The organism is Mycolicibacterium sp. lyk4-40-TYG-92, assembly GCF_030209435.1.
GTDB lineage: Bacteria > Actinomycetota > Actinomycetes > Mycobacteriales > Mycobacteriaceae > Mycobacterium.
This window is the reverse complement of the sequence record NZ_JARVRX010000007.1, coordinates 226,293-282,871: the sequence shown is the minus strand read 5'-3', so window position 1 is coordinate 282,871 and position 56,579 is coordinate 226,293. Positions and strand designations below refer to the sequence as shown.

Here is a 56,579-nt window from a genome sequence, read left to right as displayed (position 1 = left end):
TGCTGGACCAGATGTCCGCGGCTGACGTAGCTGTCCTGGTGGTCGCCCAGCAGCGTCTGGATGTCCTTGGCGCAGTCGGCCACCTTCGACTCGCCCATGGCCGCGGCGGTGTAGCGAAGCCGCTTGGCGCCCTTGCGGATTCGGTGCAGCGCCTCCTCGCTGTCCTCGGCGCCGGCGGCCTCCGCGGCCTCTGCTCGCCGCACCGACTTGCGGACGCGGCGGTAGGCGCCGCCGACGGTCACCGGCTGGGCGTCCTCGTCGGCCGTGGCCGGCTGGGTGTTATCCACGACGATGGCGTCGAGCGCGTCGAGCAGCCGGAAGTACCGCTCGGACCGCATGGCCGTGATCGACCGCCGCAGCCCGGACTGGTAGCGCCGCTGGGAACCGTCAACCAGGCGTTCGCGCACCGGCCCCCGCACCAGCTCTGGCGCCAGCCCTTGCAACGCGTCGTCGTACCGCTGGGCGAGCACCTCGGCGTCGCGGGCCGTGCCCAGCACCCCGGCCAGCAGCTTCAGCTCGTCGAGCACCCACTCATGGTCGCCCAGATTGCCGCTCTCCTGCAGCAGGCTCCGAATCTTGCGGATGGTGACCCGCATCTGGTGCACCGAATCGAAGGCGTCGGCGCGGACCGCGCGGTCCCAGTCGATCAATTCGGCGATATGTGCCGCGATGGCGCGGTGCACCTTGTCCGTCGGCTCGGGCGCCGGCTGCGGCGCGTCCCCGCCCCGCGCCGCGGCGAGGACCTTGGCCAGTTTGGACCCGTGCCCGGCCGGCTTCGCGCCCGCGTCGAAGAGCCGGTTGGCCAGTCGGTCGAGCAGCTCGGAACCGGACTCGGCGCCCTCCGAACCAGCGCCAACCAGCTCCAGCTCCCACTCACGCCAGTTCTGCAGCGACTCGCCCGCCGTAGCGGTCACGCGGTCGTCGCAGAACTCGGCCAGCTCGGTGCCGTCCGGCGCGTACAGCATCGAGACGGTGCGCTCGGTCTCGATCCGGGCGACGGGCTGCAGCGGCAGATCCCGGACGATGGCCAGCACGATGTCGCGCAGTTCGTCGGGCACACCCTCGCGCGCCGCGGTGATCGGCAGCCGGACCTCGGTACGCGCGTCGGCTCCGGCGGGCAGCTTCAGATGCCAGCCCGCGTCGGTGCCGCCGGTACGCCGGCGCAGGGTGATCTTGTGTGCCGCCAGATCATGATCCGGGGTGTCGAAGTACACCGCGTCGAGGTGCGCGACGGGCAGTTGCTCGACCCTGCCGACGGCGGACAATCCGTCGAACGATGGGGACACCGTGTTGTCGACCACCGCGAACTTGCGTTCAATCTCGGTGTGGCGGGACGGTTTACGCTTGCCAGCGGCCATGTTCACCTTCATTTGCGACCCGGGACGGGCAGTACCAACGGTGCCATCAGCCTGCCACATCGCTTCGCGTGACCGGCTGCCGATAACGTCTTGACCCATGACCGAATTCGAGACACTGAAGTTCGCCCAGTCCGGTGCCGTCGTGAATATCGTGCTCGACCGGCCCGAGGCGGCCAACGGCATGAACGACGCGCTCACCCGCGACCTCGCGGCCGCCGCCGCGCTGTGCGACACCGCCTCGGTGAAAGTCGTCACCCTGACCGGTGCCGGCCGGTTCTTCTGCGCCGGCGGCGACCTCAAGGCGATGGCTGCCGCCGAGGACCCGGGCGCGTTCGTCAAGGGCATCGCCGACGACCTGCACCGCGCCATGTCGACATTCGCCCGCATGGACGCCGTGCTGATCACCGCCGTTAACGGCGTCGCCGCCGGCGCGGGCTTCCCGCTGGGCGTCTCGGGCGACCTGGTGCTCGCCGCCGAGTCCGCGTCGTTCACCATGGCGTACACCAAAGCCGGCCTGAGCCCCGACGGCGGATCGTCGTACGTGCTGCCGCGGCTGATCGGTCTGCGCCGCACGCAGGAACTCATGATCACCAACCGCGTGCTCACCGCGGCCGAGGCCGCCGACTGGGGCCTGGTCACGCGCGTCGTGCCGGACGCCGAGCTGCCCGCCGCGCTGGACGCGCTCGCCGCCGACGTCGCCACGCAGGCCCGCGGCTCGAATGCTGCCGTCAAACAGCTGCTGCTGACGACGTACGGCGCCGACTACGAGACGCAGCTCGAACGCGAAGGCCGGTTGATCGCCAAGTGTGCGTCGTCGGCCGACGGCAAAGAAGGTGTCGGCGCTTTCGTGGGCAAGCGCAAGCCGGAATTCGCCTGACGACGAGTGTGAGGGCTGTGCGCACAATTTCACTGATTTGCGTGCACAGCCCTCACAGTCGCGCTCAGTAGGAGTGTTCCTCGGCGGGGAACACGCTGGCGGCCACCTCGGCGGCGTATTGCCTTGCGGCACGGCCCAATTCGGCCCCGACGTCGCCGAAGCGCTTGACGAACTTGGCGGTCTTGCCCGCCGTCATGCCCGCCATGTCCTGCCACACCAGCACCTGCGCATCGCAGTTGGCGCCGGCACCGATGCCGACGGTCGGGATGGTCAGCTTGCCGGTGATCTGGGTGGCCAGCTCGGCCGGCACCATCTCGAGGACGACGGCGATGGCGCCGGCCTCGGCGACGGCGATGGCGTCGTGGATGGTCTGGTCGCCGGCTTCACCGCGGCCCTGGACCCGGAAACCGCCGAGCCCGTTGACGCTCTGCGGGGTGAAACCGATGTGGGCCACGACGGGAATCCCGGCCTGGGTCAGCGCGGCGATCTGCTCGACCATCCGCTCCCCGCCCTCGAGCTTGACCGCGTGGGCGCCGGTCTCCTTTATGAAGCGGGTCGCCGTCGCGAGAGCCTGCTGCGGGCTCGCCTCGTAGCTGCCGAACGGCAGGTCGGCGACCACCAGCGCGTGCGGGGCACCCTTGACGACCGCGCGGGCCAGGGGGATCAGCTCGTCGATGGTGATGGGCAGGGTGGTGTCGTAGCCGTAGACCACGTTGGCCGCCGAATCGCCGACCAGCAGGACGGGAATCTCGGCGTCGTCGAAAATCCGGGCAGAGGAGTAGTCGTAGGCCGTGAGCATCGCCCACTTGTGGCCTTCGGCTTTCCATTTCGCCAGGTGGTGGGTACGAATCTTGGTTCGCGGGGTCTTACAGACAGACTCCGGGGCAGCGCCGTAAACCTGATCAGACATCGTCGTCCTCAACTGTGTTGGTCGGTACGAACCTCGAGGCCCATATCGGGTCCCCGGGACGTTTGACAGGCTCAAGTCTGCCACCACCGGACCCCCGAGGTGAACGACACATGAAGTGGAATGCCTCACATTGGGTAAACCGACCCGCCTACGATCACGGCCATGCCCGGTTACCAACGGCTCAGCGGACTCGACGCCAGCTTCCTCTATCTGGAGACTGCCGCGCAGCCACTGCACGTGTGCGCGGTGCTGGAACTCGACGCCGCCACCATTCCGGGTGGGTACACGTTCGAAAAGATGCGGCAGAAGCTCAGCGAGCGCATCGCGGCCATGCCGCAGTTCCGCGAGAAGCTGGCCGACTCGCCGCTGAACCTCGACCACCCGGTGTGGGTCGAGGACCCGGATTTCGATATCGACCGGCACGTCCACCGGATCGGGCTGCCGGCCCCGGGCGGCCGCGTCGAGCTGTCCGAGATCTGCGGGCACATCGCCGCGCTGCAGCTGGACCGCAGCCGCCCGCTGTGGGAGATGTGGGTGATCGAGAACATCGCCGGCACCGACGCCCACGACGGCGGCCGGCTGGCGGTGATGACCAAGATGCACCACGCCGGCATCGACGGCGTCACCGGCGCCAACCTGATGTCGCAGCTGTGCACGCTCGAACCGGACGCACCGGCGCCCGAACCTGTCGCGGGCGCCGGCACTGCCTCCGAACTCGAGATCGCGGTGGGCGGTGCGGTCAAGTACTTCACCCGGCCCCTGAAGCTGGCCAACGTGCTGCCCTCCACGGCGACGACCGTCATCGACACCGTCCGCCGGGCGGCCAAGGGACTCACCATGGCGGCGCCGTTCGCGGCACCCAAGACGGCTTTCAACGTCAATGTCACCGCGCACCGCAACGTGGCCTTCGCGCAGCTGGACCTGGCCGACATCAAGACCGTGAAGAACCACTTCCACGTCAAGGTCAACGACGTCGTGCTGGCGCTGGTGTCGGGCGCGCTGCGACGCTACCTGGCCGAGCGCGACGCGTTGCCGGAGTCCACCCTGGTGGCCATGTGCCCGGTGTCGGTGCGCGACAAGTCCGACCGCCCCGGCCGTAACCAGGTGTCCGGCATGTTCGCCAAACTGGAGACCACCATCGAAGACCCGGCCGAGCGCCTGCGAGCCATCGCCGACTCGAGCACCGTTGCCAAACAACACAGTTCGGCGATCAGCGCGACGCTGCTGCAGGACTGGTCGCAGTTCGCCGCGCCGTCGGTGTTCGGGGCCGCGATGCGGGTGTTCGCGGCGTCCGGCCTGGCGGAGGCCAAGCCCGTGCACAACCTCGTCGTCTCGAACGTGCCCGGCCCGCAGGAGCCGCTGTACATGCTCGGCGCCGAGGTCAAGGCCATGTATCCGCTGGGTCCTTTGTTTCACGGCTCCGGGCTCAACATCACGGTGATGTCCCTGAGCGGCACGCTGGACGTCGGCCTGATCTCCTGTCCGGAGCTGGTTCCGGACCTGTGGGACATGGCCGACGAGTTCGTCGCCGCGTTGGACGAACTGGTTGCCGCCGCCACCGCGTGACGGCGCGCGGCAACGCCCTCATCAGGTCAGATCAGCCCACATGGCACCATGGTCGACCATGAACCTCAGACGGGGGAGTCTCGCCGCAGCAATGGTGCTCGTGCTGGCGACAGGCTGCAGCCAGGTGATCGACGGACGCGCCACGCGCGCGGTACCGAAGCCGGGCGCGCCCCTGCAATGGTCGCCGTGCCAGACCACGTCCCCGGACTCGCAGTCGCGCATCCCCAAGGGAGCCGAGTGCGCGATGCTGTCGGTGCCCGTCGACTACAGCAAGCCCGACGGCGACGTCGCCCAGTTGGCGCTGTTGCGGATCAAGGCGACCGGCGACAAGATCGGTTCCCTGGTGATCAACCCCGGCGGTCCGGGGGAGTCCGGTGTCAGCGCGGCGGTGTCGTTGCTCAACAACATTCCCGACTCGGTGCGGCAGCGCTTCGACCTCGTCGGCTTCGACCCCCGCGGCGTCGGGTCATCCAAGCCCGCGGTGTGGTGCAACTCCGATGCCGACAATGACCGGCAGCGGGCCGACCCGCAGGTCGACTACTCGCCCGCCGGTGTCGCGCACATCGAATCCCAGACCAAGGAGTTCGTGCAGCGCTGCGTCGACAAGATGGGCAAGGAGTTCCTCGAGAACGTCGGAACCGCCAATGTCGCCAAGGATTTGGATGCCATCCGGGCCGCTCTCGGTGACGACAAGCTGACCTACCTGGGTTACTCGTACGGCACCCGGATCGGCGCCCAGTACGCCGAGGACCACCCCGACAAGGTGCGCTCGATGATCCTCGACGGCGCCGTCGACCCCAACGCCGATCCGATCGAAGCCGACATCAACCAGGCCGCCGCGTTCCAGACCGCGTTCAACAACTACGCCGCCGACTGCGCCACCAACCCGGACTGCCCGCTGGGGACCGACCCGGCCAAGGTCAACGACGTCTACCACAGCCTGGTCGACCCGCTGGTCCAAAAGCCTGCTCCCACAAAGGATCCGCGTGGTCTGAGCTACAGCGACGCGTTGGTCGGCACCATCCTGCCGTTGTACTCGCCGGCGATGTGGAAGGACCTGACCGCGGGCCTCACCGAGCTCGCGGGCGGCCACGGGGACATCATGTTGCGGCTCGCCGACGCGTACATGGGTCGCGATGCCGACGGCCACTACGACAACTCGACCGATGCACGGGTCGCGGTCAACTGTGTCGACGAACCGCCGATCACCGACCGCGCCAAGGTGATTGCGGAGGACAAGCGCACCCGCGAGGTGGCGCCGTTCATGAGCTACGGCCAGTTCACCGGCGACGCTCCGCTGGGTACGTGCGCGTTCTGGCCGGTACCACCGACGTCGAAACCGCACGAGATTTCGGTCAAGGGCCTGGCGCCGACGCTCGTGGTGTCGACGGTCCACGACCCGGCGACGCCGTACCAGGCCGGCGTGGATCTGGCGAAGGAACTCGGTGGCGGTCTGCTGACGTTCGACGGCACCCAGCACACCGTGGTGTTCCAGGGCAACAGCTGTGTCGATCAACACGCCGCCGGGTATCTGGTCAACGGGACGGTGCCCGAGGCCGGCGCGAAATGCTGAGGCGCAAATCGCCGCGTCGCGAAAACTACGGTGCCGTCGGGAGATAACTGTTCGGTCACCGTCTGATTGCCGGGTTGTCTCCCTCCGGAACCAGGCTTCGGCTCGGCTGCGCGCCGTGCGACCATGTGTGCCATGTGGCGGGCGGGCGGTCGAGGACGACGGTGTGCGATAGGGGTCGTCGGACTGCTGGTGGCCATCAGCGCCGCGCCGGGATCGGTCGCGCACGCGGCCCCGGAATCCCTGCAGTCCTACTACGAACAGGCGCCGGCCTGGGGAGGCTGCGAACCGTTCATCGGTGACACCACCGACCTGCCGACGGCGCGGTGCGCCAACATCAGCGTGCCCGTCGACTACGCGGATCCGCAAGGGCCGCAAGCGAAGCTCGCCGTCATCCGGGTCCCGGCCTCGGGCCAGCGGCTCGGCGTCCTGCTGGTCAACCCCGGTGGTCCGGGAGCGTCGGCCGTCAACACCGTCGCCGGCATGGGCGCCGTCCTGTCCGACACCGATATCGGCCGCAGCTTCGATCTCGTCGGCTTCGACCCGCGTGGCGTCGGGCATTCCACGCCGCAGTTGCGGTGCCGCAGCGACGCCGAATTCGACGCGAACCGCCGCGACCCGATGGTCGACTACAGCCCGGCCGGAGTGGCGCACATCGAAGCCGTCAGCCGCCGCACGGCGCAGGACTGCCTGCAGCAGATGGGCAGCAGCTTCCTGGCCAACGTCGGAACCGCCTCGGCGGCAAGGGATATGGACGTGGTGCGGGCCGCGCTCGGGGAGCCGCAGATCAACTATCTGGGCTTCTCGTACGGGACCGAGCTGGGCGCGGCCTACGCCGAACGGTTCCCGGACCGGGTACGCGCCATGGTGCTCGACGGTGCCGTCGACCCCAATGCCGATCCGGTCACCGAGAACCTGCTCCAATTGGCCGGATTCCAAACGGCTTTCAACGACTACGCGGCGGACTGCGCGCAGTCGCCCGCCTGCCCGCTGGGTACCGACCCGACGCAGTTCGTGGCGCGGTACCAGCAGTTGGTCAATCCGCTTGCGGTGCGTCCGGGCCTGACGTCGGACCCGCGGGGCCTGAGTTACTCCGACGCGATCACCGGCACCATCAACGCGCTCTATACGAAGAAGTACTGGAAATTTCTGACCAGCGGGCTGATCGGACTGCAGCGGGGCGGCGACGCCGGCGATCTGCTGCTGCTGGCCGACGATTATCAGCACCGTGATCAGAACGGTCGCTACGCGCCGCTGCAGGACGCGTTCACCGCGATCCGGTGCGTCGACGCGCCGTTCCCGACCGATCCTGCGACCTGGGCGGCCGCCGACCAGCGGGCCCGCCAGCTGGCGCCATTCATGAGCTACGGCCAGTACACCGGCTACGCGCCGCGCGACGTCTGCGCCATGTGGCCGGTGCCCGCGACGTCCCGCCCGCACGCGCCGGCGTCGCCCGGTCCGGGCAAGGTCGTCGTCGTGTCCACCACACACGACCCGGCCACGCCGTATCAGGCGGGCGTGAACCTGGCGCGCGAACTCGGCGCCTCATTGATCAGCTACGAGGGCACCCAGCACACCGTCGTATTCAACGGCGACCGGTGCGTCGACACGGCCGTCGTGGCGTTCCTGCTCCAGTCCGTGCTGCCCGCGGCGGGATTGCGGTGCTGACCTGAGCGTCTCACCAGCGAAACATGCCGAACAGAGTCCACTTGGTAACACGGATTTAACAGCTGCTGCCTACGCTGCGGACATGGATCGCCAGAAGGAATTCGTCCTGCGCACGCTGGAAGAACGCGACATTCGCTTTGTCCGGTTGTGGTTCACCGACGTGCTCGGATACCTCAAGTCCGTGGCGATCGCGCCGGCCGAGCTGGAAGGCGCCTTCGAAGAGGGCATCGGCTTCGACGGATCCGCCATCGAGGGCTTCGCCCGCGTCTCCGAGGCCGACATGGTGGCCCGGCCGGATCCGTCCACCTTCCAGGTGCTGCCGTGGACCACCAAGAGCACCGGCAAGCACTACTCGGCCCGCATGTTCTGCGACATCACCATGCCCGACGGTTCGCCGTCGTGGGCCGACTCACGGCACGTGCTGCGCCGGCAGCTGGCCAAGGCCAGCGATCTGGGGTTCTCCTGCTACGTCCACCCGGAGATCGAGTTCTTCCTGCTGGAGCCGGGCCCCAACGACGGCTCGGTGCCGGTGCCGGCCGACAACAACGGCTACTTCGACCAGGCCGTGCACGACTCGGCCCCGAACTTCCGCCGGCACGCCATCGAGGCCCTCGAGTCGATGGGTATCTCGGTGGAGTTCAGCCACCACGAGGGCGCGCCCGGCCAGCAGGAGATCGACCTGCGCTACGCCGACGCCCTGTCGATGGCCGACAATGTCATGACGTTCCGGTACCTCGTCAAGGAAGTCGCGATCAACGAAGGCGTGCGGGCGACGTTCATGCCCAAGCCGTTCAGCCAGTACCCGGGCTCGGCGATGCACACCCACATGAGCCTGTTCGAGGGTGAGACCAACGCCTTCCACAGCGCCGAGGATCCGCTGCAGCTGTCGGACGTCGCCAAGTCCTTCATCGCCGGCATCCTGACGCACGCCAGCGAGATCAGCGCCGTCACCAACCAGTGGGTGAACTCCTACAAGCGTCTGGTGCACGGCGGCGAGGCGCCGACCGCCGCGTCGTGGGGTGCGGCCAACCGCTCAGCCCTGGTCCGGGTTCCGATGTACACGCCGCGCAAGGCGTCGTCGCGCCGTATCGAGGTGCGCAGCCCCGACTCGGCATGCAACCCGTACCTGGCGTTCGCGGTGCTGCTGGCCGCCGGCCTGCGCGGTATCGAGAAGGGCTACGAGCTGGGGCCTCAGGCCGAGGACAACGTCTGGACCCTGACGCCCGAGGAACGTCGCGCGATGGGTTACAAGGAGCTGCCGAGCAGCCTCGGTGTGGCGCTGGCCGACATGGAGAAGTCCGAGCTCGTCGCCGAGGCCTTGGGAGAGCACGTCTTCGACTACTTCCTGCGCAACAAGCGCAGCGAGTGGGAGACCTACCGCAGCCACGTGACACCGTTCGAGCTCAAGGAATACCTGTCGCTGTAACGGCGTGATGGTGCGCTAACGTCGGGTGGTGCCCAACCCCGCGACGCAGCGCCCCACACAGCCCAGCGTCGGGCGCCTGGGGTTGGTGGCGCCCACGGCTCGGGCGGATCTGGACCGGCTCGGCTGGAACACCGACGCACACGTCCCGTTGTTGTGGTCGTTGTCGCGCGCCCCGGACGCCGACAGCGCCCTGCGCGCCATGGTGCGGATCGCGGACGCCCTCGAAGGCGACTGGGCCGAACTCAGCATGTTGCTGGTGACCGACACGGCCCTGCGGGGCCGGCTGTTCGCCGTGCTGGGGTCGTCGCTGGCCCTTGGTGATCACCTCGTCGCGCACCCGCTGTCGTGGCGACTGCTGCACGGCGACATCACGCTGCCGGCGCGCGCCGAGCTGCTCGAGGACTTCGAGCGGCTGGCGGCCGAAGTCGCCGGTACGCCAACGGCTTCCGCGGTGTTGCGGACCTACTACCGGGACCGCATCCTGGTCCTCGCCGCGCTGGACGTCGCGCCGACGGTCGAGAACGAGCCGGTGCTGCCCTACGTCACGGTGGGGGAGCACCTGTCCGATCTGGCCGATGCGGCGCTCGGGGCGGCGCTGGTCGTTGCGACCAGGGCGGTGTGCGGCGACGAACCCGGTCCCCGGCTCGCGGTCATCGCGATGGGCAAATGCGGTGCGCGCGAACTGAATTACGTCAGCGACGTCGACGTCATCTTCGTGGCGGAGGCGGCGGACTCGGTGACGACCCGGGTGGCCGGCGAGATGATGCGGTTCGCCGGCGAGACCTTCTTCGAGGTCGACGCGGCACTGCGGCCCGAGGGCAAGGCCGGGCAGCTGGTCCGCACCCTCGAGTCGCACGTCGCGTACTACCAGCGCTGGGCCAAAACCTGGGAATTTCAGGCGCTGCTGAAGGCCCGGGCGGCCGTCGGCGATGCGGAGCTGGGCGAGCAGTACATCGACGCACTGATGCCGATGGTCTGGACCGCTTGTGACCGTGAGGATTTCGTGCCCGACGTGCAGGCCATGCGCCGCCGCGTCGAGGAGCTGGTGCCCGCCGGGGTCCGTACGCGGGAACTGAAACTGGGCAAGGGCGGCCTGCGGGACGTCGAGTTCGCGGTTCAGTTGTTGCAGCTCGTGCACGGCCGCAACGACGAGTCGCTGCATGTCGCCTCGACGGTCGACGCCTTGGCGGCGCTCGGCTCCGGCGGTTACATCGGGCGCGACGACACCGCGAATCTCACTGCGTCCTATGAGTTTCTGCGCCTGCTGGAGCACCGGCTGCAATTGCAGCGGCTCAAGCGGACCCACCTGCTGCCCGAGGACGGCGACGACGAGGCGTGGCGCTGGCTGGCGCGGGCGGCGCACATCCGGCCCGACGGCCAGCACGACGCGCTCGGCGTCCTGCGCGAGGACCTGAAGCGCCAGAACATGCGAGTGTCGCGACTGCACGCCAAGCTCTTCTATCAGCCACTGCTCGAAGTGGGGAACCAGTTCGGTCCGAGCCTGACCACCGCCGCGGCCGAAAGGCAGTTGGCCGCACTGGGTTACGAAGGACCGCAGAGCGCGCTGACGCACCTGGCCGCGCTCACGAGTGCCAGCGGCCGCCGCGGCACGGTGCAGCAGGTGCTGTTGCCGACGCTGCTGGACTGGCTTTCGGACACCCCCGACCCGGACGCGGGCCTGCTGGCGTACCGGCGGATCAGCGAGGAACTGGGGGACCAGCGCTGGTTCCTGTCCACGCTGCGTGACGAGGGCGCCGTCGCCAAGCGGCTGATGCGGGTGCTCGGCACGTCGGCCTATGTGCCGGAGCTGCTGATGCGGGCGCCGGAAGTCCTGCAGCAGTATGCCGACGGTCCGCAGGGGCCGAAACTGCTTGAAGTGGAACCGGATGCGGTGTTCCGCGCGCTGGTCGCCTCGGCCGGGCGGCACGCCGACCCCGTCCGCGCCATCGCCGCGGCGCGCACCCTGCGTCGTCGCGAACTGGCGCGGGTGGCCTCGGCCGACCTACTGGGGTTGCTGTCGGTGGTCGACGTCTGCAAGGCGCTGACGTCGGTGTGGGTCGCGGTGCTGCAGGCCGCGCTCGATGCGGTCACCCGGGCCCGCTCCGGGCCCGACGGCCCGCCGGCGCGCATCGCCGTCATCGGCATGGGCCGGCTCGGTGGCGGTGAGCTGGGCTACGGGTCGGACGCCGACGTGATGTTCGTGTGCGAACCCATCGAGGGCATGGTCGGCGTGGACGAATCCGCCGCCGTGCGCTGGGCGATCGGAGTAGCCGAACAGGTGCGGACGCTGTTGGGACAGCCCAGCAGCGACCCGCCGCTGGAGGTCGACGCCGGGCTGCGGCCGGAGGGCCGCAACGGCTCGCTGGTGCGGACGTTGGCGTCCTATGAGTCGTACTACGCGCAGTGGGCGCAGCCGTGGGAGATTCAGGCCCTGCTGCGGGCCCACCGGGTGGCGGGCGATCTGGAACTGGGTGAGCGCTTCCTGCTGATGGTGGACAAGACCCGGTACCCGACCGAGGGTTTCTCGGCAGACGCGGTGCGCGAAATCCGGCGGATCAAGGCCCGCGTCGATGCCGAGCGTCTGCCGCGTGGCGCCGACCCGAACACCCACACCAAGCTGGGCCGTGGTGGCCTGGCGGACGTGGAGTGGACCGTCCAGCTGCTCCAATTGCGTTACGCGCACAAGATTCCCGCGCTACACAACACCTCGACGCTGCAGGCGCTGGATGCCATCGAGGCGGCCCAGCTGATCGAAGGCGACGAAGCGGACATCCTGCGGCAGGCGTGGCTGACCGCGACCCGCGCGCGCAACGCCCTGGTGCTGGTGCGCGGCAAGCCGACCGACCAGCTGCCCGGACCGGGCCGTCAGCTCAACGCGGTCGCGGTGGCGGCCGGTTGGCCGAGCGGCGACGGCGGTGCCTTCCTGGACAACTATCTGCGCGTGACTCGACGTGCCAAAACCGTGGTGCGCAAGGTGTTCGGGGAGTAGGCAGCGTGACAGAGGCAATCGGCAGTTCCTCTTTCGGCGTGATCACCGACGAGGAGTACCAGCGCCAGCGCGCCGTGTACGAGCCGTTCACCGATGCGGTCCGCAGGCTGATCGATGCCGGGATTCGTACCGGTGTCGATGCGGCGACCCTCGCCGATGCGCAGGCCGAGATCGAAGCGATCGTGGACAAACTTCTTGGGGTGGAGGAGCCGGTGCCCTCGATTGTGCGGCTCGCCGACACCGGCCGTCCGGTGTCTTACGCCAATCCGACTGTGGGGCTGCGCAACGCCATCGCCCCGCCCATGGGCATCACCCATGACGATGGTCCGGACGGCCGCAGTTGGGCGCAGTTCGACCTGGGGCTGCCCTACGAAGGCCCGCCAGGCCTCGTGCACGGCGGAATCTGTGCACTGGTTCTCGATCAGCTGCTCGGCGAGGTGGCCAGCGCCCGGCTGACCAAGCCGCATTTCACGGGCACGATCACCGTGCGCTATCTGCGCGGCACCCCGCTGGGGCGGGTCCGGGCCGAGGCCTGGGTGGACCGGACCGACGGCGTGAAGACCTTTGCGCGGGGCACCCTTTCGGACGCCGAGGGCGTCACCGTCGAAGCCGACGGCATCTTCATCCGCCCGCAGTGGGCGCGCGAGTGAAGTTCTACGTCTCCCTGGCGTTCCTCGACATCAGCGAGCTGACCGAGATCGCCCGGGCCGCAGACGAACTCGGCTACGACGGTATCGCCATACCGGACCATGTCGTGAACCTGGAGACGCTGAGCACCCCATACCCGTACACGCCCGACGGGCAGCGGCGCTGGCAGCCGTTCACGCACTGGCCCGACCCGTGGGTGCTGGTCGGTGCCCTGGCGCAGGTGACCAGCCGCGTGAAATTCGTGACGACGGTGTACATCCCGGGCATGCGGGACCCGTTCTCGGTCGCGAAGGCGGTTGGGACCGCGGCCTGCCTGTCCGGTGGGCGGGTGGAATTCGGCGTCGGCGTGGGCTGGTGTGCCGACGAATTCGCCTTGATGGGGCAGGCTTTCGAGCGCCGCGGCAAGCGCACCGACGAGATGCTGGAGCTGATCCGGCAGCTGTGGCAGCCGGGTTGGACGTCGTTCGATGGGGAGTTCTACCAGGTGCCGCGGCTCGAGATGGAGCCGACGCCGCCGCCGGTGCCGGTCTACGTCGGCGGCCTCAGTGAGATCGCCCTGCGGCGGGCCGCGCGCAACGACGGCTGGATCGGTGATCTGATCACCACCGACCAGGCCGTTGCCGCGGCCACCCGGGTGCGCGAACAGCGCGTCGAAAACGGCTTACCGTTAGAGGGTTTCGAGATCCTGACGCCGCTGGCCGATGCCTATCTGCCCGAGCATTTCGAGCGCGCCGCGCAGGCGGGCATCACGGGCAATGTCACGATGCCGTGGATGTTCTACAGCGGTCCCACGGCCACGCTGGCCGAGAAGATCGACGGACTCAAGCGGTTTCGGGTGGACCTGGGGTTGTGACTAGCGTTTGCGCAGGGCGTCCAGGGCAATCGCGCCTCCGCCGGTGAACACCAGCAGGAACAACGCGAAGCAGTAGAGCACCGCGGGCTCGCCGCCGTTGGCGATGGGCAGCAGGCCCTTCGGCTGGTGCGCCATGAAATACGCGAAAGCCATTTCGCCGGAACCGATGAAGGCGGCGATGCGGGTAGCCAGGCCGGTGAAGATCAGGATGCCGACGATGAGCTCGATGGCGCCGGCGTACCAGCCCGGGAAACTACCGAAATCCGGTGCGGCCACGCCGGGATTGGTGTCGACGGGCCACTTGAACAGCGTGGTGGCGCCGTGGATCGTGAACAGGAAGCCGATGACCATCCGGAAAACGGACAGCACGATGGGAGCGACAGCGTCGAGCCGCGATTCGATGTCAGTCTGAGCCATGGCGACATCATATGAGGTTCCTGTGACGCGCCAGGTGCCGCGAGATTGCGGAATGGGAGCAAATTTCCGCGGTGTGCCGCGCAGCGCCACGGAATTCGGTGATGAGCGGCCGAGCCGCCCCTCCCCGGAGAGGTGAGAGGCGGCCCGCGTGCCGGTCATCCGATAGCGGCCCTGCCGTAGTTGTCCGCATAGGCGTTGGCGACCCCGGGCAGAATCTCGACGATGGCGAAATAGCGGTCCCAGAGCGGTGTTTCGCGAAGTGCTTCGACCGCCAGCTCGTACTCGTGCGGGTCGGCGGCCGCCAGCACCCACACATCGGTGACATGGGCGGTGTAGAACTCCGTGTCGTACCACGTGAAGCTGACCGCTTTGTGGCGGTCGAGGATCGACTGCAGATGCCGCGCGAGTTCGTCGAACCGTTTGGCGACCGGGAAACCGAGCCACTCGGGATTGGTCTTGACCAGTATGAAAACCGTGAACATGGGCGAACCTCGTTCTCTCGCTTGTGAATAGGGCTGGAGAGAAACGGGGAACGCAAAACTGCCCCTCTCCCAGAGGAGAGGGGCAGTTTTCGTGCTCGCGACTCAGCAGTCGTAGTAGAGCGAGAACTCGTAGGGGTGAGGGCGAATCTGCACCGGCAGGATCTCGTTCTCCCGCTTGTACGAGATCCAGGTCTCGATCAGGTCCTCGGTGAACACGCCGCCCTCGGTGAGGTAGTCGTGATCCTGCTCGAGGCGGTCGATGACGGCAGCCAGCGAGGTCGGGGCCTGCGGGATGTTGGCGGCCTCGTCCGGCGGCAGCTCGTAGAGGTCCTTGTCGACCGGAGCCAGCGGCTCGATCTTCTTCTTGATGCCGTCGATACCGGCCATCAGCATCGCCGAGAAGGCCAGGTACGGGTTGCCCGAGCTGTCCGGGCAACGGAACTCGAGGCGCTTGGCCTTCGGGTTGTTACCGGTGATCGGGATACGCACACACGCCGAGCGGTTGCGCTGGCTGTACACCAGGTTGATCGGGGCCTCGTAGCCCGGCACCAAGCGCTTGTAAGAGTTCACCGTCGGGTTGGTGAACGCCAGCAGCGACGGGGCGTGGTGCAGGATGCCGCCGATGTAGTGGCGCGCCATGTCGGACAGGCCCGCGTAGCCGGACTCGTCGTGGAACAGCGGCTTGCCGTCCTTCCACAGCGACTGGTGGGCGTGCATGCCCGAGCCGTTGTCGCCGAACAGCGGCTTCGGCATGAAGGTGACGGTCTTGCCGTTCGCCCACGCGGTGTTCTTGATGATGTACTTGAACAGCAGCACGTCATCGGCCGCGGCCAGCAGCGTGTCGAACTTGTAGTTGATCTCGGCCTGGCCGGCGGTGCCGACCTCGTGGTGGCCGCGCTCCAGCGTGAAGCCGGCGTTGATCAGGTTGGTCGACATCTCGTCGCGCAGGTCGACGTAGTGGTCGTACGGCGCGACGGGGAAGTAGCCACCCTTGGGGCGGACCTTGTAGCCGCGGTTGGGGGAGCCGTCGGCCTCGAAGGGCTCGCCGCTGTTCCACCAGCCGGACTCGGAGTCGACCTCGTAGAAGGTGCCGTTCATCTTGGAGTCGAACGCCACCGAGTCGAAGATGTAGAACTCGGCTTCGGCACCGAAGTAACAGGTGTCGGCGATGCCCGTGCTGGCCAGGTAGTTCTCGGCCTTGCGTGCGACGTTGCGCGGGTCGCGGGAGTAGGCCTCGCGCGTGAACGGGTCGTGCACGAAGAAGTTCAGGTTCAGCGTCTTGGCGGCGCGGAACGGGTCGATGCGCGCGGTGTTGGCATCCGGCAGCAGCATCATGTCGGACTCGTGGATCGACTGGAAGCCGCGCACGGACGAACCGTCGAACGCGAGGCCGTCTTCGAAAACGCTCTCGTCGAAAGCGGAAGCCGGAATCGAGAAGTGCTGGACAACACCAGGCAGATCGCAGAAGCGAATGTCGACGTACTCGACGTTCTCGTCCTTGATCAGCTTGAAAATGTCGTCAGACGTCTTTTCTGCCACGTAAGTGATCTCCTTTACTGGTGTTACCCGCGGTTGAACCTAGGGACACGATGTTGCACGCCAATCAACCGTATGTTTCGCGGACGTTACGCGATCGACGGTTTCGGAAACCGCCGACCACCCGCCGCGCGGTTCGGTTGCACGAGCGCGCACGCCTATCCTGACACCATGTCCGGTGCAGATGGATTTCGGCTCGGTTCGTGGCTGTCCGGGCCCGAATCGCAGCGCCCCGTTGATGACTCCGCATACCCCGGAAAAGCCCTCGGCCTGCCGGAGAGCGGCCCGGGTTCGCTCGCGCGATTCGGCCGTCGATTCGCCGCGCTGTTGGTGGACTGGCTGATCTGCTACGGCCTCGGCACCCTGAGCGTGGTGTTCGGCGGGCTGAGCGAATACGAATATCAATACGTCTGGCACGGCACCCCCGCGGTGATCGCCTGGGTTGTCGTCGGCACGGTTTCGGTGCGGCTCTTCACCTTCACGCCGGGGCAGTTCGCGCTGGGACTGCGCGTCGTCTCGGTCCGTCGGAGCGAGTACATCGGACTCGGCCGCGCCTTCGTGCGCATGCTGCTGGTGCTGCTGGCCGTGCCCGCACTGCTCACCGACGCCGACGGCCGCGGGCTGCAGGACCGGCTGACCAACACCGCCGTCCTGCGCCGCTAGCTCGACTGATCGAGGAGGCCGAGTCCGTCGCCTTCGGTCAGGCTCAGATCGGGCTGACGCCCGGATGCGATCATCAGCAATTCCTGGATCGGCCCGCGGATCGTGGGGCCGCGACCACGTGACCACGTGATGTCGGTCGCTTCCATTCGGACGCTGCGGAGCAGACGGCCGGTGCCCATGAGTGGCGCGAGCAGGCGGACTCGGTCCGCGGCGACGAGTGCAGCCTCGGGATTCATCGTCCGCGCGCGGCCGAGTGGGCGAACGATGTCCTGGTGATGCAGCAGCGCGTCGATCAGCGGCTCCACTGATGTCGTCGTCGGCACATGGTGTGTGCTCGCCGCGTACGTCGCGAAGTCGGACAGGACGCTGCCGGCGGTCTGCTCGGCGCCCAGTCGTTTCACCTCGCGGAAGATCATGGTGTTGTAGCCCCGGCCGAGGTTGCGTGCCGTCATCTGGGCCAGTCGGCGCCAGCCGATCTGCGGCGTCGAGATCACGTGCGCGGCGACGTCCAGCACGGTCCAGCCGGGGCAGAGTGTGTCATGGCTCCAGTCGCCGTCGTCCAGTTCCGCCAATGTCGCCGCCAGCGCCGCGCGCTCGGCGTGGATGTGCCGCCATAGCGCTGCTTTGTCCACGGTCCCGCCTCTTGGCCGATTTGGTCAGTTTCTCTGACTATTATCGTCAGGCAAGCTGACTGGTTTGTCCAGATCGGGCGAGGAGGGTTCATGGCCGGACCGCATCCGGGGCTGCTCATGTACATCGCGGCGCGTCATGTCGAGCACCGGGTCGCCGAGGCGATCCTCGCCGCCGGATACGACGACCTCACCCCGGCAATGGCACGGGTGGCTGCCCGGCTGACGGACGACGGCATCCGGATCACCGATCTGGCCGAGCAAGGGCGGATCACCAAACAGAGCGCCAGCGTCCTGGTCGATCAACTGGAACGAGCCGGTTACGCCGAGCGGGTGCCCGATCCGGCCGATGCGCGCGCCCGCCGCATCGTCATGGCCGCACGGGGACGCGAGGTGCAGCAGATCGCCCGGCAGGTGGAGCGTGCGATCGAACGGGAATGGACCCGCCATCTCGGCGCCGAGCGGATGGCGGCACTGCAGACGGCACTGGAGGATCTGCGGGACATCACCGACCCGTACATGTGATGTGCACGATTTTCCGCGGTTGCCGCGGAGAACCGTGCACAAATCACTGGTTACTTGCGACGCGCGGTGCGCTGCATGCCCTTCATCTTGGCGCCGGCAGGCAGCGGACCCTTGGGCAGACCGCCGGGGCCCAGCTTGGAGCCCAGGGCGGCGAGGCGGGACTCGAGCGCGTCCATCTGCTTGGTGGTGATGTTGGCGGGCAGCTTGGTCAGGTGCCGTTCCAGCTTGGACAGCGGCACCTGGTCCTCTTCGTTGCCGACCACGACGGTGTAGATCGGCACCTCGCCGACCAGTCGTGCGGTGCGCTTCTTCTCCTGCGCCAGAAGCGGTTTCAGACGCTGCGGCGAGCCCTCGCCGACGAAGATCACACCCGGCCGGCCGACCACCCGGTGCACGGCATCGAAGCTGCCGGTGGCGGCGACGCCCTGCGTGACCCGCCACTGGCCGCGCATGTTGTCCAGCGCCCAGGCCGCCGCGCCGGTCTGGCCGTCAGCCTTGCTGTAGACCGACTTCTGCGCCCGCCGGCCGAAGATGATGAACGCGACCAGCGCGCCGAGCAGCACACCCAGGATGGGCAACGTGATCCAGCTGAAGATGCCGCCGGAGTACGCGGCCATCGCGACGGCGAGCGCCACGATCAGGACGAACGCGCCGATCATGTACGGCAGCAGCCGCTTGTCCTCTTTGCGCTGAATCTGGAACGCCTGCCAGAGCTGGGCGCGGCGCTGCTTCGAGGCGGCCTTGCGGGCCGCCTTCGCCTCGGCCTTCGCGGCCTTCACAGCGGCAGGATTGGTGGTCTTTGCCATGCCACCAGGATAGATTCAGGAAACCGGTGGACGTAACCGGGCAGCCTGGGCGTACAGCTTCCCGGCCCGGTAGGACGACCGGACCAGCGGTCCGGCCAGCACACCGGCGAACCCGAGACCCTCGGCGAACTGCTGGTGCTCGACGAATTCCTCCGGCCGCACCCACCGCTCGACGGGGTGGTGCCGCGGCGACGGACGCAGGTACTGCGTGATGGTGACGATGTCGCAGCCGGCGTCGTACAGGTCCTGCAGGGCCACCCGGATTTCCTCGGGCGTCTCGCCCATGCCGAGGATCAGGTTGCTCTTGGTCACCAGCCCGTAGTCGCGGGCGGCCGTGATCACACCGAGGCTGCGCTCGTAGCGGAACGCCGGGCGGATGCGCTTGAAGATGCGCGGCACGGTTTCGACGTTGTGCGCGAACACTTCTGGGCGCGAATCGAAGACCTCTTCGAGCAGTTCGGGCACGCCGTTGAAGTCGGGCGCCAGCAGTTCGACGCCGGTGTTCGGGTTGAGCGCGTGGATTTGGCGGACCGTCTCGGCGTAGAGCCAGGCGCCGCCGTCGGGCAGGTCGTCGCGGGCGACCCCGGTGATCGTGGAGTAGCGCAGGCCCATGGTGTGGACGCTCTCGGCGACCCGGCGGGGTTCGTCACGATCCAGGTCGGCGGGCTTGCCGGTGTCGATCTGGCAGAAGTCGCAGCGACGGGTGCACTGCTCGCCGCCGATCAGGAAGGTGGCCTCGCGGTCCTCCCAGCATTCGTAGATGTTGGGGCAGCCGGCCTCCTCACACACGGTGTGCAGGCCCTCGCGCTTGACCAGGCTCTTGAGGTCCTTGTACTCGGGGCCCATCTTGAGCTTGGTCTTGATCCACGGCGGCTTGCGCTCGATCGGCGTCTCCGCGTTGCGGACCTCCAGGCGGAGCAGCTTGCGGTTACCGGGATCGACACTCATGGTGTCGATGTTAGTGCGGGTGCGCCGAGTGCCGTGCACACCGCTGACGCCACCCGATCCATGACGTCCTCGGGCGTGACCTCGCGGCCCAGCTCCTTGGTGAGCGACGTCACGCCGGCGTCGGCGATGCCGCACGGGACGATGCCGCCGAACGCGCGCAGGTCGCAGTTGCAGTTCAGGGAGAAACCGTGCAGCGTCGTGCCGCGGGCGACGCGGATGCCGATGGCGGCGATCTTGCGTTCGGGCCGCAGCTCGTCGGCCGCCAGCCAGACGCCCGACCGGCCGTCCACCCGGATGGTCTCCAGGCCGAGTTCGGCGCACACCGCCATCAGCGCATCCTCGAGCAGCCGAACGAATTTCACCACGTCGAGCGGCTGCGCCAGCCCGATGATCGGATAGCCCACCAGTTGTCCGGGGCCGTGCCAGGTGATCTTGCCGCCGCGGTCGGTATCGATGACGGGCGTGCCGTCGATCGGCCGCTCATGCGGTTCGGTACGGCGGCCGGCGGTGTAGACAGGCGGGTGCTCGAGCAGCAGCAGCGTGTCGTCGCCGCGTTCGTCGGAGCGCGCGTCAGCGAGCTCGCGCTGGAGCGCCCAGGCGTCGTTGTAGTCGATGGTGCCCAGACGGCGCACGTCGATCGGGCCGCCGGCAGATCGGATCGTCACCGAACTGACGCTACGCCTTCCGGGCTCAGGCGGCGTTGGGGGCGGTGACGTACGACAGCGCCTCGCCGATGGTCCGCTGATGGAACTCGAAGCCGGCATCCTCCAGCGCGGCAGGGATGGCGCGCTGGCCGCCGAGCAGTCCCTCCTCGGCGAACTCGCCGAGCGCCGCCTTCAGCGCGAAACCGGGCATCAGCAGCGGGGTGGGGCGGTGCAGTGCCCGTCCCAGCGCCTCGGTGAACTCACCGTTGGTCACCGGCGCCGGACCTGTCAGATTGAGCGGTCCGGACAGGTCGTCGTGATTCAGCGCGAACAGCAGGGCCCGCACCTCGTCCTCCAGCGTGATCCACGGCATGTACTGGCGCCCGCTGCCCAGCCGGGCACCCAGCCCGAGCCCGAAGACCGGACGGAGCCGGGCCAGCATGCCGCCTGCCGGCGCCAGCACCAGGCCGGTGCGCGCGAGCACGACGCGGACACCGGCGTCGGCCGCCGGCCTCGTGGCGGCCTCCCAGTCCAGACAGAGCCGCGCCAGGAAGCCGGTGCCGGCGGGGGAGCGCTCGTCGGCGATCCGCTCCCGCGTATTGCCATAGAAGCCAACGGCACTCGCGTTGATGAGCACGGGCACCCCGGCGTCGACGACGGCGTCGGTCAGCACCTCGGTCGGGACGATGCGGCTGTCGCGCAGGCTCTGCTTGAACGCTCCCGACCAACGGCGGGAACCGATGCTCACCCCACACAGGTTGACCACGGCATCGACGTCACGCAACGTGCGCCAGTCGAAGTCGCCGGCGTCGGGGTTCCAGTACACCTCGTCGGCGTTGGCCGGTTGGCGGCGCACGATGCGCACCACCCGATGGTCGGTGGCACGGAGCGCCGACACCAGTGCGGAACCGATGAGTCCCGACGAGCCCGCGATGGCTATGACCGCGTGCGCCATGGGATTACAGCCCCAGGTCGGCCTCGAACGCACCCTCTTCGAGACGACGTTTGATGGTGGTCACGAACCGGCCGGCGTCGGCGCCGTCGATCAGGCGGTGGTCGTAGGTCAGCGGCAGGTAGCACACCGACCGGACGCCGATCGACTCGTTGCCGCCCTCGTCCACGACGACCCGCGGCCGCTTGACGATGGCACCGGTGCCGAGCATGGCCGCCTGCGGCGGAACCAGGATCGGGGTGTCGAACAGGGCGCCCTGGCTACCGATGTTGGTGATGGTGAAGGTGCCACCGGCCAGCTCGTCGGGGCGCAGGTTGCCCGAGCGGGCGCGGTCGGCGATATCGACGATCGCGCGCGCGAGGCCACCGAGGGACAGGTCACCGGCGTTGTGCACGACCGGCGACAGCAGGCCCTGCTCGGTGTCCACCGCGAAGCCGAGGTGTTCGGCGTCGTAGTAGGTGATCTCCTTGGTTTCCTCGTTGTAGCTGGCGTTGACGTTCGGGTGGATCTTCAACGCGTCGATCACCGCGCGGGCGATGAACGGCAGGTAGGTCAGGTTCACACCCTCGCGCTCGGCGAACGAGTTCTTGGCGCGGGCCCGCAGCGAGACGATGCGGGTCATGTCGACCTCGTGGGTCTGGGTCAGCTGCGCCGTGGTCTGCAGCGACTCGCGCGTCTTCTTGGCCGTGATCTGACGGATCCGGGTGGCCTTCTGCGTGGTGCCACGCAGGTGCGCCAGCGCGGGCGCGGGAGCTGCGGCGGCCGGGGCCTTGGCAGCCGGAGCGGCCGGAGCCGACGCGGCGGCGGCAGGTGCGGCGGGGGCCTTGGCGGCCTCGGCCGCGGCGAGCACGTCCTGCTTGCGGATGCGGCCACCGACGCCGGTGCCCTGGACCGAAGCCAGGTCAACGTTGTTCTCGGTAGCCAACTTTCGCACCAGCGGGGTGACGTACGGGCTGGCATCATCCGACGGCGCCGACGGGGCGGACGACGCGGCCGGAGCTGCGGCCGCGGGTGCCGGAGGCGCGGGCGGAGCCGGCGGTGGGGTCGGCGCTGCGGGTGCCTTCGGGGCGGGGGGAGGCGTCGGCGCGGCCTTCGCTTCGGGCTCGGGTTCGGGCTCGGGTGCCGAAGCCTTCGGGGCGGGCGCCTCGGCAGGGGCCGAACCGGCGGCGCCGATCTTGGCCAGCTCGCCGCCGATGGACACCACGTCGTCCTCGTCGGCGGTGATCGACAGCAGCACGCCGGCCACCGGCGAGGGGATTTCGGTGTCGACCTTGTCGGTGGAGACCTCGACCAGGGGCTCGTCGACCTCGACCGCGTCGCCGACCTTCTTGAGCCAGCGGGTCACGGTGCCTTCGGTGACCGATTCGCCGAGTGTCGGCATCACGATCGAGGTGGCGTCGGCGGCATCGGAGGCCGCCGGGGCGGGCGCCTCGGCCGGAGCGGGAGTAGGAGCTTCGGCGGCAGGAGCCGGGGCCGCGGCGGCGGGCTCGGGCTCTGGTTCTGGCTCGGGGGCCGAGGGGGCTTCCGGTGTCGCCGCGGGTGCGGGGGCGGCTTCCTCGCCGGCCTCACCGATGACGGCGAGTTCGCCGCCGATCTCGACGGTGTCGTCTTCCTGCGCAACGATCTTGGTCAGGACACCGGCTGCAGGCGACGGGATTTCGGTGTCGACCTTGTCGGTGGACACCTCGAGCAGGGGCTCGTCGACCGCGACGGTGTCGCCCTCCTGCTTGAGCCATCGAGTGACGGTCCCCTCGGTAACGCTCTCACCGAGTGCGGGCATCTGGACGGAGATGGCCATTACGTTGACTCCTCGAAAAGTTCGCTCGTCACTTCGAATGTCTCAGGCCCCATCCTGTCATGCTCGCGCAGTCGAGGAGGGGCGGGTGGGGACTTTGTCCCGCTCTGTTGACACCCTCGCTGAGCAGGCTACTGTCGCATCCGAACTGGTACCGGCGGTACGGGATATTTTGAGGTCAGGCGAGGGTTGACGATGCGGCACGTGGACAGCGCGGACGGGACGCGGATCGCGACCTACGAAGAGGGCAATCCCGACGGTCCGGTGGTGGTGCTGGTGCACGGCTGGCCCGACTCGCACGACATGTGGGATGCCACCGTGCCCCACCTCGCCGACACCTACCGGGTGATCCGCTACGACAATCGCGGATCGCGCAATTCTGGTGTGCCCAAGAAGGTTTCGTCGTACACCATGGCTCACTACGCCGATGACTTCGCGGCCGTCGTCGCCGCCCTGGCGCCCGGCGAGAAGGTCCACGTACTGGCCCACGACTGGGGCTCGGTCGGCATGTGGGAGTACCTGTCTCGGCCCGAGTCGGTGGACCGCGTCGCGTCCTTCACCTCGACGTCGGGGCCCAGTGCGGACCACACCCGTCGCTTCATCATGGACGGCCTCAAGCGCCCGTATCAACCGGTGCGATTCCTGCACTCGGTGTCGCAGTTCCTGCGGCTGACGTACCAGGGTTTCTTCTCGATCCCACTCGTGGCCCGAGTGTTGGTGCGCGCCACCGCGCCGACCATCATCCCGCTCCTGTTGAAGTGGCTGGATGGCATGTCCGACAACCAGATTCGGCATTCGGACACCTTCGCGACCGACGCCGCGAACAGCCTCAAGGTATATCCCGCCAACTACTGGCGGACCATCGTCAAGGGCCGGCGCGACCACTACGTCGACGTGCCGGTGCAGGTGATCGTCAACCGCGGCGACCAGTTCGTCCGCCCGCACCTGTACGACGAGACGCCCCAATGGGTTCCGCGGCTGTGGCGCCGGGACATCGAGTCGGGCCACTGGTCGCCGATGTCGCATCCGGAGCTGCTCGCCACCGCGGTCCGCGAACTCGCCGATCATCTCGCGGGTGCCGAGGCGACCCGGGAGCTGCAGCAGGCTCAGGTGAGCTGAGTCGTCGACCGGCAGTCTGCGGCGTCATCCCATCGGCTTGCCGTCGACAGTGATGTTCTTGGGATCGACCTGCTGACCGTTGATGGTGATCTGGTGATTCCCGTTGCCGTCATGGTTGACGTTCACGTTGAGCGTCGGGGGAGGACACAGCTCGTTGTTTCCGGCCCACCCGCCGCCGGGCGCACACGGGTTGGGAGCGCCGGCCCCGACGTTGTTGTTGTTGTCGTCGTTCCAGCCGGGGTCGCACTGATCGTTCCCGCCCATGCGGTCGATCACATTGCGGAACGGACACAGCTGATCGGGGACGGGTTCCTGGTCGGGGTCGGCGAAGGCGGTACCGCCGATGCTCAATCCGGCTAACTCCAGGCTGATAACAGTGAATGTCACAGCAGCTACACGCACGTATTTGTTCATGCAGGAAAAGTACGCCGACGTGGCGAATGGCACTGCAAAAATGCGGTAACTGGCGCGCACCCAGCTACCGCATCGGCGGACGGTCAGCCGTTCTTCGCGATGTCCTCCAGCACGGCGAACATGGTCCGCGTCGGGACGCCGGTGCCGCCCTTACCGGTGTAGCCCCAGGGGCCGCCGGTGTTGTAGGCCGGGCCGGCGACATCGAGGTGCGCCCACTGCACGCCGTCGGCGACGAACTCGCGCAGGTACACCCCGGCCACCAGCATGCCGGCGTTGCGTGCGCCGCTGACATTCGCCAGGTCGGCCACGGAGGACTTGAGGTCGTCCTTCAATTCTTCCGGCAGCGGCATCGCCCAGGCGTTCTCGCCGACCTCCTGCGACCGCGCGGCCACCCGGTCGCGGAACTCGTCGCTGCCCATGACGCCGGGGGTGCGCGCGCCGAGCGCCACGAGCTGCGCGCCCGTCAGGGTCGACGTCTCGATCAGGTAGTCGGGGTTGTCCTCGCACGCGCGGACGATGGCGTCGGCCAGGATCAGGCGGCCCTCGGCGTCGGTGTTGAGGACCTCGATGGTGGTGCCGCCGTACTGGGTCAGGACGTCGCCGGGCCGCTGCGCCGTCGACGACGGCATGTTCTCGGCCATCGGCACTGTCGCGATGACGTCGACCGGCAGCTGCTGGCGCGCCGCCAACACGACGGTCGCGATGACGGCCGCGGCACCGCCCATATCGGACGTCATGTGGTGCATGTTGGCGGCCGGCTTGATCGAGATGCCGCCGGTGTCGAAGGTGATGCCCTTGCCCACCAGCGCCACCTTCTTGGCGTTCTTCTTGCCGGAGCGATAGGTCAGCCGCACCAGGCGCGGCCCGCGGGACGAGCCCTTGCCGACGCCCACGATGCCGCCGAAGCCGGCGTCCTCCAGTTCCTTCTTGCCCAGCACCTCGACCTCGAGGCCCGCCGACTTTCCCAAAGCCTTTGCGCGCTTGGCGAATTCACCCGGGTACAGGTGGCTCGGCGGGGTGTTGACGAAATCGCGGGCGGTCGCGACGGCAGTGGCCACGTCGACGCCCCGGGCCGCGGCGATCTCGGCGTCATCTGCTGTCGACAGAACCGTGAGGGCGGTCAGGCCCGCCTCTTTCGGGGCGGTCTTCGCGCTGCGGAATTCGGAGAAGCGGTAGGCACCGAGGATCAGGCCCTCGACAGCTGCCGCCACATCCAGTTCGGACAGTGTCGTCACGACGGTCTCGGTCCCGTTGAGCGAGCGCGCCGCCACGCCCGCGGCGCGGCGGACGACGTCGGCCGGCCACTCGTCGCGGTCCTTGCCGAGACCGACGGCCAGCACGCTGGCCACCGGCAGCGACGGGACGAGCACGCGGGTCAGCTGCTCGGTCGAGCCCTTCGCGCCCAGGGTCTTGAGTGCCACCTCGATCTCACCGGTGGCCTCGGCGTCCAGGAACGGGTTGGCCACGACCGTGGCCTCGTCGTTCTCGCCGGTGATGACCGGCACGATCAGCACCGCGGCGTCCAGATCGGACGGCAGGGCGGATGCGACGGTGACGGCGGGGGACTGGTAACCGGGTGCGCTGCTCACCAGGCCCACCCTAGTCACTGTGCCTGCCGGGCCGCCCGCTCAGCCTCGGGGCATACCTCGAACGCGGTCACCGGGTCGTTGAAGCCCTTGAGCACCAACGGCTCCCGCGGCGCGACCGGCCATTTGCCGGGCATGTCGTACCAGGGCGCGGCCACCAGAATCTGCCCGGGCTCGGCCGCGGCCACCAGTCGGGCCGCCAGGTTCACCGGATTGCCGAAGTAATCGCCACCGGTGGCCACCACCGACCCGAAGCTCAGGCCGGCGCGCACACTGATGTGCGCCATCTTCGGCCGGGGGTGGTGCACCAGGTCGAGCGCGACCCGCGCCAGCGCCTTCGGTGTCGCGCTGACCCACATCACCGCATCCCCGATGAACTTGACCACCCGGCCGCCGTTGGCGTGCACCACATCATTGGTGATGGCATTGAACTCGCCCAGCAGGCTCGTCAGATCGGCTGGTGACAGCCGCTGCGTGAGCTGCGTGAAATTGGACAGGTCGGCAAACCCGACGCCGCAGTCCAATGTCGATGACTCGTGGTGGACGACGGCGTCGAAATACGTTCGGGCAGCGAACAAATGGTGACGGTGGAAGGAGTCGATCATGCCGCCGATGCGCGGAACGAAGGTGGCCGCCGACCGGTAGGCCTGCGCGGTGACGAGCTCGTCGTGGCTGTGGGCCAGATCGAGCTCCGGCAAGCCGGCACGGCTCATCGACGCCAGCGCCTCCGCCACACGCGCCACGCTCGCACCGATCACTCGGAGGAAGCCCCGCGCCGCGTCGTCGCCGAGCGCGGTCCGCAGATCGGCCCAGGTGCGCAGCGCCTCGATGTCGTTGTCGGTGAGCGTCGGCGTATCCGGGTCGGCGACCGTCAGGCCCAGCACGGACCAGGCCTGTTCGACGTCTGTGAGCGGCAATCCGAGTGCTTCGGCGGCGGCCTTCAGGCTGTGGCTGGGTTGCCCCGACCACTGCACGGCGTCGCCGGCCAAGCCGAACAACCGGCCCTGGCGCTCGGCCGCGACCATCTGCTCCGCGGTGAAGCCCAGGCTGTCCAGGTACTCGATGAGTGGCGCGCGCCGACGCGCATCGGCGATGCCCGCCGCCTCCAATGCGTCGAAATCGACCACGAGATGAGTCTGCCAGCTAGCGGGCGGACGGCGGGCGATCTGACCGTCGACAGCGCCCAGATTGCCGCCACATGCTGACTGCTATCCGACGCACAAGCACTAGGCTTGCTGGCCGTGAGCGAACTGTTGCAGGGCCCGCTGGAAGACCGTCACCGCGAACTCGGGGCGAGTTTCGCCGAATTCGGCGGCTGGTTGATGCCGGTGTCCTACGCCGGCACCGTGGCCGAGCACAACGCCACCCGCGAGAGCGTCGGCCTGTTCGACGTCAGCCACCTCGGCAAGGCCCTGGTTCGCGGCCCCGGCGCCGCCGAGTTCGTCAACTCCGCGTTCACCAACGACCTGCGCCGCATCGGGCCGGGTAAGGCGCAATACACGTTGTGCTGCAACGAATCCGGCGGCGTCATCGACGACCTGATCGCCTACTACGTCTCCGACGACGAGATCTTCCTGGTGCCCAACGCGGCGAACACCGCCGCCGTGGTCGCCGAGCTGCAGCGCGTCGCCCCGCCCGAGCTGACCATCACCGACGAGCACCGCTCCTACGCCGTGCTGGCCGTGCAGGGACCGAAGTCCACCGAGGTGCTCACCGCGCTCGGGCTGCCGACCGACATGGACTACATGGGCTACGCCGACGCCGAATACGACGGCGTCCCGGTCCGGGTGTGCCGCACCGGCTACACCGGCGAGCACGGCTACGAACTGCTGCCCGAGTGGGACCGCGCGGGCGTCGTATTCGACGCGCTCGTGGCCGCGGTGAAGGACGCCGGCGGGGAACTCGCCGGGCTGGGCTCGCGCGACACCCTGCGGACCGAGATGGGCTATCCGCTGCACGGACATGAACTGTCGCTGGATATTTCGCCGCTGCAGGCGCGCTGTGGCTGGGCCATCGGCTGGAAGAAGGACGCGTTCTGGGGCCGCGAGGCCCTGCTCGCGGAGAAGGAAGCCGGCCCCAAGCGGACACTGCGCGGTCTCAAGGCCGTCGGACGTGGCGTGCTGCGCGCCGACCTCACGGTTCTCGATGGCGGCAAGCCGGTCGGCATCACGACGTCGGGCACCTTCTCGCCGAGCCTCAAGGTCGGCATCGCGCTGGCGCTGCTCGACACCGACGCCGACATCGCCGACGGCGCGCGGGTGACCGTCGACGTCCGCGGCCGGGCACTCGAGTGTGAGGTGGTGGCCCCGCCGTTCGTGGCGGCGAAGACGCGGTAGGGGTCGAGCGGGCCACGGGGAACCCGGTCGGGGCGAGCGGAGCGACGGGAAAACGTGATAGCCACGGGCGATACAATCGGCATATGACCGATGGCCCCCTCGAATTCACCGTTTCGCGCGCGACCAATCCGGCGAGCGACGAGGTAAGGACTCAGGTTCTGGCCGACCCCGGATTCGGGCGGTTCCACACCGACCACATGGTGTCCATCGACTACACCGTCGATCGCGGCTGGCACGACGCCCGGGTCACCGAGTACGGGCCCATCGAGCTGGACCCGTCGGCCATCGTCCTGCATTACGCGCAGGAAGTCTTCGAGGGTCTGAAGGCGTATCGCTGGAACGACGGCTCGATCGTGTCGTTCCGTCCGGAGGCCAACGCCGCCCGGCTGCAGTCGTCGTGTCGACGCCTGGCCATCCCGGAGCTGCCCGAGGACGTCTTCGTCGAGTCGCTGCGGCAGCTGATCGCCGTCGACAACGAGTGGGTGCCGGCCGCCGGTGGTGAGGCGTCGCTGTATCTGCGGCCGTTCATCATCGCCACCGAGCCGGGCCTGGGCGTGCGGCCGGCCAACGAATACCGCTACCTCGTGATCGGCTCGCCGGCCGGTGCGTACTTCAAGGGCGGCATCAAGCCGGTGTCGGTCTACCTGTCCACCGAGTATGTGCGGGCGAGCCCCGGCGGCACCGGTGCGGCCAAGTTCGGTGGCAACTACGCCGCCTCGCTGCTCGCGCAGGCGCAGGCCGCCGAGATGGGTTGCGACCAGGTGGTCTGGCTGGACGCCATCGAGCGCCGGTACGTCGAGGAAATGGGTGGCATGAACCTGTTCTTCGTGTTCGGCAGTGGTGGTTCGGCGCGCCTGGTCACCCCGGAACTGTCCGGCTCACTGCTGCCCGGCATCACGCGGGATTCGTTGCTGCAGTTGGCGGTTGACGCCGGCTTCGCCGTCGAGGAACGCAAGATCGATATCGACGAGTGGCAGAAGGGCGCCGCCGCGGGGGAGATCACCGAGGTGTTCGCCTGCGGTACCGCGGCCGTCATCACACCGGTGGCGCACGTCAAGTACGGGCAAGGCGAATCGGCGGGCGAGTTCACCATCGGCGACGGCCAGCCCGGTGAGGTCACCATGGCGCTGCGCGACACTCTGACGGGCATTCAGCGCGGCACCTTCGCCGACACCCACAACTGGATGACCCGCTTGGGCTGACGCCAAGTGTGGGGTTGTGTGTCAACTTCAGCTGATTTTTGGGACACAATCCCACACTCGGCGGCTAGTGGGCAGCCAGCCCCAGCGCGGTCAGCGTCGTCGTGATTTCGACGGCTGCCCCCAGGACGTCGCCGGTGATCCCGCCGAACCGGCGGACGCAGTGCGCCACGAGAAGCGCGGCGACGGCCAGTGCGAGGACGACGACCACCGGGCCCTGCCACAGTCGCGGCGTCGCCCATGCGGACCCGGCGGCCACCGCCACCGTCCACGCCGCGACCACCCACACCGGTTGGCTACCGGCGACCAGCGCACCCAGCGTGCTGCCCGGAGCGGCTGGTACCGACGTACGGCAGGCGGCCAGCGCGGCCACGCGGCCCGCCGTGACGGCGACGACGACCGCCACCGGGCTCAGCGCCGCGAATGTCATGCTCTGCGCGCCGATCGTCACCACGATCGCGGCGACGCCGAACGGGCCGGCGGTGCCGCCGCGCATGACGGCCAGGGCCCGCTCGGGTGGTCCGTAACAGCCGAGACCGTCGACGGTGTCCGACAGCCCGTCGAGGTGCAGGCCGCGGGTCAGAAGGAGTAGCACTGCCACCGCGAGCAGCCCGGCGAGCGGGCCGGTGGCATACACGTGCCCGACGCCCCACACGACGGCCGCGGCGATGCCGCCGAGGATGACACCCACCACCGGAAGCGCGGTCAGCGTGCCCCGGCCGAACGGCTTGTCACTGCGCACCGGGAGGACGGTGCTGAACGCTAAAGCCGAAGCGAGGAAACCGATCACAATTGTCAGTGGGCCGGTTTGTCGGTGACGTTCGCTTCGCCGAACGTGGCCATGGACGCCAGCGTCGCAACCGCGGCTCGCAGCACCGGCAGCGCCACCGCCGCGCCGCTGCCTTCGCCCAGACGCATGCCGAGGTCCAGGATCGGGGTGAGCTGCAGCCGCTGCAGTGCGACCGCATGAGCGGGTTCGGTCGACAGGTGGCCGGCCTGCCACCAGGCCTTCGCGCCGGGGGCCAGCCGGTCGGCGACCAGTGCTGCCGCCGTCACCACCACGCCGTCGAGCAGCACCGGGGTGCGCCGCAGGGCGGCCTGGGCCAGGAAGCCGGCCATGGCGGCCAGGTCCGCACCGCCGCAAACGGCAAGCAGCGCAACGGGATCGGCCTTGACCTGACGGGCGCGGAACAGCGCGTCGCGGATGGCCGCGGTCTTGCGGGCCCAGCCCTCGTCGTCGACGCCGGTGCCGCGCCCCACCACGGCGACGGGCTCGGACGCCGTCAAAGCTGCGACCAGAGTCGTTGCCGGAGTGGTGTTCCCGATGCCCATGTCGCCGGCGATGAGCAGGTCGGCGCCCGCGTCGACCTCCTGATCGGCGATGGTGCGGCCCGCCGCGATCGCGGCGACGGCCTCCTCGGTCGACAGGGCGTCCTCGACGGCGATGTTCCCGCTGCCGCGCCGCACCTTGTGGGCGCCGATGGCAGGGGAGTGGGCCTCGCCGTCGACCGCGATATCGGCCACGCGCACGGTCGCGCCGGCCACTTCGGCCAGCACGTTGATGGCGGCGCCGCCGGCGTCGAAGTTCGCCACCATCTGCGCGGTCACCTCTGACGGGAACGCCGAGACCCCGGATGCCGTCACCCCGTGGTCCCCGGCGAACACCACGATGCGGGGGCGCTCGAATTGCTTTGGCGGACAGACGCCTTGGCACGCCGACACCCAGACCGACAAATCCTCGAGGCGTCCCAGCGAGCCCGGCGGCTTGGTCAGTGTGTTCTGACGCGCGAGGGCGGCCTCCCGCACGTCGGCGTCCGGTTTGGTGAGATCGGGGAACTGGGCGCGGGGATCGCTCATCGGGGCTCCTTGACGGTGAGAGGCTGGCCGGCCACCACGAGCACGACGCGCTCGCAGACCGCGGCCAGGCGCTGGTTGACTGAGCCCAGTTGGTCGGCGAAACGGCGGCCCGACTCCGTGGCGGGGACGACGGTCAGTCCCACCTCCGGGCTGACCAGGGCCAGGGGCGCGGTGAATTCGCGCACCGCAGAAGCCAATTCGTCGACATCGGCCTGGATCGAGCCGCCGGTCCAGGCGGCGCGCCGGTCCATTGCGGCGACCAGCCATCCGCCGATGTCATCGACCATGGTGGGCGTGCTGGTCGCGAGCAAGGTGCGTGCCACGTCGGCGGATTCGACAGTCGACCAGTGTGTCGGTCGGCGGTTCTGATGGGCCGAAACCCGGGCCGCGAACTCGGCGTCGCCGTCGACGGACCCCGTCGCGACGTAACGCACCGAGCCGCTCGGACCCGCCGCGCGGGTGATCCAATCCTCGGCCCACTGCGACTTTCCCGACCGGATGCCGCCGAGCACCAGGGTGCGCACCGGGCTCAGTCGACCTTGTCTCCGCGGTTGACCTGCGGCTTCGGCACGCGCATCCGGCGCAGCTGCGAGGCCCGGCTGGATGCGTAAAAGCCCAGCTTCCAACCACTTTCGGTGTTACCCGGGAACTTCGCGTCCACGCGCTTGTTGATGCGCCGGCTGAGCAGCACACCGTCGACGGCCATGATCACCATCAGGCCCAGCATCGCGACCGACAACAGACCCTGGGTCTGCACCGGCGGCAGCGCCATCATGAAGAACACCAGCACCAGCGCCGACGGCATGAACAGCCCCAGCACGTTGCGCCGGGAATCGACGAGGTCGCGAACGTAGCGCTTGACGGGGCCCTTGTCGCGGGGCAGCAGGTAGGCCTCGTCGCCGGCCATCATCTTGGCGCGGCGCGCGTCCATGTCGGCGCGGCGGGCCACGCGATCGGCCTTGCGCTCTTCCTTCGACTTCGAGTCGCGCAGTTCCTTGCGGCGCTTGCGCGCCTCGGCCGTCGTCATCGGCGCCGGGGCGACCGGGCCGCGCTTACGGTTCGCGCTCTGCTTGGGCGTCGGGCGACCCTTGGGCGCGGTGGTGCGGACCCCGGCGTCCTCGCCCGAGTCAACTGTCGAGCTGACGTCGTCAGCATTGCCGCTCTCGTCTCCGGAGTCGGCGTTGTCCTTCTTGCGGCCCAGCAGATTCACGGTGTCAGGTTACTTCGGCGGCCGCGGTCGGCCGTCATGCACCCGAGCGGCGGGCGGCTTAACCTGCTCCGATGAGAGTTCTGGTCGCCCCCGACTGTTACGGCGACAGCCTCACCGCCGTGGAGGCCGCGGCGGCCATCGCCGCGGGCTGGGCCGCCGCGCGGCCGGGCGACACGCTGGTGCTCGCCCCGCAGTCCGATGGCGGCCCGGGTTTCGTCGACGTCCTGGCCGAACGGCTGGGCGGTCTGCAGACGGCCACGGTGCGCGGCCCGCTGGATCGCGACGTCACCGCGCACTGGGTCCTGCACCGGGACACCGCGTACATCGAGTGCGCGCAGGCGTGCGGACTGGCGCTGCTGGGCGGGCCGCCCACGGTGCGGACCGCGCTCGACGCCACGAGCTTCGGGGTCGGGCAACTGGTGGACGCGGCGCTGACCGCGGGGGCGCAGACGGTGGTCGTGGGTCTCGGCGGTAGTTCGTGCACCGACGGCGGCCAGGGGCTGGTCGCGGCGCTGGGCGGGCTGACGTCGGCACATCGGAGGTTGTCCGGCATCGAGGTCATCGTCGCCTCCGACGTCGAGCACCCGCTGCTGGGGCCGATGGGCGCGGCCGCAGTGTTCGGTCCGCAGAAGGGGGCCGATCCCGCCACGGTGGCGCTGCTGGAGCAGCGGCTCACGGCGTGGGCCCGTGAACTCGAATCGGTGGCCGGCCGCGACGTGGCCGTCGAACCGGGAGCCGGCGCCGCCGGCGGCCTGGGGGCGGCGCTGCTGGCGCTGGGCGGACGCCGCGAATCGGGCGCGACGGTCATCGCCACGCACACCGGGCTGGCTGCCGACCTGGCTGCCGCGGACCTGGTCATCACGGGTGAGGGCCGGTTCGACGACCAGTCGCTGCACGGCAAGGTGATCAGCGCCCTGGTCGGCCAGGCCGGCGGCACGCCGGTGCTGGTGCTGGCCGGGCAGGTGACGTTGGACCCCTCCGCACTGGCCACCGCCGGCGTCGCGGCTGCGCATTCGATCGTCGACCACGCCGGTTCGGTGGAGCTCGCCATCGGCGACGCGGCCAACCAGCTCACCGGGTTAGCTGCGGGCGTAGCCGCTGAACTCGGGAATAACGGCCCGACAAGGTACCGTTGATGGTGCCTGGATATTGCCAGGCAATCGAGTGCGCACCAGGGAGATGCAATGACTGTTGAGGACGCGACCACCACCGGTACCTCGACCGAGACCCACGGCGTGATCTTGTCCGACGCTGCCGCGGCCAAGGCCAAGGCCCTGCTGGATCAGGAAGGCCGTGACGACCTCGCGCTGCGTATCGCCGTGCAACCGGGCGGCTGCGCCGGCCTGCGTTACAACCTGTTCTTCGATGACCGCACCCTCGATGGTGATCTCACCACCAACGTCGGCGGCGTCAACCTGACCGTCGACCGGATGAGTGCCCCGTACGTCCAGGGCGCGACCATCGACTTCGTCGACACCATCGAGAAGCAGGGCTTCACCATCGACAACCCGAACGCCACCGGCTCCTGCGCCTGCGGCGATTCGTTCAACTGATACAACCGGGTCCGTCCGGCGGCCTCCTACAGGGAGTCCGCCGGACGCGGCAGGTACGAGCAGACGAGGGTCTCGCGCGGCTGCACCAGCAGCTGGGCGACAGCCTGGAACTCGTTGTTCTTCGGTCCCGAACCGCGCGGCAGCCGGCCTGACGGCGCCACCTTCATGGTGAACAGCACCTGCGCCTGATTCGGTGACAGCATCACGATCTTGTCGATCGACGTCACATCCGCCTGACCGAACTGCTTGCGGAACGCATCACTGGCCAGATTTGCCACGGTGAAATCCGTGGCGTGATCCTTGATGCCGTCATACAGGCCGCACAGCGCATGCCGCGCCACGGTCTGCTTGTCCTGATGCAGCAACGCGTTCAAGTAGCCCTGGATCGCGGACTTGGCGGTGGCATCGGTCAGGCCGCGATCGCTGGTGCTGCGCACCGCGAAGATGATGCCGCCGATGATGGCGACGACCGCAACGACAGCGCCGACGACCAGCAGGATCCGCTTCCTGTTGTTTCCGCCGCCCGACGGGTACGCCACGGCCGGTGGCAGCGTCGTCGGGTAAGTGGGAGACGGGCCGCCATAAGGGGCTCCGAAAGTGGGGTTCCCCGGACCCGGCTGCGGGGGAATCGATTCCGGGTACGGATATGCGCCGTCCATGTTGACCACAGGCTAGCGCACCCGCGCAGGCGGACCGGGGCGTCAGCCTGGGTAAGCTCGCCGAATGACCATTGCCGTGACCGGATCGATCGCGACCGACCATTTGATGCGCTTCCCCGGCCGATTCGCCGAGCAGTTGCTGGCCGAACACCTGCAGAAGGTGTCGCTGAGCTTCCTGGTCGACGACCTGGTGGTGCACCGCGGCGGCGTCGCCGGCAACATCGCCTACGCCATCGGCATCCTCGGCGGCAGCCCGACGCTGGTCGGTGCGGTGGGCAAGGACTTCGACGAGTACCGCGCCTGGCTGACGTCGCACGGCGTCGACTGCTCGCAGGTGCTGGTGTCCGACTCCGCCTACACCGCACGATTCGTTTGCACCACCGATGAGGACATGGCGCAGCTGGCATCGTTCTATCCCGGTGCCATGTCCGAGGCGCGCAACATCAAACTGGCCGATCTCGTCGCCGCCCAGGGCGAGCCCGAGCTCGTGATCATCGGGGCCAACGATCCCGAGGCCATGTTCCTGCACACCGAGGAATGCCGGAAGCTCGGTCTGGCGTTCGCCGCCGACCCCAGCCAGCAGCTGGCCCGCCTGTCGGGCGAGGAGATCCGTCGCCTCATCGACGGCGCCGCGTACCTGTTCACCAACGACTACGAGTGGGACCTGCTGCTGCAGAAGTCCGGCTGGTCCGAGGCCGAGGTGATGAGCCAGATCGAGCTGCGCGTCACCACGCTGGGGGAGAAGGGCGTCGACATCGTCGGCCGCGACGGTTCGTTCGTCCACGTCGACGTGGTGCCCGAGAACGAGAAGGTCGATCCGACCGGTATCGGTGACGCGTTCCGCGCGGGCTTCCTGACCGGCCGCGGCGCCGGCCTGGGCCTGGAGCGCGCCGCTCAGCTGGCCTCGCTCGTCGCCACGCTGGTTCTCGAGGCGCCGGGTCCGCAGGAATGGACCTGGGACAAGGCCACCGCGCTGCCGCGGCTGTCGGCCGCGTTCGGCGCCGAGGCGGCCGACGAGATCGCCGCTGCGCTGGCGTAGCCCAGCGCCTTCGGCACAGCCGTGGACTGATCACAACCGAGAGTGCGGGAAAACGACCGAATTCAGTGCGAATTCGCGGCCGTATCCCGCACTTTCGGCGTATCGGTCAGAGTTCGACGGGGTAGACCGGCTCGCTGATCTGCGGCGTGACGCTGCCCTCGATGAAGATGGCGTGCCACAGCATGAAGATGAGCACCGTCCACAGGCGGCGGCTGTGATCGCTGACGCCGCCCCGGTGTTCTTCGAGCATCTGTCGCACGGCATCGAGGTCGATGAGATGCCCGGCCTGCGACGCGTTGACCGTCGCGTAGGCCCACTCCAGCAGCTCACCCGAGCGCAGCCAGTGCCGGATCGGCACCGGGAAACCCAGCTTCGCGCGGTGCAGCACGTGGGCGGGCACGATGGGCTCGAGGGCCCGGCGCAGCGCGTACTTGGTCGTGGTCCGGGTGATCTTCTGGTCGTACGGCAGCTTGGACGCCACCGCGAACACCTCGGGGTCCAGGAACGGCACCCGCAGCTCCAGTGAGTTGGCCATGGTCATCTTGTCGGCCTTGACCAGGATGTCGCCGCGCAGCCAGGTGAACAGGTCGAGGTGCTGCATGCGCGCCACCGGGTCCCAGCCCGCGGACTCGGCGTAGATCGGCGCCGTCACATCGGTGTGGGTCCACTCGGGATCGAACCGCGCGAGGGTCGACTGCAGCTGCTCGTCGGAGAAGCTGCGGGCGTTGCCGTAATAGCGTTCCTCGAGCGTCAACGACCCGCGGTGCAGCAGGCTCTTGCCGCGCACGCCGTCCGGCAGCGACTTCGAAGCCTTGCCCAGCCCGCGCCGCAGCCCGCGCGGGACGCGGTCGAAAGCCTTGAGCGACAACGGTTCCCGGTAGATGGTGTAGCCGCCGAACAGCTCGTCGGCGCCCTCGCCGGACAGCACCACCTTGACGTGCTTGCGGGCCTCGCGGGCGATGAAGAACAAGGGCACCAGGGCCGGGTCGGCCACCGGCTCGTCCAGGTACCAGACGATCTCCGGCAGCGCTTCGACGAACTCGGCCTGGCTGACCACCTTGGTGACGTGCCGCGCCCCGATGGCCTCGGCGGAGGCGACGGCCACGTCGACCTCCGAAAAGCCTTCGCGCTCAAAGCCCGTCGTGAAGGTGATCAGTTTGGGGTTGTGCCGCATCGCCAGCGCGGCGATGGCGGTCGAGTCGATGCCGCCGGACAGGAACGCGCCGACGGTGACGTCGGCCCGCATGTGCTTGGCGACCGAATCCTCCAGAACCGCGGTGATCTCGTCGTACCGCGCCTGCTCCTGCCCTGTGACAAACGGCACAGCGGTGAACTTCGGCTTGAAGTAGCGCGTCACCTCGGGCTGCTGGCCCGGGCGGATCCGGGCGTAGCTGCCCGACTCCAGGCGTCGGATGCCGACCTGCAGCGTCTCGGGCTCGGGCACGTACTGCAGCACCGTGTAGTGCTGGACCGCGCGCTCGTCGATGCTGAGGTCGATTCCGGCGCGGGCCGCCAGGTCGAGGATGCACTTCTTCTCGCTGCCCACGATGGTGCCGCCCGGGCCCGTCGCCAGGTACAGCGGCTTGATGCCGAACGGGTCACGCGCGCAGAACAACTCACGGGTCTGCGTGTCCCACAACGCGAAGGCGAACATGCCGCGCAGCCGGTTCAGCGCCGCGGTGCCCCAGTAGTGGTAGGCGGCGACGATAGCCTCGCTGTCGCCCTCGGTGGCGAATTCGGCGCCGAATTCGGTCCGCAGCTCCTCGCGGAGCTCGAGGTAGTTGTAGATCTCGCCGTTGAACACCAGCGCGTACCGATTCGGCGACTCCGGCGGACCCCACCGCAGCGGCTGATGGCTGTGGGCGATGTCGATGATCGACAGGCGGTTGAAGCCGAAGACGACGGTGTGATGACCGTCGCTCGGATCGCTGTCGTCGGCCCAGGCGCCCGACTCGTCCGGACCCCGGTGGCGCATCGGATGGGTGGCATCCGAAACGGCGTTCACCAGGTCACTGGAATGGTCGGCAACAGGGTCGGCCAGGTAGGCCAGCAGTCCGCACACGGCGCCAGTATGCCTGTTCAGGCAGGTGAACTCAGAACTGGCGCTGCCGATTGGCCGGTCGCTTCGCTCGGCGCTGCGGGCGTGGTCTACGCTGCGTAGTATTCGACCGGCTTGACCGACCTCTAGGAGGGCCTCAACGTGACCGCTCGCGGGCTCCGTTTGGTGGCGTTGTCCGCCATTCTCGGCGCGTCGACGCTGCTGCTCAGCGGATGCAGCTGGCAGACCGTATTCGGCTTGGGCTGGCCGGAGGGTATTACCCCCGAAGCCCATGCAAACCGTGACCTGTGGGTCTGGTCGGTCATCGCCTCGTTCGTCGTAGGCGCCATTGTGTGGGCGCTGATCTTCTGGGCAATGGCATTCCACCGCAAGAAGAAGACCGACACGGAGCTGCCGCGCCAGTTCGGCTACAACATGCCGCTGGAGCTGGTGCTCACCGTCGTGCCGTTCCTCATCATCTCGGTGCTCTTCTACTTCACCGTCGTGGTGCAGGAGAAGATGATGGACCACAGCAAGCCTGCTGAGGTCACCATCGACGTCACCGCGTTCCAGTGGAACTGGAAGTTCGGCTACCAGAAGGTCGCCTTCAAGGACAACACCTTCTCTTACGACGGCGCCGACGCCGCCCGCAAGGAAGCCATGAAGTCCAAGCCCGAGGGCAAGGACGAGCATGGCGAGGAGAAGGTCGGCCCGATCCGCGGCGAGAACCCCGAGGACCGCAGCTACCTGAACTTCGACAAGGTCGAGACCATCGGCACCAGCACCGAGATTCCGATCCTGGTCCTGCCGAAGGGCAAGCGCATCGAGTTCCAGATCGCCTCGGCCGACGTCATTCACGGCTTCTGGGTGCCGGAGTTCCTGTTCAAGCGGGACGTCATCCCGAACCCCGAGGCCAACCACTCGGACAACATCTTCCAGGTCACCGAGATCGAGAAGACCGGTCCGTTCGTCGGCCGCTGCACCGAGATGTGCGGCACGTACCACTCGATGATGAACTTCGAGGTGCGCGTCGTGGAGCCGGAGCAGTTCAAGGCCTACCTGCAGTACCGCATCGATCACCCGAAGGCGACCAACGCCGACGCCCTGGTGTCGATCGGCCTGCCGCCGGTGGCCCAGACGACCCATCCGTTCGACTCTCGCCGCGGCGAGCAGGTCGGTTCGCCGGCTCAGGCGAGCAAGTAGGGGATACGCCATGCATATCGAAGCCCGACTTTTCGAGATTCTGACTGCCTTCTTCGCGTTGGCGACCGTCGGCTACGGCGCGCTGACCGCGCTGTACGCGAACGGTGGCATCGAGTGGGCCGGCACCACCGCGCTGGTGCTGACCACCGGTCTGTCGCTGATCATCGGCACGTTCTTCCGGTTCGTGGCGCGTCGTCTCGACACCCGGCCCGAGGACTACGAAGACGCCGAGGTCTCCGACGGCGCCGGCGAGCTGGGCTTCTTCAGCCCGCACAGCTGGTGGCCGCTGCTGATCGCGCTGTCGGCCTCCACCACCGCGGTCGGTATCGGCCTGTGGCTGCCCTGGCTGATCGTCGCCGGCGTCTGCTTCGTGCTGGCCACCGTCGCCGGCCTGGTGTTCGAGTACTACACCGGCCCCGAGAAGCACTGACACCTACGGCCCCTGTGACCTGATCGCTCCGCGGTCAGGTCACAACCGTATGTCAGATGGTCCTCTGGCGCCGTCCGGTACGGCCATGCCGGGCCCATGTTGGGTAATGTCTGCCGAAGGCTGGAGTGTCGCCACGAGCGGCGTTCCTCAGCTGCAGCGACACAGTGGTCGAGAGGGATAGGCGTACGTGAGCGGGTCACATTCCCCGGGCTCGGATGATGGCGCCCGGGAGTCATCGGGTGTCGGTGAAGGCACCGGCGAAACCGAGATCTATTCGCAGGCCTACTCGGCGCCCGAGTCCGAGCACTTCACCATCGCGCCGTATGTGCCGCCGGAGCCGGCGCTGTACGACTACGACAGCTACGAAGCCAAATCCGAAGCCGACGATGCCCCGCCACCGCGGTGGCCGTGGGTCGTCGGTGTCGTGGCGATCATCGCCGCCATCTCTCTGGTGGCGTCCGTCGCCATCCTCGTGACCCGCAACACCAGCTCGGAGAATGTGGCGACGCCGTCGACCAGCACCACCTCGGCGCCGCCGTTCCAGGACGAGTTCACCACGACGACCACGCCGCCGCCGCCGTCCACGACGACCGAGGCGCCCCCACCACCGCCGCCGCCCCCTCCGTCGACGGTGACCGTGACCCAGCCGCCGCCACCGCCCCCGTCGGAAGAACCGCCGCCCCCGCCGCCCAGCTCTGCCGCGGCCGCGCCGCCGGCGACGACGTCCGCGCCGCCGACCGGCCCGCGCTATGTCACGTACCGGATTTGGGGCACCAAGGCGCCGCTGGACCGCATTTCGGTGACCTACACCGACGCCGCGGGACGCCAGCGCACCCAGCAGAACGTCTACATCCCGTGGATGATCACTCTGACACCGATCTCGATGTCCGACGTGGGCTCGGTGCAGGCCTCCAGCCTGCTGCGGCTGAGCCACCTGAACTGTTCGATTGTGACCAGCGACGGCCAGACGCTGGCCTCGCAGACAAACGATGATTGGCAGACGAGCTGTTAAATGCCGTACAACGCTGAGACTTCAACCCGGTCGCGAGTGACCGGCGGCAGCCCCGAGCAGTTGGACCGTCTTCTGCTCGGCGGCTCTGTGGCCGTGTGGCTGGCGGCCCTGGGTGCGGGGGTGGCCGCTGTCGTCGCGATGGTGGACCTCGGCACCCGGCACACGTCGGGTGCGGCGTCGTCGCACACGCCGTGGCTGCTGTACTCCGTCATCGCGGTGTCCGCCGCGGTGATCGTGGGCGCCATCCCATTGTTGTTGCGCGCCCGTCGCGGTGGGGCAGCGCCCTTGCCGCTGCTCGGCGGCGGGCCGGCCGAGGCCGACGACCGTCGTCCCGCCGGTGAGGTTCCGCAGAGCGCGCTGCGCTCCTTCGACGACCCGGTGGTGCGTCGTTATTCGGCGTCGCCGGCGACCAGCATGTTGGGCTTTCCGGTGGCGGCGGTGGATCAGCTGTGGCTGCGCTGCACGCTCGGGATCGCCGCGGCCATGGGCGGCGCGACGCTGTTCATCTTCCTGGGCGCGTACATGCTGGCCGACCGCCACGACGAGTTGGCCTGGATCCTGTACGGCCTCGCAGTCCTCATCACCGCCGCCATGGTGGCCATTCCCTGGTACTGCCTGCGTGGCCTGCATGCGGTGCTCAAGGCGTCGGCCGAGGACGCCCGGGCCGCCTAGGCCCAGCGCTCGGCGCTACGCGAACGCGCGGATGGTGCGCCGGACGATCTCGCCGACGTAGTCCGGCGTGATCGCATCTGCCGTGAACAAAACGCGGAAATAGACTGGGCTGGCGGCCATCTCCAGCACTGCGCGCGGGTCGGTGCCGGGCGGGATTTCGCCGCGGGCGATCGCGCGCTCGACGACGGCGCCGCTCCGCCGGAACCGCTCCGCCCAGAACCCGTCCCGGGCGATCCGGACGTCGTCGCTGTCGTCGGCGCCGGTCAGTGCGCCGTTGAGGACGGCGCGGATGGCCCGGTCGGCCAGCGCGGTGGCGATGTCGCCGAGGAGCTGTTCGAGGTCTGCCTGCAGCGACCCGGTGTCCGGCGTCGCGACGTTGCTCTTCGTGAAGCTCACCAGCAGGTCGGCGACCAGTGCGGCCTTCGTCGGCCACCGGCGGTAGACGGTCGTCTTGTTCACCTGGGCCCGCTTGGCCACGTCGGACAGCTGCAGGCTCTCGTACCCGGTTTCCGCCAGGAGCTCGAGGGTTGCCGTGTGGACGGCGGCCACGACACGTGCGGACCGGCCACCGGGTCGCGGTCGGGGGACTGCGGTGGTGCCGAGGGTGGTGTCCGTCACCGGTCCAGTCTCGCAGGGCTGTTGACTCGGCAGGGTAGCGGGACATATAAAAGCAACCATAGATGCTTTTAGTGTAGGAGGTACCCGCATGCCGGACCAGACGCTCACCATTGACGCCGTGATCGCGGGTCGCGCCGTGTCTCGAGACGAAGTACTCGCCTGGGAGGCCAGGCGTCTACCGAGAGCCGCGCGCAAGATCGGTCTGGCCGTTCCCTCCGGCGATCTCGCCCGGCAACGAACAGCTTTCGCCGACACCAAGCTGGCCCTGGGGGCGGACGACGTCCGTCGTCGCCTGGCGCGTGATGTCCGGGCGTCCGGCGTCGTCGCCCGTGGGTTGACGGCGCTCTCGTTCGGTCGGCGTGCGACGAGCGTCTGCGACCTGCACGTCACCGGCGGCAACGCCGGCGCGTTCGTGGACTGGTTCACCGACGCCGGCCGAGACGACTACGCCCGCAGCATGATCGCCGCCAACCCCGACCATTTCCTCATCGACACCGCCCCCGACGGACTGCAGGAAGTCATCGAGGCGACCGGCGGTAGCCCCCTCGCGACGCAGTTCTTCATCGACTACGACGACACCTCGCCGCTCGTGACGCCGCGTGACCCCGCGTTCCCCGTCGAGGCGGCCGGGGTGGCGCGTACCGGGGCCGGCCTCGCCATCGGCGGTGTCCGGCATGAGTTCCGCGACGAGGCGAACGGCTTCCATGCACGGCTGTGCATCGAATTCCCTTGGCTCACTGCGCCGTACCTGATCGCCCAGCACCGGTGGCACCTGGCGTGCGAGTTCAGCAATTGGATCGAGGCGGCATTCGCACGCCGTTGAGTCTGTGCCGAGGGCGCAGAGCACTCGGCTTTTCCGGCCCTCAACGCAGACGCAACGCAAAGAACGGTGGCGGGGTAGGGGAGTGGCTCAAAAACGACTTCGGCCCGGTCTGGTGGAAACCAGACCGGGCCGAAACCGTAGATCGAACTAGTGGTGCCCGTTGGAGCCGTTGGGCGAGATTTCGTCCTGGTACTCCTTGAGCGCGGTCAACGCCTTGTGCTCGGCGGCGTGTTCGGCGTCGGCGAGGGCGGCCTGCTCGGCGGCCGAGTCGGCGAACAGGAAGCTGCCGGTACCGGGGGAGCCGGCGGAGCCGAGCTTGTTCATGCGCTTGGGCAGTGCGGCACCCTGGTACTCCAGCGGGATCGGGTGGCCGTGGTCATCGACGGGGCCGAGCGGCTGGTGCAGCTCGACGTATGCGCCGTGGGGCAGGCGCTTGATGATGCCGGTTTCGATACCGTGCTCGAGCACCGCCCGGTCGCTGCGTTGCAGGCCTACGCACCACCGGTAGGTGAGGTAGTAGACGACGGCGGGCAGCACGACCATGCCGATGCGGCCGATCCAGGTGGTCGCGTTGAGGGAGATGTCGAACTTGAGCGCGATGATGTCGTTCATCGCGGCCAGGGTCAGCACCATGTAGAACGCGATGGCCATGGCACCGATGGCGGTGCGGACCGGCACGTCACGCGGACGCTGCAACAGGTTGTGGTGCGCGTCGTCGCCGGTGAACTTCTTCTCCAGGAACGGCCACGCGATCAGCAGACCGAACACCAGACCCATGATCACGGCAACACCCATGACGGCCGGGATGGTGTGGCCGAAGGGGTAGAACTCCCAGGCCGGCCAGATACGGGCGAGGCCTTCGGTCCACATCATGTAGAAGTCGGGCTGGCTACCCGCGGACACCTGCGAGGGCTTGTAGGGGCCCAGCTCCCAGATCGGGTTGATCTGCAGCAGACCACCCATGATGCCCAGGATGCCGGTGACCAGCGCGAAGAACGCGCCACCCTTGATCGCGAACACCGGCATGACGCGCACGCCGACGACGTTCTTCTCGGTGCGGCCGGGGCCGGGGAACTGGGTGTGCTTCTGGAACCACACCAGCGCCAGGTGGGCGCCGATCAGGGCCAGGATGATGCCCGGGATCAGCAGGATGTGCAGGGCATACATGCGCGGGATGATGATGTTGCCCGGGAAGTCGCCACCGAACAGGGCCCAGTGCATCCAGGTACCGATGACCGGGATGCCCAGGGTGATCGAGGACAGCGCGGCACGCAGACCGATACCGGAGAGCAGGTCGTCGGGCAGCGAGTAGCCGAAGTAGCCCTCGAACATGGCCAGGATCAGCAGCACGGAGCCGATCATCCAGTTGGCCTCACGCGGGCGGCGGAAGGCGCCGGTGAAGAAGATGCGGGCCAGGTGGACCATGATCGACGCGGCGAACATCAGCGCGGCCCAGTGGTGAATCTGACGGACGAACAGGCCACCGCGGACCTCGAAGGAGATCTCCAGGGCCGACTCGTAGGCACGTGACATCTGCACGCCGCGCAGCGGCTGGTAGACGCCGTTGTAGATGACCTCGGTCATCGACGGGTCGAAGAACAGCGTCAGGTACACGCCGGTGAGCAGCAGCACGAGGAAGCTGTACAGCGCGATCTCACCGAGCATGAACGACCAGTGCGTCGGGAAGACCTTGTTCAGCTGCCGGCGTACAGCGGCCGACGGGTGGTACCGCGAGTCGATCGCATCGCCTTGTGCGGCAGCGATGTCAGCGAGCTTGGGACTCATGATTTGCGCTCCCAGAATGCCGGTCCGACGGGTTCGATGAAGTCGCCGTTGGCGACCAGGTAGCCCTCTTTGTCAATCGTGATCGGCAGCTGCGCCAGGGCGCGGGCGGCCGGACCGAAGATCGGCCGCGCGAAGTGCAGCGCGTCGAACTGCGACTGATGGCAGGGGCACAGAATGCGGTAGGTCTGCTGCTCGTACAGCGACGAGGGGCAGCCCAGGTGCGAGCACACCTTGGTGTACGCGAAGAAGTCACCGAAGTTGAAGCTCTCCTGGCCCTTGCGCTTAACCACGCGGGACAGGTCCTCGGGCTTGATGCGGATGAGCATCACCGGGTTGCGCACGCCGAGTGCGATCTCGGACAGCTTCTCGTGCGACTCGATGGTGGTGCCGTCGCCGTCGGACTCACGCCACGGGAACACCGTCTCCATGCCGCCCGCGTCGATGTCCTCGGGACGCATCTTCACGAAGGGGGACTCACCCGGCAGGCCGGTGGCCCGGGCCAGGTAGATGGTCTCGCCGTGGAAACGCGGGGTCCAGCCGGACGTCCACAGGACGGCCTTCTTGCCGTCGGCGGTCGGCACGACCGGCTTCCACGGGTTCTTGATCAGACCGCCGATGAAGGCGACCGCGGTGCCCAGGCCGAATGCACCCAGGCCGACGCCGAGCGACAGGCCGATCAGCTTGCGGCGCTTGAGGGTCGAGCCCTCGAGGGCGTCGGTCAGGTTGGCCGCGACGGTGGCGCGGTGGACCTCGGGGGAGGCGCCGTCGTGGCGGTCCTGGATCGAGATCTCCTCGGGGATGAACTTCTTCTGGAAGAGCACCGCGCCGATGCCGATCGCCAGGATCGACAGACCGAACGTCAGGCCGTACAGCGGGGTCGCCAGCGAGTAGATGAACTCGCCCTCGGACTCGAACGGCTTGTACTCCCACGGCCAGAAGAGGAACACCAGCAGTAGGGCCAGGCCGGACAGGCCACCGAGCAGGAGCCAGGCCGCGACCTGACGCTCGGCGCGCTTCTCCGCCTTGGTGCCCTCGACGGGCCAGCGGGGTTCTTTGAAGACGGTCGTGACGCCGTCGATCTTTCCGCCCAGTTCGACGAGTTCCTCGCGCGACATGTCGCGCAGTTCCGCGTCACTGGGAATGTTCACGTTCTCGCTCATGCGCGAGCTCCGATCCACATAGCCGCGCCGATCACGGCGACCATCCCGATAATCCACATCGCCATGCCCTCGGGCGCGGGGCCGAAGCCGCCGAGGCCGTAGCCGCCCTGGCTGCGGGCGTTCGCCGACTCGTGGACGTAAGCGACGATGTCGCGCTTCTCCTCCGGGGTCAGCTGACGATCCGAGAACTTGGGCATGTTCTGCGGGCCGGTGAGCATGGCGGTGTACACCTGCGCCGGCACTTCGGCGGCCTTGCCGAGGTCAGGCGCGTACTTGCCCGACGACAGCGCGCCACCCTTGCCGGTGAAGTTGTGGCACGACGCGCAGTTCAGACGGAACAGGTCGCCACCGCGGGCGACGTTCTCACCGAGGAACGAGTGCTGGTTGATCTGGCCGTTCGCGTCACGCGGGACCTGCGGTCCGCCGCCGTTGGCCTGGATGTAGGCGCCGAGGGCGTCGATCTGGTGCTCGTCGAACGCCGGGTCCTTACGGGGCGCCTGGGCCTCACCGCGCATGGCGGGCATGCGGCCGGTGGACACCTGGAAGTAGACGGCCGCGTCGCCGACGCCGATGAGGCTCGGGCCGCGGTCCGTGACACCCTGCAGGTTGGCGCCGTGGCAGGAGACACACGACGTTTCGAACAGCTGCTTGCCGGTGCGCAGCAGAGCCAGCTGCGACTCGTCTGCCTTCGCGACCTGAGGCCGCGGAGTCAGGGTGGCCGCCAGGCCACCAGCGACTAGAAGTCCGAGCAGCAGCAGCATTGCTGCTGAGAGGCGCCGGTGTAGCCGGCGACGGGACTTGCTGGTCATCGAACCCCTTCTCATAGGAAGCATCGGCGAGCCGATCAGCGAACGAAGTAGATGGTGGCGAACAGGGCGATCCACACGATGTCGACGAAGTGCCAGTAGTAGGACACAACGATGGCAGCGGTGGCCTGGGCCGGCGTGAACTTGCTCATCTTCGTGCGGGCCAGCAGGTAGATGAACGCCACCAGACCGCCGATGACGTGCAGACCGTGGAAACCGGTCGCCAGGTAGAACACCGAACCGTAGGCGCTGCTCGGGATCGTGGTGCCTTCGCTGACGAGCATGAAGTACTCGAACGCCTGGCCACCGACGAAGAACGTGCCCATCAGCAGCGTGATGACGTACCACCGGCGCAGGCCGAAGACGTCGCCGCGCTCGGCGGCGAACACGCCCATCTGGCAGGTGAACGACGACGCGATCAGCACCAACGTCACCGGAACGGCCTCGGCCAGGTTCAGGTGCGTGGGGGGAGGCGGCCATACGCCGCCTGCCTGGGCGCGCGCGGTGAAATACATTGCGAACAGTCCAGCAAAGAACATCAACTCACTGGAAAGCCACACAATGGTGCCGACACTGACCATATTCGGCCGGTTCAGCGAATGCACCCGCGACGTGATCGCGGTTCCGGAGGTACCTACAGCGCTCGTCACAGCGGTAAGTATGACGCTTTGTAGTTGTTGAACTCCACCCGGGTGCCGACATTGGCCATAATCGGGTCCGTGCCAACCACCGATCCTCATCAGGAACCGACCACCGATGGGCCGCTGTGGCCCCAGATCCTGGGCCGGCTGACCACCGGCCAGAACCTTGCCGCGGGTCAGGCGGGGTGGGCAATGGACCAGGTCATGACGGGTACCGCCACCCCGGCCCAGATCGCTGCATTCGCCATCGCGATGAAGATGAAGCGGCCGACCTCCGCGGAGGTCTCCGAACTCGCCGACGTGATGTTGCGACACGCCCGAAAAGTGCCCGCCGACGCGCTCGCCGCGATCGGCAACGATGTCGTCGACATCGTGGGCACCGGCGGGGACGGCTCCAACACCGTCAACCTGTCCACGATGGCGTCGATCGTCGTCGCCGCGTGCGGGGTGCCGGTGATCAAGCACGGGAACCGGGCGGCGTCGTCGTTGTCCGGCGGCGCCGACACTCTCGAGGCGCTCGGCGTGCGGATCGACCTGTCGCCGGGTGACGTGGCCCGTTCCGTCGTCGAAGTCGGTATCGGGTTCGCGTTCGCGCCGCAGTTCCATCAGTCCTACCGGCACGCGTCCTCCGTGCGGCGGGAGATCGGGGTGCCGACGGTCTTCAATCTCCTGGGGCCGCTGACGAATCCGGCGATGCCGCGAGCCGGCCTGATCGGCTGCGCCTGGGCGGAACTGGCGGAGGTGATGGCCGGGGTGTTCGCCGCGCGCGGCTCCAGCGTCCTGGTGGTGCACGGCGACGACGGCCTCGATGAGCTGACCACCACGACGACGAGCACCATCTGGCGCGTGCAGGCAGGCACGGTGGAGCGGCTGACGCTGGACCCGAAGGCCTTTGGTTTCGCCCGCGCCGACCTGAGCGAGTTGCGCGGCGGCGACGCCACGGCCAATGCGGAGTCGGTGCGTGCGGTGCTGGCGGGCCAGGCCGGCCCGGTCCGGGATGCCGTGGTGCTCAATGCCGCTGGTGCCATGGTGGCTCATGCCGGGCTATCCAGCGACGCTCAGTGGGTACCGGCGTGGGAGCGGGGGCTGGCCCGCGCCACCGAGGCGATCGATTCGGGTGCTGCCGAGCAGCTGCTCGCGCGGTGGGCTCGGTTCACCCAGAAGGTCTGACCGCTGCGCCTGCTGCGCCGCGGCCCGGGCCGACCGGGCGGTGGCGGCCCACTCGGCCCACCGCCCGGCCGCGGTGATCGGTAGGCAGTAGCCGGATTCGTCGTCGGCGGAGGTGCGCACGATCCGTACCCCGGGTGCGGCCAGCCAGCGCACGATCAGCGCCACCTCCTCGACCGGCGCGCCGCCCAATGGCCGCTCCGATGTCAGGATCACTTGTGCCGCAGCGGAAATCGCGTCGACGACGGGCATCGGGGGCACTCGCCGCGGCGCGTTGCCGGCGGCTGCCAACTGGCCGTACCGGACCACGACGAGGTGCCAGCCGCCGGCGCCGTCGGGCCGGGCGGCAACCAGTTCCGGCAGTGCGGTCAGCGCGCGCAGGCGCTGGCCGCGCCACAGGCCGTCGATGACGGTCGCGGCGTGGTCCCGGAGCCGCGCGGCAGTCTCATAGCGCCCCTCGGCCGCCAGGTCGTCGATATGTTTCAGTGCCGTCCTGAGCGCGGAATCATCAACGCCGGCAACATTTTCCGCGGCCTGCTCGGCGAATTCGGCATAGGCTCCGGCGGTGATGCCGCGGGCTGCCGGACACGGCGACAGTTCCCGCTCCGGACACTGCGGCCCGTGTTCGGCGGCCCGCGCCAGCCGTGTCGTGCAGGTCCGTACGCCCGTGAAGCGGGCCAGCAGCAGAGCTGCGTCGACGGCGTCGGCGTGGGCCCGGAACGGGCCGACGGCCCGATCGTGCCGCGGCGTCCGAACGACGCTGAACCGGGGGAATGCCTCATCGGTGAGCACCACCCACCACCACTTGTGCGGCGCCTTCGAGCGCCGGTTGTAGGGCGGCGCGTGCGCGGCGAGGAGCCGCAGTTCGCGCACCCCGGCCTCCAGTTCGTGGGCGCACTCGACGTGGTCGACGCGGACCGCCAGTGACGCCATCTCTTTCATGCGGGCCCGGGGGTCGGCGCCGGTGAAGTACTGCCGGACCCGCCGGCGCAGATCGACCGCGGTGCCCACGTACAGCACCTCCTCGGACGGTCCGCGGAACAGATAGACGCCAGGGGAGTTCGGCAGCGCGTCGGCGAGCTTGCGGTTGCGGCGCTGTGCCTTGGTGACGTCCGGGAGATAGCCGCGCAGTTCGGCCAGCGTGTGCACACCCTGGTTGCCGATGCGCTCGAGCAGCCCGTGCAGCACGTCGACGGTGGCGCGGGCGTCGTCGAGGGCGCGGTGTGTGGGCGTGGTGGTGGCGCGGAACAACCGGGCGAGCTCCGAGAGCCGGACGCTCGGCGCCTCGTCGCGCGTCAGTACCCGGCGGGCCAGCTTGACCGTGCACAGCACCGGCGGGTTGGGCCAGGGCAGCTGCGCCCGCTCGGCCGCGGCCCGCAGGAAGCCGATGTCGAAGCCCGCGTTGTGGGCGACCAGGACGGCGCCGCGGCAGAACTCCAGAAAAGCGGGCAGCACCGATTCGATGCGCGGGGCGTCGCAGACCATCGCCGTGGTGATCCCGGTCAGCTGCACGATCTGCGGCGGGATGGCGCGTCCCGGGTCGATCAGGGTGGCCAGTTCGCCGATGATCTCGCCGCCGCGCACCTTGACAGCGCCGATCTCCGTGATGGCGTCCCAGCCGCCGCCGGTGTCGTCCGCCCGGGCCCGGCCGCCGGTGGTCTCCAGGTCGACCACCACGAATGTGGTGTCACGCAGCAACGCCTCATCGAGGTCGAAAGCCAACTGGTCGGTGGCGCTGCCGGAGCCCATGACGTGACAGTAGGGGCCGGCACCGACAAGAAATCCCATCGATGTCATTCCGTGATCCGGTTGCTGATCACCCGCACTTTTTTGTCGGTGGACGTCGCTAGCGTGCGCCTCAACCGATGAAGGAGTCAGAGATGAAGTTCGACAACGGGCCGGTCAAGATCGACTGCGACGACTGCGCGGTGCGCGGTCCGGGCTGCGGTGACTGCGTCGTCAGTGTTTTGCTGGGCGTGCCAGAGACCTTGATGGACGACGAGCGGCGCGCCCTGGAGGTGCTGGCCGACGCGGGCATGGCGCCGCGGCTGCGGTTGGTTCCGATCGGTCGGCCCAAAGACGGGATCGGGCGCGACTCAAGCGCTACGGGTGTGGCGTGACGACGCTCACATTGTGATCCTGGTTAACGGGATCGGGGGGCGGGCTGATAGATTGGCCATTCCCGTTGGACAACGCCGATGCCGTTTCGTAACCTATTCGAGACCTCACTGAGTTCGAAGCGGCTCGAACCCGCAGTTGAAGGACGCGAAATCTTGAGTCTCCACCGCACACACCGCACTAAATGCGGTCTTAAACGACCAGTAGCCGGTGCGATCGCGGGGCTCACCATACTCGGTAGCGTATTTGCGGGCAACGTCATGGCCGAGCCGGCGGACGACGCCGTAGCAAAGCTCAACGAGCTGTCCCGCCAGGCGGAGCAGACCACCGAGGCCATGCACGCCGCGCAGCTCGATCTCGACAAGAAGCTGGCTGCCGCGAAGGCTGCCGATGCCAAGCACGACGCCGCCGCCGCGGCCGCAGAGGTCGCCAAGGGCGATCTGGCTACCTATCAGACGTCCGTCGACCAGATTGCTGCAGCGCAGTACATGGGTGGCCGCACCGACGGCATCGACGCCATCCTGACCGCCGATTCCCCGCAGGGCCTGATCGACCAGCTCTCGATCCAGCGCGTGATGGCCAGTGAGATGGCCGCGCAGATGGCCAACTTCCACAGCGCCTCCGACTCCGCCACCAAGGCCGAGGCCGACTCTGCCAAGTTGGCGTCCGAAGCCAAGACCGCGGCCGAGCAGGCCGCTGCCGTCCGAGCCGATCTGCAGTCCAAGCAAAGCAAGCTGCAGGTGCAGATCGCCATCGTCAAGTCCCGGTACACCGCGCTGACGCCCAGCCAGCGGCAGGCACTGGCGGCACTGCCGCCGGCCCCGGCCGCCGCGCCGCCGGCCCCGGCCCCGGACGGCCTCCCGCCGAACCCCGACGCGCTGCCGCCGGCCCCCGGCCAGGATCCGTCCATCAACGCGGCCGGCCCCAACCCGCCCGTCGAGGGCGCGCCGCTGCCGGAAATCGCCGGCGGCACCGCCGCCGGTCAGATCGCCGTGCAGGCCGCGCTCACCCGTATCGGAGACCCGTATGTGTGGGGTGCCGCCGGTCCAGGACAGTTCGACTGCTCGGGCCTGGTGATGTGGGCGTTCCAGCAGGCGGGCATCTCGCTGCCGCACTCGAGCTATGCGCAGGCCGCCGGTGGACAGCCGGTGTCGCGCGACCAGATGCAGCCGGGCGACGTCGTGAGCTACTACTCGGACGCCTCGCACGTGGGCATCTACATCGGTGACGGCATGATGGTCCACGCCTCGACGTTCGGTGTGCCCGTACGGGTGGCGCCGGTCGACAACGCGCCGATCTACAACGTGCGTCGCTACTGAGTCTCTCCCGTCGGGTAGTTCTCGGCCTTCTCGCCGCAGAGTCGGCTGCGGCCGCGTTCGTACTGAGCCGCGGCCATTCGGCTGACGTGCCGGCCGCCCCACCGCCCGCCGTGCCATCCGCGCCGACGGCGCCGACGACCCTCCGGCTCGCTGACGGCCGAACCGCCGAACTTCTGGCCCTCGACCCCGGTTCGACGTTGCCGGGACGCATCACCACCGAACTCGACGGCGCGGTGGCCGCGGTCACCGCGTTCTGGGGCGAGGACTGGCGCCCGCAGATCACCATCGTGACCACCGGCACCGACGAGGAGTTCCGCGCACTGGCCGGCGGACGTGCAGAGTTCGCCGCGGCCACGACCGTCGACCGCATCGTTTTCGCGCCCGGCGCCGCGGCAATGGGGCCCGGCGCGCTGCGAATCGTGTTGCGCCACGAGCTTTTCCACTACGCCTCCCGGCCCGTCACGGCCGCCGACGCGCCCTGGTGCCTGACCGAGGGCGTCGCCGACTACGTCAGCCGCCCGCGCACCCCGCGACCAGCACCCGCCGACATGGCGGTGCTGCCCGCCGACGCCGATTTCCAGGTCACCGGGCCGGCCCTGTCACTGGCCTATGACCGCGCCTGGTGGTTCGCCCGATTCGTCGGCGCGCAGTTCGGCGACCCGGCCCTGCGCCGGCTGTATCTGGCGGCGTGCGGCGCCGGTCACCCCGACCTCGATACCGCGCTGACCGCCACGCTCGGCGCGGATCGCGACGCGTTGACCGTCGCGTGGCAGCGGTGGCTCGCGGACCGGGGCTGACGCGATAGCCTGACCGCGATGTCCTCCCCGTCGCTCCGCTCGCCCCAGACGTCCTCCCCGTCGCTCCGCTCGCCCCAGCCGTCCTCCCGGGTGCTGCTGCTGACCAACGACTTCCCGCCCCGTCGTGGCGGCATCCAGTCGTATCTGGAGAGCCTGGTCAATGAGCTGATCGGCCGCGGGTCGCACGAGCTGACGGTGTACGCCCCGAAATGGAAGGGCGCGCCGGAATACGACAAGGCCGCGGCGGCGGGTTATGAGGTGGTCCGCCACCCGACGACGCTGATGCTGCCCGAACCGACCGTCGCGCTGCGGATGCGCCGTCTCATCGCCGAGCACGAAATCGACACGGTGTGGTTCGGCGCGGCCGCGCCGCTGGCGCTGTTGGCCCCACTGGCCCGCGATGCGGGAGCGACCCGGGTGGTGGCCAGCACACACGGTCACGAGGTGGGTTGGTCGATGCTGCCCGTCGCGCGAAACGCGTTGCGGCACATCGGAAACAACACCGATGTGGTGACCTTCGTCAGCCACTACACACGCAAGCGGTTCGCCGCGGCGTTCGGGCCGGACGCGGCACTGGAGTACCTGTCGCCCGGCGTCGATGTCGACCGCTTCGTGCCCGACGAGGTGGCCCGGGCCGAGTTGCGGGCCCGCTATGGGCTGGGGCAGCGGCCGGTGATCGTCTGCCTGTCCCGCCTGGTGCCGCGCAAGGGACAGGACATGCTGATCCGGGCGCTGCCGTCGATCCGGCAGCGGATCGACGGCGCCGCGCTGGTGATCGTCGGCAACGGGCCGTACCGCGACGACCTGGAGAAGCTCGCGCGCCGCTACGACGTCACCGACCATGTGGTGTTCACCGGCGGGGTGCCCGGCGACGAATTGCCGGCCCACCACGCGATGGCCGACGTTTTCGCCATGCCGTGCCGGACCCGGGGGAACGGGCTGGATGTCGAGGGCCTGGGGATCGTCTTCCTCGAGGCCTCGGCGTCCGGCGTGCCGGTGGTCGCCGGTGATTCCGGTGGCGCACCGGAAACCGTCGTCGAGGGCAAGACCGGCCATGTGGTCGACGGTCGCGATGTCGCCGCCATTGCGACCGCTATCGGTGACGTCCTTGCCGACCCCGACCGGGGCGCCGCGATGGGCGCCGCCGGCCGTCAGTTCGTCGTCGACAACTGGCAGTGGAAGCTCAAGGGTGAGCGGCTCGCTGAATTGTTGTAGCGCTGCAGCGCTATTGCTCAGCTGTAGAGCGCGGCGATCTCGGCCGCGAACTTCTCCGCGACCACCTTGCGCTTGACCTTCAGGGTCGGTGTCAGCTCACCGGTGTCCTCGGTGAAGTCGACCGGCAGGATCCGGAACTTCCGGACGGCCTCGGCCTTGGACACCGTCTGGTTGGCGTCGTCGACGGCCTTCTGGATCTCGGCGACCAGCGCCGCGTCTTCGGCCAGGTCGCCCACGGATGCGCCGGCGTCCTTGTTGTTGCGCTGCTTCCAGCCTTCGAACGCCTCGGGATCGATGGTGATGAGTGCGGCGATGAACGGCTCCTGATCGCCCACGCACATGGCCTGGCTGATCAGCGGGTGTGCGCGCATGACGTCTTCGAGCGGGGCCGGGGCGACGTTCTTGCCGCCTGCGGTCACGATGATCTCCTTCTTGCGCCCGACGATCGACAGGTAGCCGTCGTCGTCGATGGCGCCGAGGTCGCCGGTGTGGAACCACTCGTCGGTGAAGGCCTCGCCGGTGGCGGTCGGGTTGTTCCAGTAGCCGCTGAACACCACGCCGCCGGAGAGCAGCAGCTCGCCGTCCTCGGCGATGCGCATGTTGTTGCCGGGCACCAGCTTTCCGACGGTGCCGACCTTCAGCTCGCCGATCCGGTTGACGGTGATGGCGGCGCTGGTCTCGGTCAGGCCGTAGCCCTCGTAGATGGTGACGCCGACGCCGCGGTAGAAGTGGCCGAGGCGGGCGCCGAGCGGCGCGCCGCCGGAGATGGCGCCGACGCAGTTGCCGCCGAGGGCCGCCTTGAGCTTGCCGTAGACCAGCTTGTCGAACACGGTGTGCTTCAGGTTCAGCAGCAGTCCGGCGCCGCCGGTGTCCTGCGCCTTGCTCCACTCGATGGCCGTGTCGGCGGCGATCTGGAAGATCTTGCCCTTGCCATCGTTGCGGGCGTTCTGCTCGGCGGTGTTGTAGACCTTCTCGAACACGCGCGGAACCGACACCACGAGCGTCGGTTTGAACACCCCGAGGATCGGCACCAGGTTCTTGATGTCGCTGGTGAAGCCGAGCGTCACCTGGTTGCTGAAGCCGGCCACCGCGACGGCGCGGGCCAGCACGTGTGCCAGCGGCAGGAACACCAGCAGCTTCTGGCCCTTGGCCAGCAGGTCGGGGAAGCAGGCCTTCACGCCGCGCAGCTCCGACAGCAGGTTGGCGTGGGTCAGCTGGCAGCCCTTGGGGCGGCCGGTGGTGCCGGAGGTGTAGATCAGGGTGGCCGGGTCGCTGGACTTGATGGCGGCCAGGCGGGCGTCCAGCTCGGCGCGGTCCACGCCGGCGCCGGCGGCGGCCAGCTCATCGAGAGCGCCGCCATCGATGACCAGCACCTCACCGAGCGCGGGCACCTCGGTCCGGATGGATTCGATCTTGGCGGCGTGGGAATCGGTCTCGGCGAAGGCAAAGACGGCGCCGGAGTCGGCCAGCACGTGCCGGATCTGATCGGCGGCCGAGGTCTCGTAGATGGGCACCGTCACCGCGCCGATCGACAGGATCGCGAAGTCGATGATGGGCCATTCGTAGCGGGTCGCCGAGAGCAGCACCACGCGGTCGCCGGGCTTGACACCCTTGGCGATCAGGCCGAGGGCGGTCGCTCGCACCTGGTCGGCAACCTCGGCGCTGGTGACGTCGGTCCAGGTGTCTCCGACCAGGCGCTGGATGGCTACGTGTTTGGGGTCGTCGCGCTCGAGGGAGTACACCGGGGCGACGACGTTGTCGTATTCGCCGATGGTGAACGATGCGGGAACGCTGAACTCACGCACGGTGTGGCCTTTCGGGTCAGAGCAAGGCAGTACTGGCAGCAGTGCCGTGACAGCAATGCCGTGCTCAGCGTAGTCGGGTGCTTCATCACACTGTGGAGGCGTATGTGAAGCTGGTCGGGATGAACAGCATCCAGATCGCCGACGAGACCTTCGTGTGCGCCGACCCAGCCGCTGTCGGTGCCGCCGTGGCGAACCAGAGCAGCTGGCGGCGCTGGTGGCCGGACCTCAAGCTGACGGTCGTCGAAGACCGCGGTCCGGCGGGGCAACGGTGGACCGTCACCGGTGCGCTGACCGGAACCATGGAGGTCTGGCTGGAGGCCGTCATGGACGGTGTCGTGCTGCACTACTTCCTGCACGCCGAGCCGACGGGCGTGTCCGGAGCCGCGCTGGCGCAGCTGAACCTGGCCGACCTCAACCATCGTCGCCGCGTGGCCGGCAAGGACATGGCTTTCGAGATCAAGACCGATCTCGAGCGGACCCGCCCGGTGGGCGTGTCCCGGTTGGCCTGAGGCTCGGTATCGCCCCGCCGGGGCGGGGCGCTGGCGGTACATTGAGAGCTCGGCAGACGGGTGTCCGACGCCCGCGCCGGGCATCGTAAAACTCGGGGAAGTGGACACGTGGCGGACAAGACTGCGCAGACCATCTACATCGACGCCGACCCGGCGACCGTGATGGACGTCATCGCCGACATCGGCTCATATCCCGACTGGGTCGCCGAGTACCCGGAGACCGAGGT

At 68.5% G+C, this 56,579-nt stretch carries 54 protein-coding genes and 1 pseudogene (2 of these 55 cut by a window edge); 28 read left to right on the top strand and 27 right to left on the bottom strand.

What is annotated here, in order from left to right; all coding sequences use genetic code 11:
• A protein-coding gene (locus QRN63_RS13640) for a CYTH and CHAD domain-containing protein (protein ID WP_285031280.1) crosses the window boundary here: on the bottom strand, positions 1–1,358 show its 5' portion. It extends 148 nt beyond the left edge of the window; the window shows 1,358 of its 1,506 coding nt (coding positions 1–1,358); it begins with the start codon at positions 1,356–1,358; the stop codon falls past the left edge of the window.
• 97 nt (positions 1,359–1,455) lie between these two features.
• Between QRN63_RS13640 and QRN63_RS13635 the strand changes: the two genes are divergently transcribed.
• Positions 1,456–2,235, top strand: a complete 780-nt coding sequence (locus tag QRN63_RS13635) for an enoyl-CoA hydratase/isomerase family protein (RefSeq protein ID WP_285031278.1) — start codon at positions 1,456–1,458, stop codon at positions 2,233–2,235.
• Positions 2,236–2,299: 64 nt separating this feature from the next.
• Here the strand turns inward: QRN63_RS13635 and panB are convergent, their stop codons facing one another.
• Positions 2,300–3,145, bottom strand: coding sequence for a 3-methyl-2-oxobutanoate hydroxymethyltransferase (gene panB / locus QRN63_RS13630; RefSeq protein ID WP_285031276.1), 846 nt, complete (start codon positions 3,143–3,145; stop codon positions 2,300–2,302).
• Positions 3,146–3,307: 162 nt separating this feature from the next.
• On the opposite strand from panB, the gene QRN63_RS13625 reads away from it, so the two are divergent.
• The 7 genes from QRN63_RS13625 to QRN63_RS13595 all read left to right on the top strand — a co-directional run bounded on the left by QRN63_RS13625 (position 3,308) and on the right by QRN63_RS13595 (position 13,865).
• Positions 3,308–4,711 (top strand): WS/DGAT/MGAT family O-acyltransferase, encoded by a 1,404-nt coding sequence (locus QRN63_RS13625; protein WP_285031274.1) that lies wholly within the window; start codon positions 3,308–3,310, stop codon positions 4,709–4,711.
• Between the two features lie 58 nt (positions 4,712–4,769).
• Positions 4,770–6,284, top strand: coding sequence for an alpha/beta hydrolase (locus QRN63_RS13620; RefSeq protein WP_285031272.1), 1,515 nt, complete (start codon positions 4,770–4,772; stop codon positions 6,282–6,284).
• 123 nt (positions 6,285–6,407) lie between these two features.
• Positions 6,408–7,949: an alpha/beta hydrolase gene (locus tag QRN63_RS13615; RefSeq protein WP_502888127.1), complete on the top strand. Its 1,542-nt coding sequence runs from the start codon at positions 6,408–6,410 to the stop codon at positions 7,947–7,949.
• Between the two features lie 82 nt (positions 7,950–8,031).
• Positions 8,032–9,375, top strand: a complete 1,344-nt coding sequence (glnA, locus tag QRN63_RS13610) for a type I glutamate--ammonia ligase (protein WP_267319065.1) — start codon at positions 8,032–8,034, stop codon at positions 9,373–9,375.
• Between the two features lie 28 nt (positions 9,376–9,403).
• Entirely contained in the window at positions 9,404–12,364 is a 2,961-nt protein-coding gene (locus tag QRN63_RS13605; protein ID WP_285031267.1) for a bifunctional [glutamine synthetase] adenylyltransferase/[glutamine synthetase]-adenylyl-L-tyrosine phosphorylase, read from the top strand.
• Between the two features lie 5 nt (positions 12,365–12,369).
• Positions 12,370–13,014 (top strand): PaaI family thioesterase, encoded by a 645-nt coding sequence (locus QRN63_RS13600; RefSeq protein ID WP_285031265.1) that lies wholly within the window; start codon positions 12,370–12,372, stop codon positions 13,012–13,014.
• Positions 13,011–13,865 carry a TIGR03619 family F420-dependent LLM class oxidoreductase gene (locus tag QRN63_RS13595; protein ID WP_285031264.1) on the top strand — a complete coding sequence of 285 codons (855 nt, stop codon included), beginning with the start codon at positions 13,011–13,013 and terminating at the stop codon, positions 13,863–13,865. The genes QRN63_RS13600 and QRN63_RS13595 overlap by 4 nt, the downstream gene beginning before the upstream one ends.
• On the opposite strand, the gene QRN63_RS13590 is transcribed toward QRN63_RS13595, so the two are convergent.
• From QRN63_RS13590 to glnA (QRN63_RS13580), 3 genes are all read right to left on the bottom strand, one after another.
• Positions 13,866–14,282, bottom strand: coding sequence for a DoxX family protein (locus QRN63_RS13590; RefSeq protein ID WP_061005312.1), 417 nt, complete (start codon positions 14,280–14,282; stop codon positions 13,866–13,868).
• A gap of 155 nt (positions 14,283–14,437) precedes the next feature.
• The gene (locus QRN63_RS13585; protein ID WP_285031260.1) at positions 14,438–14,764 is read right to left on the bottom strand and encodes a darcynin family protein; all 327 of its coding nucleotides are present in this window, start codon (positions 14,762–14,764) and stop codon (positions 14,438–14,440) included.
• A 102-nt stretch (positions 14,765–14,866) separates the two neighbouring features.
• Complete coding sequence (glnA, locus tag QRN63_RS13580; protein ID WP_267319060.1) at positions 14,867–16,303, bottom strand: type I glutamate--ammonia ligase; 1,437 nt, start codon at positions 16,301–16,303, stop codon at positions 14,867–14,869.
• Positions 16,304–16,471: 168 nt separating this feature from the next.
• Here glnA (QRN63_RS13580) and QRN63_RS13575 point away from each other — a divergent pair, with 168 nt between their 5' ends.
• A complete protein-coding gene (locus QRN63_RS13575; RefSeq protein ID WP_267319059.1) occupies positions 16,472–16,963 on the top strand; it encodes an RDD family protein in 492 nt (163 codons plus the stop codon).
• Here the strand turns inward: QRN63_RS13575 and QRN63_RS13570 are convergent.
• Positions 16,960–17,595, bottom strand: a complete 636-nt coding sequence (locus QRN63_RS13570; RefSeq protein ID WP_285031256.1) for a maleylpyruvate isomerase family mycothiol-dependent enzyme — start codon at positions 17,593–17,595, stop codon at positions 16,960–16,962. The genes QRN63_RS13575 and QRN63_RS13570 overlap by 4 nt on opposite strands.
• Before the next feature lie 90 nt (positions 17,596–17,685).
• Here QRN63_RS13570 and QRN63_RS13565 point away from each other — a divergent pair, with 90 nt between their 5' ends.
• Positions 17,686–18,117, top strand: coding sequence for a MarR family winged helix-turn-helix transcriptional regulator (locus tag QRN63_RS13565; RefSeq protein ID WP_285031254.1), 432 nt, complete (start codon positions 17,686–17,688; stop codon positions 18,115–18,117).
• 50 nt (positions 18,118–18,167) lie between these two features.
• Here the strand turns inward: QRN63_RS13565 and QRN63_RS13560 are convergent, their stop codons facing one another.
• The 5 genes from QRN63_RS13560 to sucB are packed head-to-tail and all read right to left on the bottom strand — an operon-like array spanning position 18,168 to position 23,265.
• A complete protein-coding gene (locus QRN63_RS13560) occupies positions 18,168–18,923 on the bottom strand; it encodes a DUF4191 domain-containing protein (RefSeq protein ID WP_285031252.1) in 756 nt (251 codons plus the stop codon).
• 15 nt (positions 18,924–18,938) lie between these two features.
• On the bottom strand, positions 18,939–19,871 hold the full coding sequence (gene lipA, locus QRN63_RS13555) for a lipoyl synthase (RefSeq protein WP_064859252.1): 933 nt from the start codon (positions 19,869–19,871) through the stop codon (positions 18,939–18,941).
• On the bottom strand, positions 19,868–20,536 hold the full coding sequence (lipB, locus tag QRN63_RS13550) for a lipoyl(octanoyl) transferase LipB (protein ID WP_285031250.1): 669 nt from the start codon (positions 20,534–20,536) through the stop codon (positions 19,868–19,870). The genes lipA and lipB overlap by 4 nt, the downstream gene beginning before the upstream one ends.
• Before the next feature lie 25 nt (positions 20,537–20,561).
• Positions 20,562–21,470 carry a TIGR01777 family oxidoreductase gene (locus QRN63_RS13545; protein WP_285031249.1) on the bottom strand — a complete coding sequence of 303 codons (909 nt, stop codon included), beginning with the start codon at positions 21,468–21,470 and terminating at the stop codon, positions 20,562–20,564.
• A gap of 4 nt (positions 21,471–21,474) precedes the next feature.
• A complete protein-coding gene (sucB, locus tag QRN63_RS13540; RefSeq protein ID WP_285031248.1) occupies positions 21,475–23,265 on the bottom strand; it encodes a 2-oxoglutarate dehydrogenase, E2 component, dihydrolipoamide succinyltransferase in 1,791 nt (596 codons plus the stop codon).
• Between the two features lie 201 nt (positions 23,266–23,466).
• Between sucB and QRN63_RS13535 the strand changes: the two genes are divergently transcribed.
• Complete coding sequence (locus tag QRN63_RS13535) at positions 23,467–24,381, top strand: alpha/beta fold hydrolase (protein ID WP_285031247.1); 915 nt, start codon at positions 23,467–23,469, stop codon at positions 24,379–24,381.
• A 24-nt stretch (positions 24,382–24,405) separates the two neighbouring features.
• On the opposite strand, the gene QRN63_RS13530 is transcribed toward QRN63_RS13535, so the two are convergent.
• The 3 genes from QRN63_RS13530 to QRN63_RS13520 all read right to left on the bottom strand — a co-directional run bounded on the left by QRN63_RS13530 (position 24,406) and on the right by QRN63_RS13520 (position 27,508).
• Positions 24,406–24,768, bottom strand: a complete 363-nt coding sequence (locus tag QRN63_RS13530) for a hypothetical protein (protein ID WP_285031245.1) — start codon at positions 24,766–24,768, stop codon at positions 24,406–24,408.
• 110 nt (positions 24,769–24,878) lie between these two features.
• The gene (locus QRN63_RS13525) at positions 24,879–26,384 is read right to left on the bottom strand and encodes a leucyl aminopeptidase (RefSeq protein WP_285031244.1); all 1,506 of its coding nucleotides are present in this window, start codon (positions 26,382–26,384) and stop codon (positions 24,879–24,881) included.
• Positions 26,385–26,398: 14 nt separating this feature from the next.
• Positions 26,399–27,508: an adenylate/guanylate cyclase domain-containing protein gene (locus QRN63_RS13520; RefSeq protein WP_285031243.1), complete on the bottom strand. Its 1,110-nt coding sequence runs from the start codon at positions 27,506–27,508 to the stop codon at positions 26,399–26,401.
• Positions 27,509–27,622: 114 nt separating this feature from the next.
• On the opposite strand from QRN63_RS13520, the gene gcvT reads away from it, so the two are divergent.
• Both gcvT and QRN63_RS13510 read left to right on the top strand, forming a co-directional pair.
• Positions 27,623–28,717: a glycine cleavage system aminomethyltransferase GcvT gene (gene gcvT / locus QRN63_RS13515; RefSeq protein WP_285031242.1), complete on the top strand. Its 1,095-nt coding sequence runs from the start codon at positions 27,623–27,625 to the stop codon at positions 28,715–28,717.
• 83 nt (positions 28,718–28,800) lie between these two features.
• Positions 28,801–29,919, top strand: coding sequence for a branched-chain amino acid aminotransferase (locus QRN63_RS13510; RefSeq protein WP_285031241.1), 1,119 nt, complete (start codon positions 28,801–28,803; stop codon positions 29,917–29,919).
• 64 nt (positions 29,920–29,983) lie between these two features.
• Here the strand turns inward: QRN63_RS13510 and QRN63_RS13505 are convergent, their stop codons facing one another.
• Genes QRN63_RS13505 through QRN63_RS13490 form a run of 4 tightly spaced genes read right to left on the bottom strand, consistent with a single transcriptional unit; the run spans position 29,984 to position 32,983 of the window.
• Positions 29,984–30,706: an adenosylcobinamide-GDP ribazoletransferase gene (locus QRN63_RS13505; protein WP_285031239.1), complete on the bottom strand. Its 723-nt coding sequence runs from the start codon at positions 30,704–30,706 to the stop codon at positions 29,984–29,986.
• Between the two features lie 5 nt (positions 30,707–30,711).
• Positions 30,712–31,773 carry a nicotinate-nucleotide--dimethylbenzimidazole phosphoribosyltransferase gene (gene cobT, locus QRN63_RS13500; RefSeq protein ID WP_285031237.1) on the bottom strand — a complete coding sequence of 354 codons (1,062 nt, stop codon included), beginning with the start codon at positions 31,771–31,773 and terminating at the stop codon, positions 30,712–30,714.
• A complete protein-coding gene (locus QRN63_RS13495) occupies positions 31,770–32,297 on the bottom strand; it encodes a bifunctional adenosylcobinamide kinase/adenosylcobinamide-phosphate guanylyltransferase (RefSeq protein ID WP_285031236.1) in 528 nt (175 codons plus the stop codon). Before QRN63_RS13495 ends, cobT begins: the two co-directional genes overlap by 4 nt.
• A 5-nt stretch (positions 32,298–32,302) precedes the next feature.
• The gene (locus QRN63_RS13490; protein WP_285031234.1) at positions 32,303–32,983 is read right to left on the bottom strand and encodes a DUF3043 domain-containing protein; all 681 of its coding nucleotides are present in this window, start codon (positions 32,981–32,983) and stop codon (positions 32,303–32,305) included.
• Positions 32,984–33,054: 71 nt separating this feature from the next.
• Here QRN63_RS13490 and QRN63_RS13485 point away from each other — a divergent pair, with 71 nt between their 5' ends.
• Positions 33,055–34,119, top strand: a complete 1,065-nt coding sequence (locus QRN63_RS13485; protein WP_285031233.1) for a glycerate kinase family protein — start codon at positions 33,055–33,057, stop codon at positions 34,117–34,119.
• A gap of 48 nt (positions 34,120–34,167) precedes the next feature.
• Complete coding sequence (locus QRN63_RS13480; protein WP_061003004.1) at positions 34,168–34,536, top strand: HesB/IscA family protein; 369 nt, start codon at positions 34,168–34,170, stop codon at positions 34,534–34,536.
• Between the two features lie 26 nt (positions 34,537–34,562).
• Here QRN63_RS13480 and QRN63_RS13475 read toward each other — a convergent pair whose 3' ends face one another.
• On the bottom strand, positions 34,563–35,195 hold the full coding sequence (locus tag QRN63_RS13475) for an Rv0361 family membrane protein (RefSeq protein WP_285031232.1): 633 nt from the start codon (positions 35,193–35,195) through the stop codon (positions 34,563–34,565).
• A gap of 64 nt (positions 35,196–35,259) precedes the next feature.
• Here QRN63_RS13475 and QRN63_RS13470 point away from each other — a divergent pair, with 64 nt between their 5' ends.
• Positions 35,260–36,234: a carbohydrate kinase family protein gene (locus QRN63_RS13470; RefSeq protein WP_285031231.1), complete on the top strand. Its 975-nt coding sequence runs from the start codon at positions 35,260–35,262 to the stop codon at positions 36,232–36,234.
• Between the two features lie 106 nt (positions 36,235–36,340).
• On the opposite strand, the gene asnB is transcribed toward QRN63_RS13470, so the two are convergent.
• On the bottom strand, positions 36,341–38,296 hold the full coding sequence (gene asnB, locus QRN63_RS13465; protein WP_285031230.1) for an asparagine synthase (glutamine-hydrolyzing): 1,956 nt from the start codon (positions 38,294–38,296) through the stop codon (positions 36,341–36,343).
• 138 nt (positions 38,297–38,434) lie between these two features.
• Here asnB and ctaC point away from each other — a divergent pair, with 138 nt between their 5' ends.
• From ctaC to QRN63_RS13445, 4 genes are all read left to right on the top strand, one after another.
• Positions 38,435–39,475, top strand: a complete 1,041-nt coding sequence (gene ctaC, locus QRN63_RS13460) for an aa3-type cytochrome oxidase subunit II (RefSeq protein WP_020103568.1) — start codon at positions 38,435–38,437, stop codon at positions 39,473–39,475.
• 10 nt (positions 39,476–39,485) lie between these two features.
• Positions 39,486–39,905, top strand: coding sequence for a cytochrome c oxidase subunit 4 (locus QRN63_RS13455; RefSeq protein WP_020103569.1), 420 nt, complete (start codon positions 39,486–39,488; stop codon positions 39,903–39,905).
• 187 nt (positions 39,906–40,092) lie between these two features.
• Positions 40,093–40,917 carry a hypothetical protein gene (locus QRN63_RS13450; RefSeq protein ID WP_285031228.1) on the top strand — a complete coding sequence of 275 codons (825 nt, stop codon included), beginning with the start codon at positions 40,093–40,095 and terminating at the stop codon, positions 40,915–40,917.
• A complete protein-coding gene (locus QRN63_RS13445; protein WP_267316694.1) occupies positions 40,918–41,589 on the top strand; it encodes a DUF2561 family protein in 672 nt (223 codons plus the stop codon).
• 15 nt (positions 41,590–41,604) lie between these two features.
• On the opposite strand, the gene QRN63_RS13440 is transcribed toward QRN63_RS13445, so the two are convergent.
• Positions 41,605–42,207: a TetR/AcrR family transcriptional regulator gene (locus QRN63_RS13440; protein ID WP_285031226.1), complete on the bottom strand. Its 603-nt coding sequence runs from the start codon at positions 42,205–42,207 to the stop codon at positions 41,605–41,607.
• 88 nt (positions 42,208–42,295) lie between these two features.
• Here QRN63_RS13440 and QRN63_RS13435 point away from each other — a divergent pair, with 88 nt between their 5' ends.
• Complete coding sequence (locus QRN63_RS13435; protein ID WP_285031225.1) at positions 42,296–43,030, top strand: hypothetical protein; 735 nt, start codon at positions 42,296–42,298, stop codon at positions 43,028–43,030.
• Positions 43,031–43,177: 147 nt separating this feature from the next.
• On the opposite strand, the gene qcrB is transcribed toward QRN63_RS13435, so the two are convergent.
• Genes qcrB through ctaE form a run of 4 tightly spaced genes read right to left on the bottom strand, consistent with a single transcriptional unit; the run spans position 43,178 to position 47,431 of the window.
• Positions 43,178–44,815 (bottom strand): cytochrome bc1 complex cytochrome b subunit, encoded by a 1,638-nt coding sequence (qcrB, locus tag QRN63_RS13430; protein WP_267316697.1) that lies wholly within the window; start codon positions 44,813–44,815, stop codon positions 43,178–43,180.
• Positions 44,812–45,975 carry a cytochrome bc1 complex Rieske iron-sulfur subunit gene (qcrA, locus tag QRN63_RS13425; RefSeq protein WP_267316698.1) on the bottom strand — a complete coding sequence of 388 codons (1,164 nt, stop codon included), beginning with the start codon at positions 45,973–45,975 and terminating at the stop codon, positions 44,812–44,814. The genes qcrB and qcrA overlap by 4 nt, the downstream gene beginning before the upstream one ends.
• Positions 45,972–46,784: a cytochrome bc1 complex diheme cytochrome c subunit gene (gene qcrC, locus QRN63_RS13420; protein ID WP_029105706.1), complete on the bottom strand. Its 813-nt coding sequence runs from the start codon at positions 46,782–46,784 to the stop codon at positions 45,972–45,974. Before qcrC ends, qcrA begins: the two co-directional genes overlap by 4 nt.
• A 35-nt stretch (positions 46,785–46,819) precedes the next feature.
• Complete coding sequence (gene ctaE / locus QRN63_RS13415) at positions 46,820–47,431, bottom strand: aa3-type cytochrome oxidase subunit III (RefSeq protein ID WP_029105707.1); 612 nt, start codon at positions 47,429–47,431, stop codon at positions 46,820–46,822.
• 60 nt (positions 47,432–47,491) lie between these two features.
• Between ctaE and trpD the strand changes: the two genes are divergently transcribed.
• Positions 47,492–48,592: an anthranilate phosphoribosyltransferase gene (gene trpD, locus QRN63_RS13410; protein WP_410506066.1), complete on the top strand. Its 1,101-nt coding sequence runs from the start codon at positions 47,492–47,494 to the stop codon at positions 48,590–48,592.
• Here the strand turns inward: trpD and QRN63_RS13405 are convergent.
• Positions 48,530–50,338: pseudogene (locus QRN63_RS13405) on the bottom strand (DEDD exonuclease domain-containing protein); the annotation flags it as partial. The gene trpD and the pseudogene QRN63_RS13405 overlap by 63 nt on opposite strands.
• Positions 50,339–50,469: 131 nt before the next feature.
• Here QRN63_RS13405 and QRN63_RS13400 point away from each other — a divergent pair.
• From QRN63_RS13400 to QRN63_RS13385, 4 genes are all read left to right on the top strand, one after another.
• Positions 50,470–50,709, top strand: a complete 240-nt coding sequence (locus QRN63_RS13400; RefSeq protein WP_267316700.1) for a hypothetical protein — start codon at positions 50,470–50,472, stop codon at positions 50,707–50,709.
• 153 nt (positions 50,710–50,862) lie between these two features.
• On the top strand, positions 50,863–52,026 hold the full coding sequence (gene ripC, locus QRN63_RS13395) for a peptidoglycan hydrolase RipC (protein ID WP_267316701.1): 1,164 nt from the start codon (positions 50,863–50,865) through the stop codon (positions 52,024–52,026).
• 86 nt (positions 52,027–52,112) lie between these two features.
• Positions 52,113–52,823, top strand: coding sequence for a peptidase (locus QRN63_RS13390; RefSeq protein ID WP_285031223.1), 711 nt, complete (start codon positions 52,113–52,115; stop codon positions 52,821–52,823).
• Between the two features lie 90 nt (positions 52,824–52,913).
• A complete protein-coding gene (locus QRN63_RS13385; protein WP_285031373.1) occupies positions 52,914–54,038 on the top strand; it encodes a glycosyltransferase family 4 protein in 1,125 nt (374 codons plus the stop codon).
• A 17-nt stretch (positions 54,039–54,055) separates the two neighbouring features.
• On the opposite strand, the gene QRN63_RS13380 is transcribed toward QRN63_RS13385, so the two are convergent.
• A complete protein-coding gene (locus tag QRN63_RS13380; protein WP_267316703.1) occupies positions 54,056–55,843 on the bottom strand; it encodes an AMP-dependent synthetase/ligase in 1,788 nt (595 codons plus the stop codon).
• A 119-nt stretch (positions 55,844–55,962) separates the two neighbouring features.
• On the opposite strand from QRN63_RS13380, the gene QRN63_RS13375 reads away from it, so the two are divergent.
• Both QRN63_RS13375 and QRN63_RS13370 read left to right on the top strand, forming a co-directional pair.
• Complete coding sequence (locus QRN63_RS13375; protein ID WP_267317946.1) at positions 55,963–56,352, top strand: polyketide cyclase / dehydrase and lipid transport; 390 nt, start codon at positions 55,963–55,965, stop codon at positions 56,350–56,352.
• A gap of 108 nt (positions 56,353–56,460) precedes the next feature.
• Positions 56,461–56,579, top strand: partial view of an SRPBCC family protein gene (locus QRN63_RS13370; RefSeq protein WP_285031222.1) — the beginning only. 319 nt of this gene lie beyond the right edge of the window; 119 of the gene's 438 nt are visible here — the first part of the coding sequence; the start codon lies at positions 56,461–56,463; its stop codon lies off the right edge, out of view.

What these genes read in the sequence shown, in the direction of transcription:
- QRN63_RS13635 (WP_285031278.1), top strand. Translation starts at nt 1,456, where the DNA reads ATGACCGAATTCGAGACACTGAAGTTCGCCCAGTCCGGTGCCGTCGTG.
- panB (WP_285031276.1), bottom strand. Translation starts at nt 3,145, where the DNA reads ATGTCTGATCAGGTTTACGGCGCTGCCCCGGAGTCTGTCTGTAAGACC.
- QRN63_RS13625 (WP_285031274.1), top strand. Translation starts at nt 3,308, where the DNA reads ATGCCCGGTTACCAACGGCTCAGCGGACTCGACGCCAGCTTCCTCTAT.
- QRN63_RS13620 (WP_285031272.1), top strand. Translation starts at nt 4,770, where the DNA reads ATGAACCTCAGACGGGGGAGTCTCGCCGCAGCAATGGTGCTCGTGCTG.
- QRN63_RS13615 (WP_502888127.1), top strand. Translation starts at nt 6,408, where the DNA reads ATGTGTGCCATGTGGCGGGCGGGCGGTCGAGGACGACGGTGTGCGATA.
- glnA (WP_267319065.1), top strand. Translation starts at nt 8,032, where the DNA reads ATGGATCGCCAGAAGGAATTCGTCCTGCGCACGCTGGAAGAACGCGAC.
- QRN63_RS13590 (WP_061005312.1), bottom strand. Translation starts at nt 14,282, where the DNA reads ATGGCTCAGACTGACATCGAATCGCGGCTCGACGCTGTCGCTCCCATC.
- QRN63_RS13585 (WP_285031260.1), bottom strand. Translation starts at nt 14,764, where the DNA reads ATGTTCACGGTTTTCATACTGGTCAAGACCAATCCCGAGTGGCTCGGT.
- QRN63_RS13575 (WP_267319059.1), top strand. Translation starts at nt 16,472, where the DNA reads ATGTCCGGTGCAGATGGATTTCGGCTCGGTTCGTGGCTGTCCGGGCCC.
- QRN63_RS13565 (WP_285031254.1), top strand. Translation starts at nt 17,686, where the DNA reads ATGGCCGGACCGCATCCGGGGCTGCTCATGTACATCGCGGCGCGTCAT.
- QRN63_RS13560 (WP_285031252.1), bottom strand. Translation starts at nt 18,923, where the DNA reads ATGGCAAAGACCACCAATCCTGCCGCTGTGAAGGCCGCGAAGGCCGAG.
- lipA (WP_064859252.1), bottom strand. Translation starts at nt 19,871, where the DNA reads ATGAGTGTCGATCCCGGTAACCGCAAGCTGCTCCGCCTGGAGGTCCGC.
- QRN63_RS13545 (WP_285031249.1), bottom strand. Translation starts at nt 21,470, where the DNA reads ATGGCGCACGCGGTCATAGCCATCGCGGGCTCGTCGGGACTCATCGGT.
- sucB (WP_285031248.1), bottom strand. Translation starts at nt 23,265, where the DNA reads ATGGCCATCTCCGTCCAGATGCCCGCACTCGGTGAGAGCGTTACCGAG.
- QRN63_RS13510 (WP_285031241.1), top strand. Translation starts at nt 28,801, where the DNA reads ATGACCGATGGCCCCCTCGAATTCACCGTTTCGCGCGCGACCAATCCG.
- cobT (WP_285031237.1), bottom strand. Translation starts at nt 31,773, where the DNA reads ATGAGCGATCCCCGCGCCCAGTTCCCCGATCTCACCAAACCGGACGCC.
- QRN63_RS13485 (WP_285031233.1), top strand. Translation starts at nt 33,055, where the DNA reads ATGAGAGTTCTGGTCGCCCCCGACTGTTACGGCGACAGCCTCACCGCC.
- QRN63_RS13480 (WP_061003004.1), top strand. Translation starts at nt 34,168, where the DNA reads ATGACTGTTGAGGACGCGACCACCACCGGTACCTCGACCGAGACCCAC.
- QRN63_RS13475 (WP_285031232.1), bottom strand. Translation starts at nt 35,195, where the DNA reads ATGGACGGCGCATATCCGTACCCGGAATCGATTCCCCCGCAGCCGGGT.
- QRN63_RS13470 (WP_285031231.1), top strand. Translation starts at nt 35,260, where the DNA reads ATGACCATTGCCGTGACCGGATCGATCGCGACCGACCATTTGATGCGC.
- QRN63_RS13455 (WP_020103569.1), top strand. Translation starts at nt 39,486, where the DNA reads ATGCATATCGAAGCCCGACTTTTCGAGATTCTGACTGCCTTCTTCGCG.
- QRN63_RS13445 (WP_267316694.1), top strand. Translation starts at nt 40,918, where the DNA reads ATGCCGTACAACGCTGAGACTTCAACCCGGTCGCGAGTGACCGGCGGC.
- QRN63_RS13435 (WP_285031225.1), top strand. Translation starts at nt 42,296, where the DNA reads ATGCCGGACCAGACGCTCACCATTGACGCCGTGATCGCGGGTCGCGCC.
- qcrB (WP_267316697.1), bottom strand. Translation starts at nt 44,815, where the DNA reads ATGAGTCCCAAGCTCGCTGACATCGCTGCCGCACAAGGCGATGCGATC.
- qcrA (WP_267316698.1), bottom strand. Translation starts at nt 45,975, where the DNA reads ATGAGCGAGAACGTGAACATTCCCAGTGACGCGGAACTGCGCGACATG.
- qcrC (WP_029105706.1), bottom strand. Translation starts at nt 46,784, where the DNA reads ATGACCAGCAAGTCCCGTCGCCGGCTACACCGGCGCCTCTCAGCAGCA.
- QRN63_RS13400 (WP_267316700.1), top strand. Translation starts at nt 50,470, where the DNA reads ATGAAGTTCGACAACGGGCCGGTCAAGATCGACTGCGACGACTGCGCG.
- QRN63_RS13375 (WP_267317946.1), top strand. Translation starts at nt 55,963, where the DNA reads ATGAACAGCATCCAGATCGCCGACGAGACCTTCGTGTGCGCCGACCCA.